General features: G+C 69.3%; 51 protein-coding genes, 1 tRNA gene and 2 pseudogenes. 29 read left to right on the top strand and 25 right to left on the bottom strand.

Annotated elements, in window-relative coordinates; translation table 11 throughout:
• Positions 1-227: 227 nt before the first annotated feature.
• Positions 228-1,076, top strand: a complete 849-nt coding sequence (locus ABZW96_RS14185) for an LLM class flavin-dependent oxidoreductase (RefSeq protein ID WP_355074540.1) — start codon at positions 228-230, stop codon at positions 1,074-1,076.
• Between the two features lie 295 nt (positions 1,077-1,371).
• Here ABZW96_RS14185 and ABZW96_RS14180 read toward each other — a convergent pair whose 3' ends face one another.
• Complete coding sequence (locus ABZW96_RS14180) at positions 1,372-2,307, bottom strand: 4-(cytidine 5'-diphospho)-2-C-methyl-D-erythritol kinase (protein ID WP_355074538.1); 936 nt, start codon at positions 2,305-2,307, stop codon at positions 1,372-1,374.
• Positions 2,308-2,576: 269 nt separating this feature from the next.
• Positions 2,577-3,329: an SDR family oxidoreductase gene (locus tag ABZW96_RS14175; protein WP_355074536.1), complete on the bottom strand. Its 753-nt coding sequence runs from the start codon at positions 3,327-3,329 to the stop codon at positions 2,577-2,579.
• A gap of 76 nt (positions 3,330-3,405) precedes the next feature.
• On the opposite strand from ABZW96_RS14175, the gene ABZW96_RS14170 reads away from it, so the two are divergent.
• On the top strand, positions 3,406-3,999 hold the full coding sequence (locus ABZW96_RS14170; protein ID WP_355074534.1) for a TetR/AcrR family transcriptional regulator: 594 nt from the start codon (positions 3,406-3,408) through the stop codon (positions 3,997-3,999).
• On the opposite strand, the gene ABZW96_RS14165 is transcribed toward ABZW96_RS14170, so the two are convergent.
• On the bottom strand, positions 3,996-4,889 hold the full coding sequence (locus tag ABZW96_RS14165; RefSeq protein WP_355074533.1) for an Abi-alpha family protein: 894 nt from the start codon (positions 4,887-4,889) through the stop codon (positions 3,996-3,998). The two genes, ABZW96_RS14170 and ABZW96_RS14165, sit on opposite strands and share 4 nt — an antisense overlap.
• Positions 4,880-6,260, bottom strand: a pseudogene (locus tag ABZW96_RS14160) (hypothetical protein). Before ABZW96_RS14160 ends, ABZW96_RS14165 begins: the two are co-directional and overlap by 10 nt.
• A gap of 135 nt (positions 6,261-6,395) precedes the next feature.
• Here ABZW96_RS14160 and ABZW96_RS14155 point away from each other — a divergent pair.
• Together ABZW96_RS14155 and ABZW96_RS14150 are read left to right on the top strand one after the other, a co-directional pair.
• A complete protein-coding gene (locus tag ABZW96_RS14155) occupies positions 6,396-7,274 on the top strand; it encodes an Abi-alpha family protein (RefSeq protein WP_355074531.1) in 879 nt (292 codons plus the stop codon).
• Between the two features lie 429 nt (positions 7,275-7,703).
• Positions 7,704-8,255: a nuclear transport factor 2 family protein gene (locus ABZW96_RS14150; RefSeq protein ID WP_355075029.1), complete on the top strand. Its 552-nt coding sequence runs from the start codon at positions 7,704-7,706 to the stop codon at positions 8,253-8,255.
• Position 8,256: 1 nt separating this feature from the next.
• On the opposite strand, the gene ABZW96_RS14145 is transcribed toward ABZW96_RS14150, so the two are convergent.
• On the bottom strand, positions 8,257-9,900 hold the full coding sequence (locus tag ABZW96_RS14145; protein ID WP_355074529.1) for a peptide chain release factor 3: 1,644 nt from the start codon (positions 9,898-9,900) through the stop codon (positions 8,257-8,259).
• Between the two features lie 302 nt (positions 9,901-10,202).
• Between ABZW96_RS14145 and ABZW96_RS14140 the strand changes: the two genes are divergently transcribed.
• Both ABZW96_RS14140 and pth read left to right on the top strand, forming a co-directional pair.
• Positions 10,203-10,805 carry a 50S ribosomal protein L25/general stress protein Ctc gene (locus ABZW96_RS14140; RefSeq protein WP_355074528.1) on the top strand — a complete coding sequence of 201 codons (603 nt, stop codon included), beginning with the start codon at positions 10,203-10,205 and terminating at the stop codon, positions 10,803-10,805.
• Complete coding sequence (gene pth, locus ABZW96_RS14135) at positions 10,771-11,385, top strand: aminoacyl-tRNA hydrolase (protein ID WP_355074526.1); 615 nt, start codon at positions 10,771-10,773, stop codon at positions 11,383-11,385. Before ABZW96_RS14140 ends, pth begins: the two co-directional genes overlap by 35 nt.
• Positions 11,386-11,400: 15 nt before the next feature.
• On the opposite strand, the gene ABZW96_RS14130 is transcribed toward pth, so the two are convergent.
• Both ABZW96_RS14130 and ABZW96_RS14125 read right to left on the bottom strand, forming a co-directional pair.
• Entirely contained in the window at positions 11,401-13,053 is a 1,653-nt protein-coding gene (locus ABZW96_RS14130) for a fatty acyl-AMP ligase (RefSeq protein ID WP_355074525.1), read from the bottom strand.
• Between the two features lie 99 nt (positions 13,054-13,152).
• Positions 13,153-13,824, bottom strand: a complete 672-nt coding sequence (locus ABZW96_RS14125; RefSeq protein WP_355075028.1) for a lysophospholipid acyltransferase family protein — start codon at positions 13,822-13,824, stop codon at positions 13,153-13,155.
• Between the two features lie 105 nt (positions 13,825-13,929).
• Between ABZW96_RS14125 and ABZW96_RS14120 the strand changes: the two genes are divergently transcribed.
• Positions 13,930-14,490 carry a TetR/AcrR family transcriptional regulator gene (locus ABZW96_RS14120; RefSeq protein ID WP_355074523.1) on the top strand — a complete coding sequence of 187 codons (561 nt, stop codon included), beginning with the start codon at positions 13,930-13,932 and terminating at the stop codon, positions 14,488-14,490.
• Between the two features lie 21 nt (positions 14,491-14,511).
• Here the strand turns inward: ABZW96_RS14120 and ABZW96_RS14115 are convergent, their stop codons facing one another.
• Entirely contained in the window at positions 14,512-15,702 is a 1,191-nt protein-coding gene (locus ABZW96_RS14115; protein WP_355074521.1) for an aminotransferase class V-fold PLP-dependent enzyme, read from the bottom strand.
• Between the two features lie 176 nt (positions 15,703-15,878).
• Between ABZW96_RS14115 and egtA the strand changes: the two genes are divergently transcribed.
• The 4 genes from egtA to egtD all read left to right on the top strand — a co-directional run bounded on the left by egtA (position 15,879) and on the right by egtD (position 20,546).
• Positions 15,879-17,219: an ergothioneine biosynthesis glutamate--cysteine ligase EgtA gene (egtA, locus tag ABZW96_RS14110; RefSeq protein ID WP_355074519.1), complete on the top strand. Its 1,341-nt coding sequence runs from the start codon at positions 15,879-15,881 to the stop codon at positions 17,217-17,219.
• Between the two features lie 94 nt (positions 17,220-17,313).
• The gene (egtB, locus tag ABZW96_RS14105) at positions 17,314-18,660 is read left to right on the top strand and encodes an ergothioneine biosynthesis protein EgtB (RefSeq protein WP_355074517.1); all 1,347 of its coding nucleotides are present in this window, start codon (positions 17,314-17,316) and stop codon (positions 18,658-18,660) included.
• An 87-nt stretch (positions 18,661-18,747) separates the two neighbouring features.
• The gene (egtC, locus tag ABZW96_RS14100) at positions 18,748-19,557 is read left to right on the top strand and encodes an ergothioneine biosynthesis protein EgtC (RefSeq protein WP_355074515.1); all 810 of its coding nucleotides are present in this window, start codon (positions 18,748-18,750) and stop codon (positions 19,555-19,557) included.
• 17 nt (positions 19,558-19,574) lie between these two features.
• Positions 19,575-20,546, top strand: coding sequence for an L-histidine N(alpha)-methyltransferase (gene egtD / locus ABZW96_RS14095; RefSeq protein ID WP_355074513.1), 972 nt, complete (start codon positions 19,575-19,577; stop codon positions 20,544-20,546).
• Positions 20,547-20,567: 21 nt separating this feature from the next.
• Here the strand turns inward: egtD and ABZW96_RS14090 are convergent, their stop codons facing one another.
• The 6 genes from ABZW96_RS14090 to ABZW96_RS14065 all read right to left on the bottom strand — a co-directional run bounded on the left by ABZW96_RS14090 (position 20,568) and on the right by ABZW96_RS14065 (position 25,213).
• A complete protein-coding gene (locus ABZW96_RS14090; RefSeq protein WP_355074512.1) occupies positions 20,568-21,215 on the bottom strand; it encodes a DUF2461 domain-containing protein in 648 nt (215 codons plus the stop codon).
• Positions 21,216-21,265: 50 nt separating this feature from the next.
• A complete protein-coding gene (locus ABZW96_RS14085) occupies positions 21,266-22,132 on the bottom strand; it encodes a hypothetical protein (protein WP_355074510.1) in 867 nt (288 codons plus the stop codon).
• A 100-nt stretch (positions 22,133-22,232) separates the two neighbouring features.
• Positions 22,233-22,490, bottom strand: coding sequence for a hypothetical protein (locus ABZW96_RS14080; RefSeq protein ID WP_355074508.1), 258 nt, complete (start codon positions 22,488-22,490; stop codon positions 22,233-22,235).
• 94 nt (positions 22,491-22,584) lie between these two features.
• Complete coding sequence (locus ABZW96_RS14075; RefSeq protein ID WP_355074506.1) at positions 22,585-23,565, bottom strand: ribose-phosphate diphosphokinase; 981 nt, start codon at positions 23,563-23,565, stop codon at positions 22,585-22,587.
• Positions 23,562-25,052: a bifunctional UDP-N-acetylglucosamine diphosphorylase/glucosamine-1-phosphate N-acetyltransferase GlmU gene (gene glmU, locus ABZW96_RS14070; protein ID WP_355074505.1), complete on the bottom strand. Its 1,491-nt coding sequence runs from the start codon at positions 25,050-25,052 to the stop codon at positions 23,562-23,564. Before glmU ends, ABZW96_RS14075 begins: the two co-directional genes overlap by 4 nt.
• Positions 25,053-25,142: 90 nt before the next feature.
• Positions 25,143-25,213 (bottom strand) — tRNA-Gln (locus ABZW96_RS14065).
• 468 nt (positions 25,214-25,681) lie between these two features.
• Between ABZW96_RS14065 and ABZW96_RS14060 the strand changes: the two genes are divergently transcribed.
• The 7 genes from ABZW96_RS14060 to ABZW96_RS14030 all read left to right on the top strand — a co-directional run bounded on the left by ABZW96_RS14060 (position 25,682) and on the right by ABZW96_RS14030 (position 33,923).
• On the top strand, positions 25,682-26,296 hold the full coding sequence (locus ABZW96_RS14060) for a TetR/AcrR family transcriptional regulator (RefSeq protein WP_355074504.1): 615 nt from the start codon (positions 25,682-25,684) through the stop codon (positions 26,294-26,296).
• 182 nt (positions 26,297-26,478) lie between these two features.
• Positions 26,479-27,126 carry a TetR/AcrR family transcriptional regulator gene (locus ABZW96_RS14055; RefSeq protein WP_159843027.1) on the top strand — a complete coding sequence of 216 codons (648 nt, stop codon included), beginning with the start codon at positions 26,479-26,481 and terminating at the stop codon, positions 27,124-27,126.
• A 312-nt stretch (positions 27,127-27,438) separates the two neighbouring features.
• Positions 27,439-27,822 (top strand): hypothetical protein, encoded by a 384-nt coding sequence (locus tag ABZW96_RS14050; protein WP_355074502.1) that lies wholly within the window; start codon positions 27,439-27,441, stop codon positions 27,820-27,822.
• A gap of 330 nt (positions 27,823-28,152) precedes the next feature.
• Positions 28,153-31,764 carry a transcription-repair coupling factor gene (gene mfd, locus ABZW96_RS14045; RefSeq protein ID WP_355074500.1) on the top strand — a complete coding sequence of 1,204 codons (3,612 nt, stop codon included), beginning with the start codon at positions 28,153-28,155 and terminating at the stop codon, positions 31,762-31,764.
• 134 nt (positions 31,765-31,898) lie between these two features.
• On the top strand, positions 31,899-32,540 hold the full coding sequence (locus tag ABZW96_RS14040) for a MazG family protein (protein WP_355075026.1): 642 nt from the start codon (positions 31,899-31,901) through the stop codon (positions 32,538-32,540).
• A gap of 39 nt (positions 32,541-32,579) precedes the next feature.
• Positions 32,580-32,903, top strand: a complete 324-nt coding sequence (locus ABZW96_RS14035; RefSeq protein WP_355074499.1) for a hypothetical protein — start codon at positions 32,580-32,582, stop codon at positions 32,901-32,903.
• Positions 32,904-33,062: 159 nt separating this feature from the next.
• On the top strand, positions 33,063-33,923 hold the full coding sequence (locus tag ABZW96_RS14030) for a haloalkane dehalogenase (protein WP_355074497.1): 861 nt from the start codon (positions 33,063-33,065) through the stop codon (positions 33,921-33,923).
• 99 nt (positions 33,924-34,022) lie between these two features.
• On the opposite strand, the gene ABZW96_RS14025 is transcribed toward ABZW96_RS14030, so the two are convergent.
• The 3 genes from ABZW96_RS14025 to ABZW96_RS14015 all read right to left on the bottom strand — a co-directional run bounded on the left by ABZW96_RS14025 (position 34,023) and on the right by ABZW96_RS14015 (position 35,746).
• Positions 34,023-34,598, bottom strand: a complete 576-nt coding sequence (locus ABZW96_RS14025; RefSeq protein WP_355074495.1) for a TerD family protein — start codon at positions 34,596-34,598, stop codon at positions 34,023-34,025.
• Between the two features lie 65 nt (positions 34,599-34,663).
• Positions 34,664-35,149: a pyridoxamine 5'-phosphate oxidase family protein gene (locus ABZW96_RS14020; RefSeq protein ID WP_355074493.1), complete on the bottom strand. Its 486-nt coding sequence runs from the start codon at positions 35,147-35,149 to the stop codon at positions 34,664-34,666.
• A 141-nt stretch (positions 35,150-35,290) separates the two neighbouring features.
• Positions 35,291-35,746, bottom strand: coding sequence for a flavodoxin family protein (locus tag ABZW96_RS14015; RefSeq protein WP_355074491.1), 456 nt, complete (start codon positions 35,744-35,746; stop codon positions 35,291-35,293).
• Between the two features lie 530 nt (positions 35,747-36,276).
• Here ABZW96_RS14015 and ABZW96_RS14010 point away from each other — a divergent pair.
• On the top strand, positions 36,277-37,701 hold the full coding sequence (locus tag ABZW96_RS14010) for a stealth family protein (protein ID WP_355075024.1): 1,425 nt from the start codon (positions 36,277-36,279) through the stop codon (positions 37,699-37,701).
• On the opposite strand, the gene ABZW96_RS14005 is transcribed toward ABZW96_RS14010, so the two are convergent.
• From ABZW96_RS14005 to ABZW96_RS13975, 7 genes are all read right to left on the bottom strand, one after another.
• Complete coding sequence (locus ABZW96_RS14005; RefSeq protein ID WP_355074489.1) at positions 37,649-38,602, bottom strand: phosphodiesterase; 954 nt, start codon at positions 38,600-38,602, stop codon at positions 37,649-37,651. The genes ABZW96_RS14010 and ABZW96_RS14005 overlap by 53 nt on opposite strands.
• A 163-nt stretch (positions 38,603-38,765) precedes the next feature.
• Positions 38,766-39,854: a glycerol dehydrogenase gene (locus tag ABZW96_RS14000; protein WP_355074487.1), complete on the bottom strand. Its 1,089-nt coding sequence runs from the start codon at positions 39,852-39,854 to the stop codon at positions 38,766-38,768.
• A gap of 545 nt (positions 39,855-40,399) precedes the next feature.
• Positions 40,400-41,803, bottom strand: coding sequence for an MATE family efflux transporter (locus ABZW96_RS13995; protein WP_355074486.1), 1,404 nt, complete (start codon positions 41,801-41,803; stop codon positions 40,400-40,402).
• 73 nt (positions 41,804-41,876) lie between these two features.
• Positions 41,877-42,908, bottom strand: a complete 1,032-nt coding sequence (locus ABZW96_RS13990; protein WP_355074484.1) for a cysteine synthase family protein — start codon at positions 42,906-42,908, stop codon at positions 41,877-41,879.
• A 32-nt stretch (positions 42,909-42,940) separates the two neighbouring features.
• Positions 42,941-44,323 carry an alanine racemase gene (locus tag ABZW96_RS13985; protein WP_355074482.1) on the bottom strand — a complete coding sequence of 461 codons (1,383 nt, stop codon included), beginning with the start codon at positions 44,321-44,323 and terminating at the stop codon, positions 42,941-42,943.
• A 16-nt stretch (positions 44,324-44,339) separates the two neighbouring features.
• Entirely contained in the window at positions 44,340-45,350 is a 1,011-nt protein-coding gene (locus ABZW96_RS13980) for an ornithine cyclodeaminase family protein (RefSeq protein WP_355075022.1), read from the bottom strand.
• Positions 45,322-46,479 carry a TauD/TfdA family dioxygenase gene (locus ABZW96_RS13975; RefSeq protein WP_355074481.1) on the bottom strand — a complete coding sequence of 386 codons (1,158 nt, stop codon included), beginning with the start codon at positions 46,477-46,479 and terminating at the stop codon, positions 45,322-45,324. The genes ABZW96_RS13980 and ABZW96_RS13975 overlap by 29 nt, the downstream gene beginning before the upstream one ends.
• Before the next feature lie 316 nt (positions 46,480-46,795).
• Between ABZW96_RS13975 and ABZW96_RS13970 the strand changes: the two genes are divergently transcribed.
• From ABZW96_RS13970 to ABZW96_RS13930, 9 genes are all read left to right on the top strand, one after another.
• Positions 46,796-48,313, top strand: coding sequence for an ABC transporter substrate-binding protein (locus ABZW96_RS13970; RefSeq protein ID WP_355074479.1), 1,518 nt, complete (start codon positions 46,796-46,798; stop codon positions 48,311-48,313).
• Complete coding sequence (locus tag ABZW96_RS13965; protein ID WP_355075020.1) at positions 48,313-49,239, top strand: ABC transporter permease; 927 nt, start codon at positions 48,313-48,315, stop codon at positions 49,237-49,239. The genes ABZW96_RS13970 and ABZW96_RS13965 overlap by 1 nt, the downstream gene beginning before the upstream one ends.
• On the top strand, positions 49,236-50,057 hold the full coding sequence (locus tag ABZW96_RS13960) for an ABC transporter permease subunit (RefSeq protein ID WP_355074477.1): 822 nt from the start codon (positions 49,236-49,238) through the stop codon (positions 50,055-50,057). The genes ABZW96_RS13965 and ABZW96_RS13960 overlap by 4 nt, the downstream gene beginning before the upstream one ends.
• A complete protein-coding gene (locus tag ABZW96_RS13955) occupies positions 50,054-51,661 on the top strand; it encodes an ATP-binding cassette domain-containing protein (RefSeq protein ID WP_355074475.1) in 1,608 nt (535 codons plus the stop codon). Before ABZW96_RS13960 ends, ABZW96_RS13955 begins: the two co-directional genes overlap by 4 nt.
• A gap of 95 nt (positions 51,662-51,756) precedes the next feature.
• Positions 51,757-52,473, top strand: coding sequence for a lytic murein transglycosylase (locus ABZW96_RS13950; protein WP_355074474.1), 717 nt, complete (start codon positions 51,757-51,759; stop codon positions 52,471-52,473).
• 114 nt (positions 52,474-52,587) lie between these two features.
• The gene (gene eno, locus ABZW96_RS13945) at positions 52,588-53,874 is read left to right on the top strand and encodes a phosphopyruvate hydratase (RefSeq protein ID WP_355074472.1); all 1,287 of its coding nucleotides are present in this window, start codon (positions 52,588-52,590) and stop codon (positions 53,872-53,874) included.
• Between the two features lie 50 nt (positions 53,875-53,924).
• On the top strand, positions 53,925-54,482 hold the full coding sequence (locus tag ABZW96_RS13940) for a septum formation initiator family protein (RefSeq protein WP_355074470.1): 558 nt from the start codon (positions 53,925-53,927) through the stop codon (positions 54,480-54,482).
• A 38-nt stretch (positions 54,483-54,520) separates the two neighbouring features.
• Positions 54,521-55,054, top strand: coding sequence for a DUF501 domain-containing protein (locus tag ABZW96_RS13935; protein WP_355074468.1), 534 nt, complete (start codon positions 54,521-54,523; stop codon positions 55,052-55,054).
• A complete protein-coding gene (locus ABZW96_RS13930; RefSeq protein WP_355074467.1) occupies positions 55,054-56,001 on the top strand; it encodes a Ppx/GppA phosphatase family protein in 948 nt (315 codons plus the stop codon). The genes ABZW96_RS13935 and ABZW96_RS13930 overlap by 1 nt, the downstream gene beginning before the upstream one ends.
• Positions 56,002-56,025: 24 nt before the next feature.
• On the opposite strand, the gene ABZW96_RS13925 is transcribed toward ABZW96_RS13930, so the two are convergent.
• On the bottom strand, positions 56,026-56,550 hold the full coding sequence (locus tag ABZW96_RS13925; RefSeq protein WP_355074465.1) for an SRPBCC family protein: 525 nt from the start codon (positions 56,548-56,550) through the stop codon (positions 56,026-56,028).
• Between the two features lie 158 nt (positions 56,551-56,708).
• On the opposite strand from ABZW96_RS13925, the pseudogene ABZW96_RS13920 reads away from it, so the two are divergent.
• Positions 56,709-56,957 (top strand): annotated as a pseudogene (locus tag ABZW96_RS13920) (MFS transporter); the annotation flags it as partial.
• Positions 56,958-57,231: the final 274 nt, after the last annotated feature.

Here is a 57,231-nt window from a genome sequence, read left to right as displayed (position 1 = left end):
GCCAGCGTACCGATGTGGGCGGACCGCCTGTCGTCCCGGCGAACGGCGGCGAGCTTGCGGTACGAACAATGTTCGTTTAGATTGATCGCGAACGAACGCTGTTCGTTCTCATGCAACCGAATCGGCGCTCCCCAGAAGTACAGCCGCAGAGTGGGACGCCCGCCTCCTATCCGAAGGCGTCGGCGGGCGGCACTATTCCCATTCCGCATGCTCTCTGGAGGATTCTCATGCACGTCGGCCTCGGCCTGCCCATCTCCGATCCCGCCGCGTTGCTCGACTGGGCTCGGCGCGCCGACGCGGGCCCGTTCCGCACGCTCGGCCTGCTCGACCGGCTGGTCTACGACAATCCCGAACCGCTGATCGCGCTGGCCGCGATCGCCGGCGCGACCAGCCGCGTCCGAGTGCAAACCGAAGTGCTGCTCGCGCCGTTGCGCGACCCGGTGCTGCTCGCCAAACAGGCCGCCACGCTGGACCGGATGTCCGGCGGGCGGCTGGTGCTCGGCCTCGGCGTCGGCGGCCGCGCCGACGACCACCTCGCCTCGGGCACCGACCTGCGCACCCGGGGCCGCCGCCTCGACGAGCAAGTCGCGCTCATGCGCCGCCTGTGGGCCGGTGAGCCCTACGGCGAGGAGTGCGGGCCGATCGGCCCCGCGCCACTGCGCCCGGAAGGGCCCGAGATCCTGTTCGGCGGCTTCCAGCCCGCCGCACTCGAGCGCGTCGGCCGTTGGGGCGGTGGCTTTCTCGCCGCCGCACCGCCGTCGTGGGCGGGCGGGCTGTTCGACACCGTTCGCCGTTCCTGGACCGACCACGGCCGACCGGGCGCGCCGCGGATCGTCGCCCAGGTCAACGTCGCCCTCGGTCCGGACGACGTCATCGAAGACGCACGCGCGTCGATGGGCGCCTACTACGCGTTCACCGGCCGCGCCGAAGGCATGCTCGAAGGCATGCTCACCACGCCCGCGCGGATCCGCTCCGCCATGGCGCAATTCGGCGATCTCGGCGCGGACGAGGTGATGTTCTATTGCTACGGTCGCGACGCCGATCAGGTCGATCGGCTCGCCGACCTGCTGCCCTGAGCCAGGCCGCGCATCGGTCGCACGGGATGCGGCGATGTCGAGCGTTCCCACTCGATCGGCTCGCCGACCGGCGTACCGCAACGATCGCGCGCAGGGCCGTCATGCTGAGCGTTCCCGCACGTACGGCAGGCCACATAGGGTTTCGTGCTCGCCGCAGTGTCGTCGGCATCACCACCTCGCAGTGGACACCCCGCCGGAGCTACGGACGGTTCGGCAGGAACCGTGCCTGAAGTGCCCGCTCGGCGGCTTGCGGCGTCGGCCGCAAGCCGCCGCGTCCGGTCGCGGCCAATGGCGGTCAGTGCTTACCGGGTGCGTCGCCGCTGAGGACGCGCGCGCCCGGCACGGGTCCGCTGGCGGTCCGCACGCTGCGGCAGACGCCCGCGCCCGCGAGTTCGGCGGCCACCGAGATCGCCGACTCCTCGCTCTCGCAGAGGAACGCGCAGGTGGGCCCGGAACCGGAGACCAATCCGGCCAGCGCGCCCGCGGTGATGCCCGCGCGCAACGTGCGGCGCAGTTCCGGCTTCAGCGACACCGCCGCCGCCTGGAGATCGTTGCCGAGCAGGGGTGCGAGCTGCCGCGCATCGCCGGAGGCCAACGCCTGCATCAGTTGCTGCGGCTCGCCGAGCCGGGGCGGTTCGCCGTGCTCGCGCAACCGGTCGAGTTCGGCGAACACCGCGGGAGTGGACAAGCCGCCTTTGGCGAACGCGAGCACCCAGTGAAACGTGTTGCGGGACAGCACCGGCAACAGGCGCTCGCCGCGGCCGGTGCCCAGCGCGGTGCCGCCGTGCAGGGCGAACGGCACGTCGCTGCCGAGTTCGGCCGCCACCGCGGTGAGTTCCTCCCTGGACAGTCCCAGGTCCCACAGTTCGTTCAGCCCGACCAGCGCGGCGGCGGCGTCGGCGCTGCCGCCCGCCATGCCCCCTGCCACCGGAATGCCTTTGGTGATGGCGATTTCCACCAGGGGAGCGCGGCCGCCGAGGTGCGCCAGCCGGACGGCGGCTTTCCATACCAGATTCGTCCGGTCGGTCGGCACCTCCGCGGCGCCCTCACCCGTGACCCGGACGGCCAGCGAAGCCGACGGCGCGATCTCCAGATCGTCGCTCAGGGACAGTGCTTGGAACACCGTGGTCAGGTCGTGGTAGCCATCGGCCCGCAGGTCGCCCACTCCGAGATGGAGGTTCACCTTCGACGGCGCCCGCACGGTGACGGGACTCGGCACAACTGACAGCACGGTGCTAAAGCCTAATAGGTGCAGTCGGGCGGAGTCCGTCCTCAGTTCGCGCATGGCCGCAGCGAAGGCGAAGGTACGCCTAATAGCTGCAGCCGGACGGAGTCCGTCCTCAGCCTGCGCATGGCCGCAGCGAAGGCGGAGGTACGCCTGATAGGTGCAGTCGGGCGGAGTCCGTCCTCAGTTCGCGCATGGCCGCAGCGAAGGCGAAGGTACGCCTGATGGGAGCGGCCGGGCCATGCGGGTCCGCAGCTCGCGCGCGAGAAAGGCGCTTACAGCAGCGCGCCGCCGGTGGCATCGATCCACTGCCCGGTCACCCACCGGGCGTCGTCGGAGGCGAGGAACCCGACGACGTCGGCGACGTCGTCGGCCTGCGCCACGCGGTGGAGGGGGGACATCGTCGCCACCGACGCCTGGGCTTCGGCGTTGCGCAGCCAGTTCGCGTTCATGTCGGTGTCGATGATCCCCGGCCCGACCGCGTTCACGGTGATGCCGCGCGCGCCGACCTCCTTCGCGAGCACGCTGGTGAAACTGTCGAGCGCGGCCTTGGTCATGGTGTAGGCGATCAGTTGCGGCATGTACGCGCCGTGGGTCAGTCCGGTGGAGATGTTGACGATCCGCCCGCCTGTGCGCAACCGGTGCAAGCCGAGACGGGTGATGAAGAAGGGAGCCTTGGCGTTGATCGCGAAGACCCGGTCGAACGCCGCCTCGTCGGTTCCGGCGATCGGCTCCCTGATCCCGTCGGTGCCCGCGTTGTTCACCAGGATGTCCAGCCCGTCGGCGTGCGCGTCGAAGGCCGCCCACAGCGTCTCGGCGTCGCCTGGCACGCCCAGTTCGGCGCGGATCGCGAACGCCGCGCCGCCCGAAGCCTCGATCGCGGCCACGGTCGCCTTCGCCGCCTGTTCGTCGCGGTTGTAGTGGACCGCGACGCGTGCGCCGTCACGCGCCAGTCGTTCGGCGATCGCTCGCCCGATGCCCCGGCTGCTCCCGGTGACCAGTGCCGTCTTGCCCGTCAGTGCGCCCATGGCGCGCCCCTTTCTCTAGCGACCGCTACAGAAAGAAAGGTAGCACATTCTCTAGTGATCGCTATAAAATTGCGCCATGAGCACGACGACCCGAGGGCGGCCGCGATCCTTCGATCGGGACGCGGCGCTGGACAAGGCCATGCGGCTGTTCTGGGCCCGGGGGTACGAGGCCACCTCGATCGGGGACCTGACCGCGGCCATGGGCATCGGCGCACCCAGCCTGTACGCGGCGTTCGGGGACAAGAAGACGTTGTTCGGCGAGGTCGTCGCGAAATTCGGCGACCGCTACGGCGGATTCGTCGCGAGGGCGCTGGCCGAGGAGGACACCGCGGAGGCGGCGGTACGGCGGATTCTGCGCGAGGCGGCGACGGAATACACCCGGCCGGAATGCCCGCACGGCTGTCTGGTGATCAGCGCGGGCGTCAACACCACCAGCGCCGAGATCGCCGATCTCCTGCGCGATATGCGCAATCGGAACATCGACACGTTCGCCGCGCGCATCCAGGCCGACATCGACGCGGGCGTCCTGCCGAGCCACCTCGACGCGCGCACGCTGGCCCGCTACGTCGGCACGGTGATGCAGGGCATGTCCCAGGCGGCGCGCGACGGAGCAGGCCGGGCCGAATTGGAGCGGGTGGCCGAGATGGCGCTGCGCGGCTGGGGGCCCTAGTGGCCCGAGGCGCGTCCGTCCTGCACGACCACCGGCAGGCAGGTGCGCACGAAGTCCGCGCCGAAGTCGGTGAGCACCACGCTGCGGTAGATCACCTTGGTGCCGAAGCCGGAGCGCTTCAGCATCTCCCGCACCGGTGACTGCGCCTCCAGCAGCTGGTACCGGTTCGGATTGCCGACCGGCTCGCGCGCGTGCTCGATCAAACCGAGCCTGCGCAGGTTGGTCAGGTACTGCTGGATCCGGTTCGGAAAGCGCAGGCCCGCGTGTTCGCCGATCAGCGTGAGCATCGAGCCCAGGCGTTCGGAGCCGAGCGCGCGCGGGCGGCCGGTGCGGATGTCGATCGAGGGCTGTGGCCCGTCCAGATGCAGGAAGCGCAGGATGCGCGCTTCGTCCGGGGTCAACTCGGCGAGCATGCCCGCGAAGGCCGGATGGTTGTCGTCCTCGCCGTGCGGGCTGGCCGACAACCGCAACAGCGCGGCTCCCTGCTCACGCAGCGTCGGCACCGCTTCCTGCGTGGACGGTTCCGTGGCGGCGGGCATCCCGAGCGCCTTGCGCATCGCGTCACGGACCTCGGACTCCGCCTCGGCCAGCACTTCTCGCGGCGGCGCTCCCTCGATGCTGCGCCGTACGACGGTCGAGGTGACGCCGACCGCGGTGCCGACGCTCCAGGACGTCACCCCGGTGACCGCGGTCCACGCGACCCGCGCGACGCCTGTCGCCGCACGCACGGTGGCGAGGGGAACCGTTACCCGTCTGGGTAATTCGTCGGTGTGCGCGATGTCCGAAGCCGGCCGCCGGGCGATCTCCTGCGATGGCTCGGCATTCGCCGCCGTCGCGTCGAGGTGCTCGACGGCCTGGATATCGCCGTCGTCCGGACCCGCTACAGCCATGATGTCGCCACTCCCGTTCCGAAGATCAGGATATGAGCGTATCCGGCGAACAGCCCCAACACGCCGCCATGGACGAAAAGGAGCCATTCATCCTGCTTGATGGCCGCGCGCAGCATGTCCACGAAGTCCGGCGGCGACAACATCGCCATCTGCCTCGCGATGTATTCGTTGATCTGCCTGCCCTGGCGGACGTTGAATTCCGGGTCGGCGAACGCGATCGGCGCGATGGCCATGGCTTCGCTGGTGAACGTCGATTGCAGCGAGTCGTATTCGCGGCTGCCGAGCACGAACTTGACCGCGGGACGCGCGGGACCGAGCGCGCGGTCGGCGGCCGGGCGCAGCGTGTCCTCCAGCATCTGCATGGTGCGGTCCGAGCGGGGGCCGTTGAGCAACTCGTCGCCGATATTCGCCACCGTGATCACCTGGCTGGAAACCAATTCCGCGTATCCGTCGGTGATTTCGGACTTGCGTTTGATCAGCAGGCCCTGCCGCCACGGAACCCACCACTTCGGATACGCGGGCGCGAAGATCATATTGATGCCGATCCAGTTGACCACCCAGCCGATGATCACGCCGCCGATCGGCAGCACGACCAGGCTGGACCAGCCGGTCAGATGCAGGATGGCGACCAGCAGCACACCCATCGGCGCGCCGAAGTAGAAACCGAAGTTCTGCATGAAACGCAGTTCCTTCGCGCCGAGCACCTGGAACAGCGTGTTGAGCAGATGCGGCCGGGCCTGGAAGTAGCGGATCACCATCTGCTTCACATCGAGCAGCTGATCGATATTCGCGCCCAATTCCTCGGTCAGCTCGCGCAGAATCTCCGGCAGTTGCTGGCGCACCCTGGCGTGCACCATGTCGCGCACCTGGGCGGGCAGGTTGTACCAGAGCTGCGGATGCTCGCGGCGCAGGATGTCCTCGACGATGTCCTTGATCTGCGCGTCGGCGATGCTCGCGAGGTGCTCGGCCAGCTTGTCCGGCTCGAGTTCCCGATAGAAGTCCGCGACGCTGCCGAGTTTGGCCAGGCCCTTGTCGACCGCGATGCTGGCCATCTTGTCCGCGCGCGACGGGACGATGCCCTGCCAGCCGAACCGGCCGTCGTAGCTCAGTAGCGGGAGAACTTGAATTCGCTTGGGAAGGAACGGATACAGCGCGCGCAGGCCGGGAACTCGGATGCCGTGGAAGGCGACCGGCTTGAACAGCATGAGCACGCCGGTCCAGTTGGTGATGTAGCCGATCACGCCGGTGAAAAGCGGTATGGTCACGAGCTCGAGGAGGATCGTCGGGTGGATTCCGAAAACGCTCTCTAACACGACACCCTCCTGCCGATACACCGGTGATCGCCGCCTCACCGGCAACCAAAACTAGCACCCCCTCGGCGAAGAAACCTTATTGCGCGCCGCGCGCCGGTCGCACTGTCCGAGTCAGGCGGTGCGAATGCCCCGCGACACAAGGGGAAGTAATCTGTGGGACGGATTCGTTCCCCCCGGCGATATCGGAGAAAACGTGGCAGACGACAGGACCGGACAGGACGTGGTAAGGCCAGGTCCCCGCGCCGTCGAGCGCAGTTCGGATGTCGAACAGCGGCAGATCAGCAATGAGGCACGGCTGATCCGCGGTGTGTTCCGCGCGGCCGGAGTGGCCGCGGGCACCGTCGTGCGCGGAAGCCAATGGGCGGTCGGCACGACCTACGAGGTCACCAGGGAGATCACCCAGGCCGCGCTGGACGGGGAGTCCTCGGCCGAGATCGCCGAGCGGACCGGAAACGCGTTGCGCTCCATCGCTCGCAGCGCGCTCGGCGTCACCGAGGGGTCGGTCCGGGAGATCGTCAGCTATGTCCCGACCTCCAACGGACCCACCTCGCAGCAAGCGCTGGCCGTCGGGCCGTACCTGCGCTCGGCGAGCACGGAGGAGTTGCGCCGCCGCGGCGACGCGCTGCTGGCCAGGTCCGCCGACGTCTACTTCACCGAGGACGTGCACCCGGCCTACGACCGCATCCTCGACGAGCTCGCTCCCGACGAGGCGCGCATCCTGCGCTTCATGGCGCTCAACGGCCCGCAGCCGTCGGTCGACGTGCGCACCAACCGTCCGCTGGGGATCGGCTCGGAACTGGTGCAGGGCGACCTCACCTCGGTGCCCGAGCAGGCCGGGGTGCGCTACCCGGACCGGTCGCGGTCCTACCTGATCAACCTCAACCGCCTCGGGCTGACGCTGACCTCGGACGATCCGGTGGTCCTGAGCCGCTACATGGTGCTGGAGGTGCAGCCCGTGGTGGAGGCGGCGCTGAAGAAGGCGGGCCGGGCGCCGAAGATCGTCCGCAAGAGTCTCCGGCTGACCGAGTTCGGTGAGGACTTCTGCCGCACCTGCTTCACGATCGGAAGCTGACACCCCGAAGTTGATCTTCGTCGGAATGTTCTCTCTCGTCGCGATAGCAATCTGATACAACTCTCCCAATCCGGCACTCGGGATGGGATTGTTGAGGGTATGGATCAGCGAACCGGCGGGCAGGGGCGCGGCGACCCAGGTTTGGGCATCGCTGGGCAAACGCGTAACGACCGGGGCAAGGGTCCCGGTAATCAGCAGCGCGACGACCCGGGTTTTCCCCCGGGCCGGCAGGAGCGCGGCGGGGTGGACATAGATTCGAGCGGACCGGAGCCCGAGGAGCGAGATATCGGCACGGCCGGTCCCGCGCCGAGCCGTGGTCAGCGGGCGGCGAGCACCGGCGAACGAGATCCCGGCGACCTGCGCGCCGACGAGCGGCTGCCCTTCGACGCGGGGCCGATCGACTTCGGGCGGGTGCGCGACGACCCACGCCTGACTCGCGGCGAGGAGCGGGAGCCGGACGACGTGTCGGCGATCTCGCGGTTGAAATACCGGTACCTGCGTACTCTCGACACCAAGTCGTGGGATGATTTTGCCGACACCATGATCCCCGAGGCGACCGCGACCTACAGCGAATATCTCCAGTTCGAATCGCGCGAGGCTTTCATCGCGTTCATGCGCAACACGCTCGGGCCGCACGTGATCACCGAACACCGCTGTGACCACCCCGAGATCGATGTCGAAGGCGACACCGCCACCGGCACCTGGTACCTCGCCGACACGGTGCTCATTCCGGGCCACAACATGCTGCTGCGCGGCGCGGCCTTCTACACCGATCGCTACGTGCGCTGCGACGACGGGCGGTGGCGGATCTCGCACACCGGCTACGAACGCACCTACGAAGTGGTGCTCTCCCTCAGCGACCTGCCCAGCCTGCGCCTGACCTCCAGCCGCTGGGGCCTGATCGCCAAGGAGGACGGCATCTCATCGATCGAACGCGACCCCGGCGCCGCGCCGCTGCGGCCGGAGTCCGAGGCCGGCTGACTCAGTCGGCCGTAGCGACCAGGGGCTCCAGGGTGAGCGCCGGGTGCTCCTTCTCGATGTATTGCAGCCGCCACTTGTCGCTGAACAACGCGAGCAGCGCACCGTCTGAGCGGGTGAACACCTCCACCCCGCGCTGCCGCCCGAGTTCGTCCGCCGACGCGGCGTCGGTGCGCCGGGCCAGCGTGTAGGCGAGGTGTTCCATCGTGGTCTCGACGTTGAACTCCGCGAGCATGCGCGCGGTCACCACTTCGAACTGCATCGGGCCGACCGCGGCCAGCACGGGAGAGGCGTCGCCGCGGATGTCGTTGCGCAGCACCTGCACGACGCCCTCGGAATCGAGCTGGTCCACGGCCTTGCGGAACTGCTTGTATTTGCCCGCGCTGCGCGCCCGCAGCACCGCGAAATGTTCCGGTGCGAACGAGGGGATCGGCGGGAACTCCACCTTCTTGTCTACGAACAGCGTGTGCCCCGGTGCCAGCGCCGTCGCGTTGACCAGGCCGACGACGTCACCCGGGTACGCGGTGTCGACGGTGGCGCGCTCGCGGCCGAACACGGTCAGCGCGTACTTGGTGGCGAACGGCCGACCGGTCTGCGCGTGGGTGACCACCATGCCGCGTTCGAATTCGCCGGACACGATCCGCATGAACGCGAGGCGATCGCGGTGGGCGGCGTCCATGCCCGCCTGCACCTTGAACACCACCGCGCTGAACGGGTCGCCGGTCTCGCGCGGCTTGCCGTCGACGTCACGACGCGAACCGGGCGCAGGCGCGAGCGCGACCAAGGTCTCCAGCAGTTGCCGTACGCCGAAGTTCAACATCGCCGAGGCGTAGATGACCGGCGAGGTCTGCCCGGCGAGGAAGAGTTCCTGGTCGTGGTCCTGGCCGGTGGCCGAGAGCAGTTCGCTCTCCTCCGCGGCGGTGCTCCACGGCTCGCCTTCGCGCGCCTCCGCGGCCTCCGGGGTGATCGACTCCTCGGGCGCGATGGTCGCGCCGCCCGCCGTGCGCGTGAAGTGGATGTATTCGAGCGGGACGCCGTCCGGGCCGCGGCGCAGCAGGCCGCGGAAGTCCCCCGCGATGCCGACCGGAAGGAACAGCGGGGTGGGGGTGAGTCCGATCCGCTCGTTGATCTCGTCGAGCAGTTCCAGCGGCGCCCGCCCTGGCCGGTCCCACTTGTTGATCACGGTGATCACCGGGATGCCACGGTGGCGGCAGACCTGGAACAGTTTCAGCGTCTGCGGCTCCAAGCCCTTGGCCGCGTCGATCAGCATCACCGCGGCGTCGACGGCGGTGAGCACCCGGTAGGTGTCCTCGGAGAAATCGGAGTGGCCGGGGGTGTCGACCAGGTTGATGACGCTGTCCACATCGGAGCCCTTGGCCCGGTAGTTGAACTGCAGCGCGGTCGAGCTGACCGAGATGCCGCGCGCCTTCTCCATCTCCATCCAGTCCGAGACGGTCGACTTGCGCCCGGCCTTGCCGTGGATCGCGCCCGCCTCGGAGATCATCCTGGCGTGCAGGGCCAGCGCCTCGGTGAGCGTGGACTTGCCCGCGTCGGGATGGGAGATCACCGCGAACGTGCGCCGGCGGGCTACCTCGGCGGATAACCCACGGGGTGCGGGCGCGACAACACCCTCAGGGGAGGCGCTCAACGCAAGACAACCTTTCGCAGACGACCGATCGGCAACCCCGCCAGCGTACGCGACTCGCTCGAGCGCGGGCCGAACCGCCGGTGACCACCCGATTCAAAGAGCGCCTCTGCGCTGGGGTATGGTGTTCGGGTTGTCTCGGCGAGGGTGACCGCAGACCAGTTTTGCGACACCGTGATCGACGCGGCGCGGCTTCCGGCCGTCCCTGTTCGGTCTTCGCCCCGACGAATAGACCATCCGTCAGGTGTGCAGCACCCCTGACGTGTAACTGACAGCCCGGAAGAGCCGTAGGAGTAGATCCAGTCATGTCCGACGTCAACCTTCTCGAAGCATCCGTACGCACCGAGTTCGGTAAGGGCGCAGCGCGCCGTACCCGTCGTGCGGGCAACGTCCCGGCCGTGCTGTACGGCCACCAGGCCGACCCGCAGCATCTGTCGGTGAACGCCCAGGCCTTCGCCGCCATCCTGCGTGAGCACGGCACCAACGCGGTGCTGAACCTCGTCATCGACGGCAAGAAGCAGCTCGCGCTGACCAAGTCCGTCGTGGTGCACCCGATCCGCCGCTACATCGAGCACGCCGACCTGCTGATCATCAAGCGCGGCGAGAAGGTCACCGCCGACGTGAACGTCACCGTCACCGGCGACGCCGCCCCCGGCACCCTGGTCACCCAGGAAGCCACCACCGTCTCCGTCGAGGCCGACGCGCTGAAGCTGCCCGAGGCCATCGAGGTCTCCGTCGAGGGCGTCGAGGCCGGCACCCAGATCACCGCGGGCGAGCTGCAGCTGCCCGAGGGCGTCGACCTGGCCGCCGATGCCGAGACCCTGATCGTCAACGTCATCGCCGCCCCGGCCGCCGAGCCCGTTGAGGGCGAGGGTGCGGGCGAGGCCGAGGGCGAGAGCGCTGAGTAGTACCGAATCGTCCGCCGGGCCCGCGCTCGTCGTCGGACTGGGCAACCCAGGTCCCGAATACGAGCGCACCCGGCACAATGTCGGTTTCCTGGTCGCCGACGTGCTCGCCGAGCGCGTCGGCGGCCGTTTCGGTGTGCACAAGAAATCCGGCGCCGACCTGCTGCAGGCGCGGCTGGACGGGCGTCAGGTGCTGATCGCCAAGCCGCGTTCGTTCATGAACCTGTCCGGCAGGCCGGTGGCCGCGCTGGCGAAATTCTTCTCCGTGCCGCCGACCGAGGTGATCGTCGTGCACGACGAACTCGACCTGCCGTTCGGCTCCATCCGGCTCAAGCGCGGCGGCGGTGAGGGCGGGCACAATGGTCTTCGTTCCGTCTCCAGCGCCCTGACCACCAAGGACTACTTGCGCACCCGCATCGGCATCGGCCGTCCGCCGGGCCGCCAGGACCCGGCCGATTACGTGTTGAAGCCGTTCTCCACGCCGGAGCGCAAAGAGGTCCCGGTGATCATCGAGCAGGCCGCCGACGCGGTGGAACTGCTGCTGCGCGTCGGGCTGGAAACCGCGCAGAACCAATTGCACTGAGCGGCACTCGGCCGATCACCCGCGCGGCAGATGCATCGCGGTCGCGGCCCTGCGCAGTTTGCCGGAAGACGTCTTCGGTAGTGCGCCGGGACCGAGCACGGTGACGGTGCGTGGCCGCGCGCCGACCTCCGCGAACACCGAGTGCACGATCTCGCGCTCGATGCGCTTGACCTCGTCGGGATCCTGGTGGCTGCCGCTCTCCACCACCACGGCGAAACTTTCCCGCTTCTGGCCCGCGTCCAGGCGCACCGCCACCGCGTTGCCCGGCCGGACGCCTGCCACCCTGGCCGCCGCGCGCTCGATGTCGGTGGGGTAGATGTTGCGGCCGCCCATGATGATGACGTCTTTGATCCGGCCGCACACCACGATCAGTCCCTCGTCGGTGAAGTAGCCGATGTCGCCGGTGTCCAGCCAGCCCTCGTCGTCCCGGGCCGATTGGAATCCGTCCACCGTCACATAGCCGGAAGTGACCGCGGGACCGCGCAATTCGATCACGCCCACCGAGCGGGCGGGCAACGGTTGACGTTCGCTGTCGACGATCCGGCCCTCCAGGTTGTCGACCAGATAGCCGAGGGTGGGCAATCGCCGGATGTTGGCCGGTTGGCCGTGCTCCACCGGCACGGGCACCGCCTTGCCGATCGCCTCGAGCAGGTCGGCGTCGATCACGTCGAGCACCTGTCCGTGCCCGGGGTCGGGGATCGACACGGCGAGCGTGGTCTCGGCCATGCCGTAGACCGGGGTGAGCGCCATCGGGTTGAGGCCGAAGCGTTTTCCGGCCGCGGCCAGCGCCTCCATGGTGTCCGGGTCCACCGGTTCGGCCCCGTTCCACATGTACCGCACGCTGCTGAGGTCGAACGCGCCTTCGTCGGCCTGCCGCAGCCGCCGGGCGAGCAGCGAATAGGCGAAATTCGGTGCGGCGGTGACAGTTCCACGGTACTTGCTGATCAGCTCGGCCCACAGCAGCGGCTTGGTGAGGAAGTCCAGCGGCGTCACGCACACCACTTCGGCGCCGAATTGCATGGGGACACTGAGGAATCCGACCATGCCCATGTCGTGGAACAGCGGCAGCCAGCTGACCATCACATCGTCGGCGAGCTGGAATTTCACCCGGTCGAACATGGCGTAGGCGTTGACGAAGAAATTCTCGTGCGTGATCCGCACCGCCTTGGGCGAGCCGGTCGAGCCGGAAGTCAACTGCTGCAACGCGATATCGCCCTCGGCGGTGGGCACCGGATCGATGTCGGGGCCGCCGGGCAGCTGGTCGATGCGCACGACGGTGATGCCGCGTTCGCGCAACAGCGGCTCGGCCGCCTCGAACGGCGCGCCGAGCACGACCGCGCGGGCCCGGATCATGGTCAGCACGGTTTCGGTGTCGCGCGCCCAGACCACCAGATCGGTGCGCGGAGTCGGCTGGTGCAGCATGGTGATCGACGCGCCGCGCATCCAGATGGCCTGGCAGGCCGGGGCGATGTCGACCGGCATGCCCGCGAGCACGCCGACCGCGTCACCGTGCCCGATACCGGCTTCGGCCAGCCCGCCCGCCATGCGCCGGGCGAGCCGGTGGATCTCCGACCACGTGCGCCGCAGTGGGGCGCCGGGCTCGCCGGTCACCAGGCCGCGCTCGGAGGTCTGTGCGGTCGCATACATCTCGTCGGTGAATCTGCTCAAAGTCCCAACTCCTCCATCACCAACCGTTGCCGGGAACCGGCCTCCCCCGACTATCACGCCATAGTGGCCCAGCGTTAACCCCATTTCCAGGGGCGCAGGTCAGGGGCGCGAAACAGTGGCCGGAAAGGTTGCGGCGTAACGATCGACGTAGCACCGGCCGGAGCGGGCGGCCAGTTCGCGCATCAACTCGTCGGTCGCGGCGCGCACCGTCCGGCGCTGCTCGGCGGGCGGATAGCGACGCGGCGCGCCGAACGCGATACGCACCTTGCCGAAACGCAGCAGACGGCTGCCGCGCGGGTTCACCCGATCGGTGCCGGAGAGGGTCACGGGAACGACCGGCGCGCCGGTGGCCATGGCGACCCGCAAGGTGCCGGTGCGTCCGCGATAGATCCGGCCGTCGGGGGAACGGGTGCCTTCGGGATGGATCGCCCAGACCCCGCCGTCCGTCAGGATGCGGGTGGCGGCGGCCAGCGCCGCGGCGGCCGCGTCACCGCCGGTCCGATCGACCGGCACCTGTCCGGAGACCGAGTAGAACCAGCGGTTGATCCGGCCGCGCACGCCTTTTCCGGTGAAGTACTCCTGCTTCGCCAGGAACGTCACGCGCCGTGGCACGACCAGCGCGAGGTAGAGGGAGTCGATCACCGCGAGATGATTGGCCGCGATGATCACCGGTCCGGTTCGCGGAATGTTGTCCAGTCCTTCGACCGTCGGCCTGCCCAGCAGTCGCAGCAGCGGACCGAGCAGGACGTACTTGAACAGCGGGTACCACACGTAGACCTCCAAGGGCATTGGGCGTAGACACTGTCTACCCGATCTCGTAGACAGTGTCTACACCCGGTGTGCGGTCACACAGCGACAGGCGTAGACAATGTCCGCATGGCCGAGAGCGAGTCGCTACGAGATCGACTGGTCGACGCCGGTGTCGACCTGCTCGAAGAGGTCGGCGCCGCGGGACTGGGATTGCGGGTCATCACCCGGGCCGCGGGCGTCTCGCACGGTGCGCCGCGGCGGTATTTCCCGACCCACCGCGCACTGCTCGCCGCCATCGCGGCGCGCGGTTTCGCCGATCTCGCGGACCGGTTCGCCGCGGTGGACGCCGGGGCCGCGCGCGATCGTCTCACCCGGATGAGCGCCGAGTACATCGCATTCGCCGCGCGGCGGCCGGAGATGTTCACCCTGATGTTCCGGCACGACCTACTCGAAGGCTCCGGCGAGAATCTGCGGTCGGTCAGCCTGCCGCTGTTCGCGCGGTTCGCCGAGCTGGTCGGCGCGGCGGCGGAATCGGGCGCGATCGACCCGCGCCACCGTGCGATCGCCCTGTGGACCAATGTGCACGGCATCGCCACCGCACAGGCCAATCGAAGCTTGCGCCTGGTCGACCCCGGAGTGGACGCGGCGGCTCTGGTGGCCAGGGCACTGGCCGTGCATCTGGCCTGACCGTTCCGTGGCGCTCGCGGCTCAGGCGCGCAGCTGTGCCACCGCGGCGACGAAGCGATCGAGCTCGTCGAAACCGACGAAGCAGTGCGGCGAAGCGCGCACGACGGAGGCCAGGCCGCGGCCGGTCATGTCCAGCAGGGTCGAGCCCGCGTGGCTGACCGTGACGGTGATGTCCCGCGCCAGCAGCCGGTCGCGCACCTCGACGGACTCGACGCCGTCAACGGTGAACGACACGATGCCGCTGTGCCGGATGCCGAGATCGCGCACGGTGACGCCGGGAATCTCCGGCAGCGCCTTGCGCAGGTGCTCGGCGCGGGCCGCGATCGCGGCGTAGACGTTCTCCGGGCCCAGTTCGAGCAGATATCGCACGGCGGCGCCCAGGCCGAGGCGGCCCGCGACGTCGCACTCCCAGAACTCGAAGCGGCCTGCGTCGGGCGCGAGCCGGTAGTCGTGCGGGCCGGTCCATTCCGCGCTGTGCAGGTCGAGCCGGCCTGGTTCCATGGAGCGCGCCAACTCCGGCCGCAGATACAGGAATCCGGTGCCGCGCGGGCCGCGCAGCCACTTGCGTCCGGTGGCAGACAAGGCGTCGACGCCGAGCTCGGCCACGTCCAAAGGCAGCTGCCCGGCGGACTGACAGGCGTCCAGCAGCACCAGCGCGCCGACCGAGTGCGCGATCCTGGTCGCCTCCGCTGCCGGGTTCACCAACCCGCCGTTGGTGGGCGCGTGCAGGATCGAAACCAGCTTGACCCGTTCGTCGACCAGCGCGGTGAGCGCGTCGAGGTCGATCTGCCCGCTGCCGTCGCTCGGAATCCGCTCCACCGTGGCGCCCGTGGCGCGGGCGCGCTGCAAGGCGGCGATGGCATTGCTGGCGTAGTCCGCCTCGGAGATCAGGATGCGGTCGCCCGCCGCGAGCGGGACCGAGTAGAAGAAGTCCGCCCAGGATCGGGTGGCGCTGTCGCTGAGCGCGATGCTCTCGGGTTCGGCGTTGATCAACGCCCCGATCGCGGTCTTGACGTCGGCGAGATCGTCGAGCCGCTCGTTCGCGGCGCGATAACCTCCGATCTCCGCTTCCCGCAGCAGATGCGCGACAACGGTGTCGGTGACGACTCGCGGCGGTAGCGACGAGCCGGCGCTGTCGAGGAAAACGGGTCCGGGTTCCGGCCCGGACACGCATCCGGGAGTGTCGGCTCGTACGCGAGCGTCATCCAGCATGGAGCCGACCTTATCGGGTCGATTGTTCGGCTTCATGTCGGTTTCTTGTCGGTCCGCATGGCTACGCTGGATGGATCGCCGCACGCGAATTTCGGCCCGTGAGTGGAATACCACCGGACCGAATGGCGATAACCGAAGAACAGCGGACAACGTCCCGACGCCCACTGGAGGTTGGCATGGCGGTCACGCTCGAGAGTCCTGAGTCGGCCGGTTGTGCCACCGAGCAGGGAGAACTGTCCTCCCGCGCGGCGGCGGAGGCCTATATCGGCGGGGTGTGCTTCAAGCTCGGACCACCCACGCTGATCGGCGCCGAACTCGAATGGCTCACGGTGCAGGGTGAGTGTTCGGCGTCCGGACCTTCGGCCGCTCCGCGCCCCCAACTGTCCGCCTTGGCGGACGCTCTCGGACCGTACGCACCACGGTCCATCGCCCCTGATTCGCCGGCGCTCGCGCTGCCGGGGGGCAGCCGGGTCACTCTCGAACCCGGTGGTCAGATCGAACTCTCCAGCGCTCCCTACGAAGCTGCCGCGCAGCTGTGTGATCGACTGCGCGATGATGCCCGCCTGTTGCGGGAACTTCTCGAATCCCGGTCCATCCGCCCCGTTTCCGTCGCCGCCGACGCGGACCGCCGTCCCAAACGCTTGCTTCAGCTGCCGCGCTATCGCGCGATGGAGCGCTCCTTCGGCGGCATCGGGCCGTTCGGCAAGCTGATGATGTGCAACACCGCGGCCGCCCAGGTCAGCGTCGACGCGGGCGCCGACCGTGCGGACGTCACCGCGCGGTGGATCGCCCTGTATGCCGTCGGCCCGGCCCTGCTTGCCGCCTTCGCCTGTTCACCCGTCCTGCGTGGCGCGCCGCCCGGAGCGTGGGCCTCCCAGCGCATGCGGGCCTGGCTGCGGCTGGACAACACGCGCACCCGTCCGCCGGTGCTGGACTGGACCGACCCGGTGGCCGCCTACGGCAGATGGGCGCTGGACGTGCCGCTGCTGTGCGTGCGCCGACCCGACGGTGCGGCGGAATGCGGCGACGCCGACGGATGGTCCGCGCCGCCCGGGGCCACCTTCGCCGACTGGCTGTCCGGCGCGCTGGACGACGAGGTAGGCCGCCGCCCCGACACCGGCGATCTCGACTATCACCTCACCACGCTGTTCCCGCCGGTACGCGCGTCCGGCCACTTGGAGGTCCGCTACATCGACGCGCAGCCCGGTGACGCGTGGACCATTCCCGTGCACGTGTTCGACGCGCTCATGTCCAGCCCGTCGGTGGTCGCTGAGGCGAGCTCGATCGCGGCGCCGCTGGCGGGCCGCTGGGTCGATGCCGCCCGCTACGGATTGGCTGATCCGGACATCCGGGCGGGCGCGGTCGCCCTGCTGCGTCTCGCGGCCGAGCACACCGCGACCGACGAGGCGGCCCGCGCCGTCGAGTCCGCCGCCGAACGATGTCACCGCGGTCGCACCCCGACCGAGGACGACATCGAGCACGCCCCGAGCCCGCGGCTTCCGGGAGTCGCCACGTGAACCAGCCGCGCTGCCCTGGCGCCACGCAGGCCCACCGGGCCGCCGCCAGCCGAATCGCCGCCGCCGACCCCCATGAATCCCGGAGATGTTTTTCGTGACCACTTTCCAACCCGCCCCCACCGACAACTTCGGCACCGAACAGCTCAGGGATCGGATCGCCGACGTTCTCACGCGCGCCCGCCTGCGCACCCACACGCTCACCGACTGCGTCGACGAAGCCGAACTCGTGGCCCAGCATTCCCGGCTGATGAGCCCGCTGGTCTGGGACCTGGCGCACATCGGCAATCAGGAAGAACTCTGGCTCGTGCGCGACGTCGGCGGACGCGACCCGGTGCGCGCCGACATCGACGAACTCTACGACGCCTTCAAACACGCCCGCGCGAACCGGCCCACGCTGCCGCTGCTCGATCCCGCCCAGGCGCGCGACTATGTCGGCACTGTACGCGACAAGGTGTTGGACGTACTGGAGCGCAGCGATCTGCGCGGCCGTCCGCTGATCGACGACGGATTCGCCTTCGGCATGATCGCCCAGCACGAGCAGCAGCACGACGAGACCATGCTGGCCACCCACCAGTTGCGTACCGGCGCCGCCGTGCTCTCGGCGGCGGACGCCCCGGCCGCGACGGCGGCGGTCGGCGCGGAAGTCGTGATCCCCGCAGGGGAATTCCTCATGGGTACCTCCACCGACCCGTGGGCGCTGGACAACGAGCGCCCCGCCCATCCGGTGCGAGTGGCCGGTTTCGCGATCGACGCCGCGCCGGTCACCAATGAGCAGTACCTGGCCTTCGTCGACGACGGCGGCTACGAACGCCCCGAACTCTGGTCCGAGCGCGGCTGGGCGCATCGCGTCGAGGCGGGCCTGGTCGCGCCGCAGTTCTGGGAGCGTGATCCGTCCGGGCATTGGTGGCGGCGGGTGTTCGGCGTGATGACCCCGCTGCGGCCGCGACAGCCGGTCGTGCACGTGTGCTGGTTCGAGGCCGAGGCCTACGCGAACTGGGCGGGCAAGCGCCTGCCCACCGAAGCGGAATGGGAGAAGGCGGCCCGGTTCGATCCGGCCACCGGCGCGTCGCGCCGATTCCCCTGGGGCGACGCCGATCCCGACGTCGCCACCGCGAACCTCGGGCAGCGGCATCTGGAACCCGCCGAGGTGGGCGCGTATCCGGCCGGCGCGTCCCCCGCGGGCGTGCACCAGTTGATCGGGGACGTGTGGGAATGGACCGCTTCGGGTTTCGAGGCGTACCCGGGGTTCCGGGCGTTCCCGTACCGGGAGTACTCCGAGGTCTTCTTCGGCGGTGATTACCGTGTGCTGCGCGGCGGTTCCTTCGGCACCGATCCGGTGGCCTGCCGCGGCACCTTCCGCAACTGGGACCATCCCATCCGTCGCCAGATCTTCGCCGGGTTCCGCCTGGCGCGGGATCTGCGGCCCGGAGAAGGGGAGTGAGCGCCGCCCGTCGTGCCGGGCGATGGTGCGGCCGCGGTCCCGCGGCGAGCGGCCCGCGCCTCGCGACGTCGGCCCCGGCGGGTGCGGATGTGTAGACACTTGGGTTACGTCGGCCCGCCGGTGCGGGTGGGCGACATGTTGACCCTCGGCTCCCATTCGCTGCGCACCCAGGCGTGGGCGCCGCGCGACATGCGTCACGGCGGCACCATCAACGCCGACGGTTTCGGCGTCGCCTGGTGGAGCGTCACGCCGGACGACACGGTCACCGCCAGCCGCTACCGCAACGCCGAACCGATCTGGACCGACCCGGCCGTTGACGAGGTGCTGCCGCAACTGGAGTCCGCCGCGGTGCTCGGGGCGGTGCGCTCGGCGACGGTCGGCATGCCGGTCGAACGGTCCGCGTGCGCGCCGTTCACCCGCGACCGCTGGGCGTTCAGCCACAACGGCGTGGTGCCGGACTGGCGCCGCACCCTGACCGGCGTGGCGGCCGAATTCGCGGTCGTCGCGGCCGGACTCGGCGCCGAGGACCTGTTCTCTCCGGCGCGGCTGCTGGAGGCCGAATCCGCCACCGACGCGGCGACGCTGTGGGTGCTGCTGTGCGATCTGCTGTCGACCGGCGCACCGGACGGCGAGTGGTCGGCGGCTCCGGCGGCACTGCGGCTGCTCGTCTCCGCGATCCTCGACCGGGCGCCGGAAGCACGCCTGAACCTCCTGCTCTCCGACGGTGCGCAACTGTGGGCGACCACCTGCCACCACTCGTTGTCGGTGCTGGTCACCGATGATTTCGCACTCGTGTCCTCCGAACCGTTCGACGACGACCCCCGCTGGCAGTCGATCCCGGACCGCAGCCTGGTGAGCGCCAGGCCCGGCGCGCTGTCCGTCGACCCCCTCCTCTGACCCGAAAGGCCGGTGCCATGACCGCAGTCACGCTGGACATCCACCTGACCGAAGACGACCTGAACACCGCGCTCCGCTCGGACGCCAGGCTGGGCCTGACCGCGAACCCGAAATGGTTGCCGCCCAAATGGTTCTACGACGCCAAGGGCAGCGAGCTGTTCGAGCGGATCACCGAGCTGCCCGAGTACTACCCGACACGCACCGAGCGCGCTCTGCTCGAACGGGTGGTCGACGAGATCGCCGACGCCGCCCAAGCGGAGGTACTGGTCGAACTCGGCGCCGGATCGGCGGCGAAGACGCGCCTGTTGCTCACCGCTCTGAGCGCGCGCGGGCCGTTGAAGAAGTATGTACCGCAGGATGTTTCGTCGGCAGCGCTGCGGGCGGCCGCCGACGAGGTCGCGGTCGAGTTCCCTGGGCTCGCCGTGCACGGTGTGGTCAGCGACTTCACCGACACGCTGGCCAACCTCCCCCGCGGCGGACGCCGGATGATCGCATTCCTCGGCGGCACCATCGGCAACCTCGTCCCCGCGGAACGGGCGGAGTTCCTCGCCAGGATCCACGACTTGCTCGAGCCGGGGGAGCAACTGCTGCTCGGGGCCGGGCTGGTCACCGACCCGGCGGTACTCGTTCCCGCCTACGACGACGCGGCGGGCGTCACCGCCGAGTTCAACCGGAACGTCCTACACGTGCTGAACTCTCGCCTGCGCGCCGACTTCGCGCCGGAGAAATTCCGGCACGTCGCGGTCTGGGACGTCGAACGGGAGTGGATCGAGATGCGGCTGGAGGCGAGCGAGGACATGACCGTCGCGGTCGGCGATCTCGACCTCACCGTGCGCTTCGGCCGCGGCGAACAGATGCGCACCGAGATCTCCGCCAAGTTCCGCGTCGAGGGCCTCGAAGCCGAACTCGCCGCCGCGGGCTTCGCCACCGGACACGTGTGGACCGATCCGGACGATCGTTTCGCGCTGCTGCTCGCCGGGCGGCGCTGACCACGTGTCGATCGGCGGCGCTCACCACGACGGGGCGCCGCCGGCCACCGCCCCCAGCCACTCGACCAGCGGCCGCATCGTCTCCCAGGCGGCGCGGACTTCCTTCGCCGTGCGCGGCGTGTCCAGCCAGGCGGGCGCGCCGAATTCCCGGCCGCACGTGATCGACTTGTGCCGCAGCAGGTCGATGCGCGGGTGGTCGGCGTCGTAGCCCTTGGGTCGGGTCTTCAGCTTCTCGCCGCCGATGGTGAAGCCCGCGTCGGTGAGTTTCGCGAGGATCGCCACCAGTTCCGGTCCGCGCACCTCGTCATCGATGGTGGCCCGCAGCTGCGCGAGTTGCTCGGACGAGCCCTGGTAGAAACCGCCACCGACGAACAGACCCCCGGCGTTGATCTGGACGTACCAGCCGACCCCCGCCGCGGCGCGCACCACGGCGCCCTGCGCGGTCTTGTACGGTGACTTGTCCTTGGCGAACCGCACGTCGCGGTAGGGCCGGAAGATCTTGGCGGTCCCGAAATCCGGCTCCAGATCGGCCACCAGGGCCTTCATGGGCGCGAGCACCGACTCGTCGTAGATCTTCTTGTGCGCGGTCCAGAACGCCTTGGAGTTGTCGGCCTCCAGGTCTTCGTAGAAGTCGAGCCCGGCGAGCGGGAAACCCGCGAATCCGGTCATGCCCGCACACCCGCCGCGCTGATGTCACCCGATAGACGCATACCGAAAATCTACGTCGTGATGTCTCCGCCGAACACGACGAACCCCACGATGAGGCCGATCACCATCCCGACGGCCGCAGCGATCGCTGCCCATTTGCCGAGCGATTCGCCCTTGTTGCGCCCGATGATGCCCAGGATTATCCCGGCCGGGCCGAACAAGATCGGGCAGAACAGCACCGCGGTTATCGCGCAGACGAAGCCGATGATCGAGTACACCTGGCTGGTCGGCTGCTTCGGCGGGGTGGCGTAGGGCTCGTACCCCTGCTGCGGATAGGACGGGTAGCCGTACTGCGGCTGTTGCGGCCCGGACGTCGGGTAGCCGTACCCACCGCCTGGCGGGTACTGCGGTTGCCCGGTCGGCGGATACGGCTGCTGCGGGGGATACGGCTGCTGAAAGTCACCGGGCTGCCCGCTCGGCGGATAAGGCGGTTGCCCGCCCGAACCGTACTGCGTGTGCTCGTCCGGCGTGAACCGCTGCGTCGTTTCGTCGGGAGGCTGTGGCCCGGAACCCGGCGAGGGAGCCCCCGGCGCGGCGGGTTCGGCGCCCCAGGACTGCTGCTCGCCCCCGCCGTTGGCGCCCCAAGGCCGGGGTTCGGCGGGCTGGCCGCTGGGCTCGGCGCCCCACTGGCCGCCCAGCGCTCCCCCGGGCGGCGAGCCGCTCGACTGCCACCATTGGTCGGCCGGGCCCGGCTCGTGCTCCGGCGGTAGCGCGGCGGCGGGATCGTGCTCGGTGGGTCGTCCACCGGGCGTCTGCGCCGGGGCGGAGCCGGTCGACGGCTGGGCAGGCTCGTCACCGGAGGTCTCCCCGGTCGGCTTCGACGGTGACTCCGGCGGCCGCTGCTCGTCGGGGTGGTCCGGATCCTTCGGCGTGCTCATCGCACCCTCCTCGTGTCGTCCCGGTCACGCAACCTATGCCTACCACGGTGAGCGCGTCGTCATAGCCGATTGCTACAGGCGCGTCGGGGACGGAGCAGGTTCAGAGATCCTCGTCGTCGATGATCTCGATCGCGGCCACCTCGGCGGACCGGTCGTCCGACTCGTCCGCGGCGAGGGTGTCGCGGGCCGTCCACTCCTGGTCCAGCTCGTCGTCGATGCCGAGCCTGCCGTCGTCCTCATCCTCGTGGTAACGGATGCGCAGTTCGTCGGGCGGATCCTCGATGTTGCGCTGATACTCGCGGATCTCGTCCTCCTGGTCGTCGTCCCCCATCTCGGTCTCCAACGGATCACGGTCCATACCCTCAGTATCCCCACCGATCGCCGCGGCTAACGCGGACACGAGAACGGCGGCCCGGACCGTAGTCCGAGCCGCCGTTCTTGCGGTAAGAGCTCTATGCGTTTCCGTTGAAAAGACCGGTCACGGAGCCGTTTTCGAAGACCTCGCGGATCGTGCGGGCCAGCAGCGGCGCGATGGACAGCACGGTCAGCTGCGGGAACTTCTTCTCCTCGGACAGCGGCAGGGTGTTGGTCACCACGACCTCCTTGGCGCCGCAGTCGGCGAGGCGCTCGGCGGCGGGCTCGCTCAGCACGCCGTGGGTCGCGGCGATGACCACGTCACCGGCGCCCGCGTCCTTCAGCACCTTGACCGCGCCCGCGATGGTGCCGCCGGTGTCGATCATGTCGTCGATCAGGATGCAGGTGCGGCCCTCGACCTCGCCGACCACGCGGTTGGACTTGACCTGGTTGGGCACCAGCGGGTCGCGGGTCTTGTGGATGAACGCCAGCGGCGAGCCGCCCAGCGAGTCGGCCCACTTCTCGGCGACGCGCACGCGGCCGGAGTCGGGGGAGACGACGGTGATGTGCTCGAGGCTGTAGTTGGTGCGGACGTACTCCGCCAGCTGCACCTGCGCGTGCATGTGATCGACCGGGCCGTCGAAGAAGCCCTGGATCTGGTCGGTGTGCAGGTCGACGGTGATGATCCGGTTCGCGCCCGCGGTCTTCAGCAGGTCGGCGACCAGACGGGCCGAGATGGGCTCACGGCCGCGGTGCTTCTTGTCCTGGCGAGCGTACGGGTAGAAGGGCAGCACCGCGGTGATCCGCTTGGCCGAGCCGCGCTTGAGCGCGTCGATCATGATGAGCTGCTCCATCAGCCACTGGTTCAGCGGCGCGGGGAAGCTCTGCAGGACGAAGGCGTCGGAGCCGCGCACCGACTCCTCGAACCGGACGAAGATCTCGCCGTTGGCGAAGTCCCGTGCCACCTGCGGCGTGACGTGGACGTCGAGCTCCTTGGCGACCTGCTCGGCCAGCTCAGGATGAGCGCGTCCCGAGAAGAGCATCAGGTTCTTCTGGTTGTCCATCCATGACGCGGTCACTGCTGTTTGCCATCCTTTTGCTCTATTGCCTGACCCGACATCTCCTTGGCCGCGATGGCTTCCGCCGCCGCGCGCGCCGCGTCCGTCCCTGGACGGTGTCGCTGCACCCAGCCCTCGATGTTCTTCTGCGGTCCACCGGACACCGCGAGAGCTCCGGGCGGAACGTTTCTGCGCAGTACAGTACCCGCCGCCGTATAGGCTCCGTCACCCACCGTCACCGGCGCGACGAACATGGTGTCGCTGCCGGTGCGTACGTGCGAGCCGACGACGGTGTGGTGCTTGGTCACGCCGTCGTAGTTGACGAAGACGCTCGACGCACCGATGTTGCTGTGCTCGCCGATGGTGGCGTCGCCGACGTAGGTCAGGTGCGGGACCTTCGAATGCGCGCCGATCGAGGCGTTCTTGGTCTCGACGAACGCGCCGAGCTTGCCCGTGTCGCCCACGATGGTGCCCGGCCGCAGGTAGGCGAACGGGCCGATGGTCGCCTTCGGGCCGATGGTGGCCCCCTCGCCGTGGGTGCGGATCACCTTCGCCCCGTCGCCGACGACCACGTCGGTGAGCGTGCTGTCCGGGCCGACCTCGGCGTCCTCGCCGACGACGGTGTTGCCGAGCAGTTGCACACCGGGCAGGATCACTGCGTCCCTGCTGATGCGCACGCTGGCGTCCACCCAGGTCGAGGCGGGATCCATGATCGTGACGCCCGCGCGCATGTGGCGTTCCAGGATGTAGCGGTTGAGCGTGCGCGCCGCCGAGGCCAGCTGCACGCGGTCGTTGACGCCGGTGACCTTGGCCGCGTCGACCAGGCGTGCGCCGTGCACCGGGTGTCCGGCCTCCCTGGCCAGGCGCAGCACGTCGGTCAGGTACAGCTCGTGCTGGGCGTTGGCGGTGGACAGGCGGCTGATCATGGTGCGCAGCACCGCGGCGTCGAACGCGTACACGCCGGAATTGACCTCGGTGATCGCGGCCTGTTCCGGGGTGGCGTCGGCGTGTTCGACGATCTCGGCGAGCTGGCCCTCGGCGTCGCGGACGATGCGGCCGTAACCATTCGGGTCCGGCGGCACGAAGGTCAGCACGGTGACCGCGGGGCGTTCGGCGTAGCTGCGGTGCTCATCGAGCAGCGCGGCCAGGGTGTGTCCGTCCAGCAACGGCACGTCGGCGGAGGTGACCAGCACGTCGCCGGTGAAGCCGACCGGCAGGGCGGCAAGCGCGCACTGCACCGCGTGGCCCGTGCCGAGTTGCTCTTCCTGGATCGCCGGGGTGATCTCCCGGCCGAGATCGTCGGCCACCGCGGCCACCGCGGCGCCGACTTGTTCGCGATCGTGCCCCACCACGGTGATGAGGTACGCGGGGTCGATCTCGTTCGCCGCATGCAGCGCGTGCGCGAGCATGCTCCGACCGGCCAGCGAATGCAGGACCTTGGGGGTCTTCGACCGCATTCGTGTCCCGGCACCGGCTGCGAGAACGACGACGGCGGTCTGCTGTGGCATGGATCTCCCTCGGCTGCCTGTCCTCGTGCTGGGCGTCGTCGTGCTTGGTCAGCGATGTGCGGGCCAACGATAAGTCATCGTGCTCTCGAGCTCCGCCGCCAGGACTCGAACCTGAACTCTCTGAACCAAAATCAGATGTGCTGCCATTACACCACGGCGGATTGCCACACCGGCGGTTGGCGAAACCCCCGCCGCTGTGCCATGGCACGGGATGAATCCTCGCATACTCGCCCGCCTCCCCGCGAATTGTTCCCCGCGCGGCATCTGGTATTCGGGCCGGACCAGCGCGGGAGCGCTCCTGTCCTCCGGCCGGGCAGCGCTCGGGCGGAGGACCGCTCGAGCGCCGACTACAGCGGAGAGCCCCCGCGTGCCCTCGCCCCGGAGAAGCGGACTGCCGACCGGTCTGGGACAGTGGTATCCGAATGTCGATGTCGTGCGTCGGAGCCCCGATGTGACGGCTGACCAGGCACGCACGAGGGCGGATCGCCGGGCTCGCCCGCGGTCCCGTCCCGGCATGCGCTCGTCGGCTCGGCGGGAACCGTCGAGGCACTCACGACCGGCAACAACGCGGGAAGGGCGGAGGAGCAGGGGTGTCTTTGAGTGAGTCGCATCGAGTGTCCCGTCCACGGATGACCGGCACCCAGCGGCGTCAGCAGCTGATCGAGATCGGGCGCGCGCTGTTCGCCGAACGCGGTTACGACGCGACCTCCATCGAGGAGATCGCGCAACGCGCCCAGGTCTCCAAACCCGTGGTGTACGAACACTTCGGCGGCAAAGAGGGGTTGTACGCGGTCGTCGTGGACCGGGAGATGTCGATGCTGCTGGACATGATCACCTCCTCGCTCACCCAGAACCGGTCGCGCATCCGGCTCGAACAGGTCGCGCTGGCGCTGCTGACCTATATCGAAGAACGGACCGACGGGTTTCGAATTCTGGTGCGAGATCAGCCCGCCGCCGCCGCCGAGGGCAGGTACTCCAGTTTGCTCAACGAAGCGACCAATCAGGTGGCGCACATTCTGGCCGGAGATTTCGCGCGGCGCGGGTTCGACACCAGTCTGTCCACCCTCTACGCGCAGGCGCTCGTCGGTCAGGTCGCCACCGCCGCCACCTGGTGGCTGGACGAGCGCAAACCCTCGAAAGAGGTTGTGGCGGCCCACTTGGTGAACCTGTGCTGGAACGGGCTGAGTCATCTGGAAGCCGATCCACAACTGAGTTCGGAATGGCGCGCGGGCGCCGGTGAGTGACCCGGATTGTTAACCAGCAAATTGCGCGACGGCTCTCGCCGAATGCTCGAATTGGCTGCTGGACGCGCGCCTGGTGGTACGGTTCACCCATCCTTTGGGTGCTGTTCGGGCGGTAAGTCGGTCAACTTCGGGATGTCGGTCTACTTCAGGATGGCTGGTTTTTGGGATGACAGGCGGATCTGATGGCTAGGCAAGCGCGCGCGGAGATCACCCGCGACTCCGTCCTGGCAGGCGCTGCCGATGTCTTTCTGCGCTTGGGATATGCGAATGCGAGCCTGAGCGAGATCATCGCGCAGTCCAATGTGACCAAGGGCGCCTTGTATTTTCACTTCGGCTCCAAGGAGGAGCTGGCGCGCGCGGTGGTCGACCAGGGCAACGAGCGGTTGACGAGCTCGTGTCAGGGCTTCTTCGATCCGCGAGTGCCCGCGCTGGAGGCGTGCATCGGCATCACCTACGTCGTCGCCGATCTATCGATGAACGACCCGATGGTCGGCGCCATGCTGAAGCTGACCCACCAGATCGGCGACTACCGCGGCGCTCAAGGCGACAACATCGCCAAGAACTGGGGCGACACCTACCGGCTGCTCGCCGAACGGGCCATCGCCCAAGGCGACCTGATCGCCGACCTGGACGCCGAGGTCATCGGCCTGCTGTGGCAGGAGATGGCCGCGGGCGTGCACATCATCGCCGTCGGCACCGAATCCATCGACCAGATGGCGGTCCGGATGGAGCGCGCCTGGTACTTCCTGCTCCCGGCCATCGTCCCGGCCGAGAAGCTCTCGTACTTCAGGGAATTCGCGGCAAGACGTTTGCGGCGCTACGTGCCGTAACTTTGGCAGCGCCTGCGGCGCTGCGTGTTCGCGGCCCTCTTATGGCGAGCCGGGCCGCGAACGGCGCATGCTCGGTCTCGCTTCGCTCGAAAGACGTGGTTACGGTGCGCTGGGCGCGTCGGTATCGAAGCTTGCTGCCCGGTGCACGCGTGTGGTGGCTGGCTGGCTGTCGGCTCGGGCTGCTCGAGGCTCGGTTCACTTCGCTTGAATGATGGCGTTCGGCCGGTGTGGTTGAGCTGGTGCCCGCGTCGGGCAACGTTCGCCTTGTCGAGTCATGGGTCGGGGGCATACGGGGATGGATAATCTCGCGGCATGCATACGCATCGGAGCTTCCACAATCCTCCTTCTCTGCCGCATGAGGTGGTAGTCGCGGTGTTGGAGCGGGCACTCGGAGACCGCGCGTACGAGTTCGAGGCGGCGGATGCTCTGGTTGGCAGCGCCTTGAACGACGACGATCGGGAGTTCGTCGAGCACTGGTGTGTGCAGGTCGGAACGCGGGCTGTGGCCGGCAGCCCGCTGCTCGGGCTGGCCGGGCTGTGCCTGGGACATACCGCTCGGCGATTCGGGCGGCTCAGCGATGAGTCCGTTGCGTTGGCGCGCTCCTTGTCGGCGCGTGCCGAGGCGGATCCGTCGGACGTGGACGGGCGGGCACTCGACGGTTTCGATGACGTCCGGAGTTTCCTGCACCTCTGGTGAAGGCCCGCAGTGTGCGTCGGGCGACATTCGCCCTGGCTATGGTAGGTGCTCGTCGGTGATGTGCTTGTTCCGCCGGATGACGTAGCCGCGAATCGTGCTGACGACTCCGCCGGGACCTTCTCGCTGTGGCTCGCTTCTCGCCGGGAGGAGCCGGAGCGTGTTCGGGTGGGCGGCCGTGTCGGCGACGAAATAGATCGCGGATGGGCGCTCTGGTACCGGGCAGGGGCGGCAGTCGCCTCGCGGCGGCGCGGGCGCTGCAAAAACAAGATGCCCGCTTAACTAGACTCGGTTGGCCGCTCGAAACGTGTCGCCTGCGCTCAGGAGTTGTCGATGTCCACCCACCGCCCCCCGTTGGCGGGACTGGCCGCCGCGGCCGGTGCCGATTCCTCGCTACGGACCGTCGCGGAGCTGATCGGCACATCGTCGGTCGAGCTGGTCGCGCCGTCGGCGGTGCGGCCGTTCGTCGCGTCGCGGTTGGCCGCCGAGCGGCCGTTGGTGGTGGTCACGGCCACGGGGCGGGAGGCAGACGACCTGAGTGTCGAACTCGTGGAGATGCTCGGTCCCGCGGTCGCGCAGTTCCCGTCGTGGGAGACGCTGCCGCACGAGCGGCTCTCGCCGGGCGCCGACACGGTGGGGCGCAGGCTGGAGGTGCTGCGCCGGATCGCCCACCCCGGCGACCCGCATTTCCCCGCGCCGCTGCGCGTGGTGGTGACCACGGTGCGGTCGCTGATGCAGCCGATGGCGGGTGGGCTCGGCGAGATCGAGCCGATCGTGCTGCGCGTCGGCGCCGAGCTGGACTTCGACGAATTGCTCACGCGGCTGGTGGAATTCGCTTACACCCGGGTCGACATGGTGGGCAAGCGCGGTGAGTTCGCGGTGCGCGGCGGCATCCTGGACGTCTTCCCGCCCACCGCCGACCATCCGGTGCGCGTGGAATTCTGGGGTGACGAGGTCACCGAACTACGGCCGTTCTCCGTCGCCGACCAGCGCTCGCTGCCGGACGTCGCGGTGGACGTCGTGGTCGCGCCGCCGTGCCGGGAACTGCTGCTCACCCCCGAGGTGCGCGAGCGGGCGGCCGAGGTCGCCGCCGCCAACGCGGCCGACGCGGCGCTGGTGGAGATGCTGGAGAAACTCGCGCAGGGCATCCCGGTCGAGGGCATGGAAGCGCTGTTGCCGGTGCTGCAACCGGGGCAGTTGTGCCTGCTCACCGAGGTACTGCCGGAGGGAACCCACGTACTGCTGTGCGATCCGGAGAAGATCCGCACCCGCGCGGCCGACCTGGTGCGTACCGGCGAGGAATTCCGGGAGGCATCCTGGACCGCGGCCTCGTTCGGCGGCGCGGCGCCGCTCGGCGGACACGGACTCGACCTGGCCGCCTCCGCCTACCGTCCGCTGCCCGAGATCCAGGCCAGCGCCGACCGGCAGGGCCTGCCCTGGTGGACGCTGAGCCCGCTCGCTTCCGGTGATTCCTCCGAGGTCGTGCTGCCGGTGCTGCCCGGCCCGGCCGCGCGCGGGTCCGACGAACTGGTGGCGACCATGTTCGCCTCGTTGCGCGCCCACGTGCTCACCGGCGGCAGGGCCGTGGTGGTCGTCGCGGGCCACGGGACGGCGCAGCGCATCCTGGAACGGCTGGCGGACGCGGAGGTCCCCGCCGCGGCGCTGGCGGCGGGCGCGGAGCCGAACGAGGGCGTGGTGGGCGTGCTGTGCGGCTCGCTGCACGACGGCTTGGTCTTCGAGGGCGCCGGTCTGGTGGTCGTCGCCGAATCCGACCTCACCGGCAACCGGGTCACCGCGCCGACCGAGGGCAAGCGGATGCCCGCCAAACGGCGCAACCAGGTCGACCCGCTCGCGTTGAGCGCGGGCGACATGGTGGTGCACGACCAGCACGGCATCGGCAAGTTCGTCGAGATGATCGAGCGCACCGTCGGCGGCGCGCGCCGCGAGTATCTGGTGATCGAGTACGCGCCGAGCAAACGCGGCCAGCCCGGTGACCGGCTGTTCGTGCCGATGGAGTCGCTCGACCAGCTCTCCCGCTACGTCGGCGGCGAGATGCCCAGCCTGTCCAAGCTCGGCGGCTCGGACTGGGCCAACACCAAACGCAAGGCGCGCAAAGCGGTTCGCGAGATCGCCGGCGAGCTGGTGCAGCTGTACGCCGCCCGCCAGGCAGCGCCGGGTCACGCGTTCGGACCGGACACGCCGTGGCAGAAGGAGATGGAGGACGCGTTCGCGTTCACCGAGACCGTCGACCAGATGACCGCCATCGCCGAGGTGAAGTCGGACATGGAGAAGGCCGTCCCGATGGACCGCGTGGTCTGCGGCGACGTCGGCTACGGCAAGACCGAGATCGCGGTGCGCGCGGCGTTCAAGGCGGTGCAGGACGGCAAACAGGTCGTCGTGCTGGTGCCGACCACGCTGCTCGCGCAGCAGCACCTGCAGACCTTCACCGAGCGTGTCGCGGGTTTCCCGATCACCGTGAAAGGCCTGTCCCGCTTCACCGATCCGGCCGAGGCCCGCGCGGTGCTGGAGGGAATGGCCGACGGCGGCGTCGACATCGTGGTGGGCACGCACCGGCTGTTGCAGACCGGCGTGCGGTGGAAGGACCTCGGCCTCGTGGTGGTCGACGAGGAACAGCGATTCGGTGTCGAGCACAAAGAGCACATCAAGGCGCTGCGCACGCACGTCGACGTGCTCACCATGTCGGCCACCCCGATTCCGCGCACCCTGGAGATGAGTCTGGCGGGGATTCGCGAGATGTCGACCATCCTCACCCCGCCGGAGGAACGCCACCCGGTGCTCACCTACGTGGGCGCCTACAACGACAAGCAGGTCACCGCCGCGATCCGGCGCGAGTTGCTGCGCGACGGCCAGGTGTTCTACGTGCACAACCGGGTGTCGTCGATCGACAAGGCGGCCAAGCGGATTCGCGATCTGGTGCCCGAAGCGCGAGTGGCGGTCGCGCACGGCCAGATGAACGAGGACGCGCTGGAGTCCACCGTGCAGGGCTTCTGGCAGCGCGAATACGACGTGCTGGTGTGCACCACGATCATCGAGACCGGTCTGGACATCTCCAACGCCAACACCCTGATCGTGGAACGCGCCGACGCGCTGGGCCTTTCGCAGTTGCATCAGCTGCGCGGCCGGGTCGGGCGCAGCCGGGAACGCGGCTACGCCTACTTCCTCTACCCGCCGGAGAAGCCGCTCACCGAGACGGCCTACGACCGACTGGCCACCATCTCGCAGAACTCCGATCTCGGCGCGGGCATGGCGGTCGCGATGAAGGACCTGGAGATCCGCGGCGCGGGCAACGTGCTCGGCGCCGAGCAGTCCGGCCACGTCGCAGGGGTCGGCTTCGATCTCTACGTGCGGCTGGTCGGGGAGGCCGTCGAGGCGTATCGCGCCGCCGCGGACGGCAAGCCGATCACCACCGAGGAGGTCAAGGAGGTGCGCATCGACCTGCCCGTCGACGCGCACATACCGCCGGACTACATCGCCAGTGACCGGCTGCGCCTGGAGGCATACCGCAAACTCGCCGCCGCGCAGGATGATTCGGCGCTCGCGCAGGTCGTGGAGGAACTCGTCGACCGGTACGGCCCGTTGCCGGTGGAAGTCGGGCGTCTGGTGTCGGTGGCCAAACTGCGCCTGCTCGCCCGCGAGTACGAGGTCACCGAGATCGCGGTCACCGGGACGACCTTGAAGATCTCTCCGCTGCACCTGCCCGATTCCAAGCAGATGCGCCTCAAGCGGCTCTACCCGAGCGCGGGGTACCGCGCCGCGTCCGGGGTGGTGCAGCTTCCGCTGCCGCGCGTGCAGGACAGTGTCGGGGCCGAGCGCGTCCGCGATGTCGTACTGCTGCAATTCGCCGCCGATCTGTTGCTGGCGTTGGACGGGAAGGCGCAGGGAGCGGTCGACCTCACCGTCGCCGCCGAGATGGCGCCGCGATGAGCTCGACACGCGACGAGTCCGTTCTGCGGGCCGCCCGCCATCGCGCGGTTCACGGCGTGGAGCGCGACGGGGAGGCGACACCGCGCACGGACACCGCGGTGGTCGCGGCGGGGCTGGCCGGGGCGGTCGAGGTCATGGACCGGCTCTGGCATTTCGGTGGGTGGGAGGTCACCCAGACCCACGACTCGCTGCGCCCCTATCTGCTCGAGGAGACCTACGAACTGCTCGACGCCATCCAGCACGACGATGCCGAGACGATCAAGGAAGAACTCGGCGACCTGCTGCTGCAAGTGCTCTTCCACTCCCGGATCGCCGAGGCCGCAGGTGAATTCACCGTCGACGACGTCGCCGCCGCGCTGGTGGCCAAGCTGGTCAACCGCAGCCCGCACCTGGTGGATTCCGCGATCGATCCCAACGCCTCGGTGGCCGAGAAGATCGCCGCCCAGGAACGCGCTTGGGAAGAACGCAAATCCGCCGAGAAGTCCCGCCGTTCCTGCCTGGACGGCATAGCCATGGCCCAGCCCGCGCTGGCACTCGCCGAGAAGATCGTCTCCCGCGGCACCAAAGCGGGCCTGCCACCCGCCCTCGTTCCAGAAGCCCTGCGCGTCGTGCACCTCGGTGGCCCGGAAAGCGCCGAAGAACGCCTCCGCAAAGCGGCGCTCACCTTCGCCGCCGCCATCCGCGCGGCGGAGGACAGCGCGGAAAAGGAACGCGGCGAACGTCTTCCGCTCACCGCCGAGGATTGGCACGCCTTCTGGCCGGAGGGAACCGAGTAGGACTCCCGCGCGGCCGTCCGATTCAGGGAAACTGAAAGAATGCGGTACCCCGAACTGAACGCACGACCGCGATGGCGGTCGACCGGGAACGGCAGATTCCCCGTCGCCGCCCACGTCGACGGCCAGTGGTGGGTCCTACGGATGAACGGCTTCCCCGACCACCCGCTGTGGACACTGTTCGTCAATGGCGCACCCCGTTTCGACATCGACGACACGCCGCCCACTTGGGGACGACCGAGCGACCGGTCCGCACCGCCCCTCGACCCCGACACCGCCGAACGAATCCTGGCCCCGGTCCGCCACTTGGTCGCCTACGGAAGCGAAGTCGGTGACCCCTGTGACGACCCGGTCTGCTGCGGGTGACTCCGCGATTCGTGTCGTTCCACTCGGCCGGCAGCCTGGGCTGAAATCGTCGGTCTTCATCAACCGACCGCGGGGGTCCCGCTCCGGAGACGGCCTCTCGGTGGAGGCGACCGCGCGCTCGGGTGCACCCGAGGTAGCCTGTCTCGGAGGGAGGGGCCAATGCTGATCGATTTCGTTCCTGACAAGAGTCTGTACCCCTTCGAGTCGCGCTGGTTCGACTCGTCGGCGGGCCGGGTTCACTACATCGACGAGGGGGCCGGGCCGCCGCTGCTGTTCTGTCATGGCGCTCCGGCTTGGAGCTTCCTCTACCGCCACATCGTGAAGGACCTGCGCGACCGGTACCGGTGTATCGCCGTCGACTATCCGGGTTTCGGATTGTCCGAACGTCCCGAGGGTTTCGGATACACGATCGCCGAGCACACCGCGGTCCTCGGCGAGCTGATCGATCACCTGCGGCTCGACGGCTTCGTTCTGATGGGACAGGACTGGGGCGGCCCCATCGGTCTGGGCGCGAGCGCCGCGCGCGCTGATCGGGTGCGAGGGATCGTGCTGGGCAATACCTCGTTCTGGCCGACCGAAGCGATGGCGAATCGGGCGTTCAGCGTGATCATGGGCAGCCGTCCGATGCAGCGGCGGATACTCGAACAGAATTTCCTCGTCGAGCGCGTCCTGCTCGCGGAACTGGGGCGCAAGCTGAGCGCGGCCGAGGCCGACCACTATCGCGCGGTGCAGCCCACCGCGGAAGCCCGACGCGGACTCGCCGCCACGCCCAAGGAAATTCGTGCCGCACGCCCGCTGCTGGACCGACTCGCCCGAGATGTGCCCGTCCTGCTCGGCGACAAGCCGGCCCTGTTGGTGTGGGGAATGCGGGACATGGTGTTCCGTCCGAACGCCTGTATCCCGCGAATGCGAGCCGCCTTCACCGATCTCGACGTAGTCGAGCTGCCGCACGCGCGGCATTTCATTCAAGAGCACGCACCGGAAGCGATCGCCGCGGCGATCGCGAAGCGGTTCCCGTGAGTTCGACCGGAGCCGAAACGTGCCGCGCGGGTCCTCCGGCGCTCGATGCCGATGGAGCACGAGGCCGAAAGACCGGCGCGGCGAACGCGAATCGAACCGTCAGACGTTGACGCCGTAGTCCCGGGCGATGCCCGCGAGCCCGGAGGCGTAGCCCTGGCCGATGGCGCGGAACTTCCACTCGTTGTTGTGGCGGTAGAGCTCGCCGAAGATCATGGCCGTTTCGGTGGAGGCGTCTTCGGTGAGGTCGTAGCGGGCCAGTTCGACGCCGGTGGCGGCGTCGACGACGCGGATGAAGGCGTTGCGGATCTGGCCGAACGACTGGCCGCGTGCGTCGGCGTCGTGGATGGACACCGGGAAGAAGATGTTGGTGATGTTCGGCGGCGTGGCGGTGAGGTCGATGTTGATCACCTCGTCGTCGCCCTCGCCCGCGCCGGTGAGGTTGTCGCCGGTGTGCTCGATGGATCCATCGGGCGAGCGCAGGTTGTTGTAGAAGACGAAATGCTGATCGGACAGCACTTTCAGATTCGGTCCGCAGGCGAGCGCACTGGCGTCGAGGTCGTAGTCGGCGCCGGTGGTGGTGCGCACGTCCCAGCCGAGCCCCACCGACACCTTGGTGAGATTCGCGGCCTGCTTCGACAGCGAGACATTGCCGCCTTTGGCCAGAGTGACGCTCATGATCCCCTTCCGCGCGGCACGGCCGGTGCCGCCTCTTTCTCTGCTCCCGGGAACGCCGGGCCGATCTAGTTCTGGTGTTCTGCCCAGGATCTCAGGGTGTCGACCCGGCCCTTCAGCGCGCGCAACTCGCTCTCGTCGTCGAGCACCGTGCGCTGGATGCCTTGCACGACCGCGAAGGCCGACTGGCGATGGTCGTCGATCACGTCGACGTCGATGCGGACGGCGACGTAGTCGGCGGCGTCGGGCATCTGCTCGGCGACCACGTGTGCGGTGCCCCTTGCGCACATCGCCACGTTGCCCCCACCGAGGATCAGCAGGGCCACCTCGGGATGTTCGCGCAACCGCGCCAGCGAACCGCGATCGTACTTGAGGCTGATCAGGATGCGCCGGTCACCGGCCCGCACCGGCCAGGACACCGGAATCGCATGCGGTGCAGGGTCGGTGGTCACCAGTACACCGATCGTCTCCAGTGGCCATTCCGGGAGCGCGTCCAGCTCGGGATGATCTGTCGAGTTGTGCTGACGTTGGGCGGGGCTCGCTCCGGCTGCCATCTTCGTCACCTCATGGATCGTCGAGCGCGGCGGGCTGTGCCGCGCTTGATAGCAGTCTAAGGCGCTGTGCGCCTTGCGCGCTGGCGCTGGGCGCTTTGTCCGGACCGCGCTTCGGTGACCAGCGGCGCGTGCCCGGCGCGGTCAGGCCGAGATCAGCGCGGGAATGTCGAGCGCGGCGGCCCACTCCCTGGCCATGTCGCGCACGCGGACCTCTGTCGACGCGTCGTGCCGGGCGTGTTCGCCCACCTGCACGCCGCCGCGCGCGGCGAGTTTCTCGGCGATGATCTCGCCGCCGCGGTTGAACGTGTCGCCGTACACGATGTCGCCGAGCCCGAAGACGGCGAAACGCAGCCCGTGCAGATCCGGCGTGTCGCGGTCGAGCGCGTCGGCGAAGGGTTCGGCGCCGGTCGGCAGCTCGCCGTCGCCGTAGGTCGAGCACACGACGACGTGGAAGTCGCGGACGTCCAGATCCGCGAGGTCGAAGTCCGTCATGTCGTGCACCGAGACGTCGTGCGCCCCGCGCAACTCCGCGGCGATGGTGTCCGCCGCGGACTCCGCGGTGCCCATCTCGGATCCGAACAGAATGACGACGCGCACCGGCACAACCCTTTCTCTGATGATATGGTGAGCCTATCCTAATTATATTGCCCAGTGTGTGCCACGACCGTGGGCAGCGCACGGACAGGTGCGGTTCAGCCGCACCGATTGACGGAATGTCGAGCGCGTTGCATCATTCGTAGAGGTGCCCGGAGTTTCCTGGGCAGACCACTTTCCAGTCGGCCGATGACCGTCCGGCGTACAGCTGCCACCCGTGCCATTCGATCGTTCCCGCACGAGTGCAGCGCTTCCATCCATGACGCCATGCGCGTCCGGCCGTGAGTGAGGTGAAACGAAATGGTCTACCAGTCGTCTACATACCGGGTGATCAATTCGTACCCGCGCTTCGGCACCCTTCCCCACTTCTGAATGTCACCGCGCCAGGCGCGCGGTCCTCGCACGTCGATGCCCCGGCATCGACGGATCGGCGCTCGGCGCGGTGCCCCGGACGCAATCTTCAGACCGGTGGTTCGACGGAAGTGGAGGCAGTCATGACGGACAGGGGAGCAGTGGACTCGGGGGCGGTGGAAATGGTCACGCGGGCCATGGCGAGCAATCTCGCCGTGTCCGCCGCGATGATCGAGGATCTCGGCTACCTGCGCGCGGAACTGGCCGCCGCGGAGGTGCCGTTCCTGCTGGTGCGCGACAGTGGGCACCGGCTCGTGCTCGCGGCCGACGCGGCGCAGCGCCTGATGGTGCGCCGGGTGACCGCCGCGGCGATGTCGGCGGGGTTCTCCTGTGTCGAATTGCGGCACAACGTCTTCCGGCTCGGGCGCGACCACGACCCGGCGCACCATGTCGAGCTGGAGCTGTGGGAATACCACGGCGACACGGTGACCTGCCCGCGCCCGAACGCGCTGACCCGCCCGGTCTTCGACCTCGCCGACGTCCAGCGCACGCAGGTGCGGCTGTTCGACCGGACCTGGCCCACCCTGGCGGACATGTTCGCGCCGCAGACCGGTGACGTCGGGTTCGATATAGACCTGGTGTTCTCCTGGGTGGACGGCTCCGATCCGGAATTCCGCGCCCGCCGCGCCGGGATGCTCGCTCAGGTCGTGGTCGGCGAGGGCGACGACGCGGACGCCAGGATCCGCCAGATCGACGAGTTGAAGTACGCCCTGCGGTCGGTGCACAAGAACGCGCCGTGGATCCGCAGGATCTTCATCGCGACCGACTCCACGCCGCCGGAGTGGCTGACCGCGCATCCGAAGGTGACCGTGGTGCCCGCGGCGGACCACTTCCGGGACATCAGCGGCTTGCCGGTGTTCAATTCGCACGCGGTGGAATGCCAGTTGCAGCACATCGACGGGCTCAGCGAGCACTTCTTGTACTCCAACGACGACATGTTCTTCGCACGTCCGGTGCGTCCGTCGATGTTCTTCACGCCGGGCGGCGTGAGCCGATTCATCGAAGCGGACACCAGGATCGGGCCCGGACGCAACAACGAGCGGCGCAGCGGTTTCGAGAACGCCGCCCGGGTGAACCGGGCGCTGCTGGCGGAGCGCTTCGGTTATGTCATCACGCGGCACCTGGAGCACACGCCCGCGCCATTGCGACGCAGCGTGCTCATGGAGATGGAGGAGGAGTTCGCCGCGGACTTCGCGCGCACGAGCGCGAGCCGGTTCCGCGCGGCCACCGACATCTCGGTCACCAATTCGCTGTATCACTACTACGCCATGCTGACCGGGCGCGCGGTGCCCCAGGAGTCGGCGAAGATGCGGTACGTCGACACGACCAGCTACCACGGTCTGGCATTGCTGGACGGGCTGGCGCGTCATCGCGACGTCGACTTCTTCTGCCTCAACGACGGCAGTTTCCCCGAGGTCGCCGAGTCCGACCGGGTGCGGATCGTCTCGGAGTTCCTGGCCCGCTACTACCCCGAGCCCGCGCCGTGGGAACGGCTCAGTACACCGCCTCGTCATCCGCTTCCGGAGTCGACGCAGGGCGCCGCATGACGTGCGGGATGCGCGCGGCGGGCGGGATCACGATGCCCTCCTCCGTCAGCCGTTGCCGCGCCTCCTCCGGCGTGGCGGGAGCGCCCACCGTGCGACCGCGCTCGATGGGCACCACCGAGTGCACCACGGTGTCCGGATAGATGTGCACGTAGTTGAAGGCCTGCGCGCCGTCCCGGCCGCGCAGGCCACCCTGCGCCACACCGAGATCCTGGCTGTAGCAGGTGGCCGACGCCACCGAGACGGGGATGCCCGCGAACGTGGCGCTGGTGGAGAAGTGCAGGTGCCCGGCGAGGACGGCGCGCACGTCGGTGCCGTCCAGCACGTCGGCCAGTCGGCGCTGATCCCGTAGTTCCACGGTGACGGCGAGGTCGATCACGCACGGCACCGGAGGGTGGTGCATGGCCAGGATGGTGCCGAAGGGCGCGGGCTCGGCCAGGACCGAGCGCAGCCACTCCAGCTGGTCGTCGGAGATCTCCCCGTAGTGGTGGCCGGGCACCGAGGTGTCCAAGGCGACGATGCGCAATCCGTCGATCAGATGCACCCGGTCCAGCGGGGAAGTGGTGGGGTACTCGTGGAGCAGGCGGGCGCGGAGGGCGGCGCGGTCGTCGTGGTTGCCGGTGACCCACACGATGGGCGCCTGCAAACTTCTGGCGAATGGTTCGACGATCGACTTCAGCTTGGCGTACGCGGCGGGCTCGCCCCGGTCGGTGAGGTCGCCGGTGAACACGATCGCGGTCGGCCGGATCCCGCTCGCCGCGGCCTGGTCCAGCAGTTGCCGTAACCGCAGGTCGGCGTCGACATCGCCGTACAGGGGGTCGTCGCCCGCGATGAGATGTGTATCGCTGAAGTGGAACAACACATGATCCGGACGCGGATACTCCGCGACTCTGGTGATGGACACCGGACCGAATCCCTCCTGGCGGTTTGCCCGCCATTGGCTTGGCTCCGTCGCCACGATAGCGCCGGTTACGGACAGGTTTCCCGGCGGTTGATGAAGACTCGCTTGCGGGAAGGTGAGGTTTCGGTGTCGGACGCTGGGTGAACGCGGGTGGATGTGGGATTGGTCACCGACCGAGGGCGTCGGCGGTGCGCAGGGCGTCCACGACCATCGCGGCATCCACCGTGAAGGGTTCGTTGTGGATCGTCTCGCCCGGAGCGGTCGCACGCTGTGCGATGGCCGCCAGTGTCTCGTCGTCGGCATCGGGCAGCCCGAGGGCGGCCAGCGTGGTCGGCAAACCCACCTCGGCGCAGAAATCCAGCACCGTGCCGATCTCGGACGCGGGCGCGCCCTCGAGCACCAATTGGGTGAGGGTGCCGAACGCGACCTTCTCGCCGTGCAGGAACGGGCGCGTTCGCGCGGCGGCGGTCAGACCGTTGTGCACGGCGTGCGCCGCGGCCAGCCCGGACGATTCGAAGCCGAGTCCGGAGAGCAAGGTGTTGGCCTCGACGACGCGCTCCAGCGCCGGTGTGACGCCGCGGGTGCGGACGGCGGTCAGCGCCTGCGCGCCGTCGGCGAGCAGGGTGCGATAGCAGAGTTCGGCCAAGGCGGCGGCGCTGCGCGTGGAGGCGCCGCCGCGCATGTTGCGCACCTGGGCGGCGCTGCACGTGCGCGCCTCGAACCAGGTCGCCAGGGCGTCGCCCATGCCCGCGGCGAGCAGCCGAGCCGGGGCCTGCGCGACGACCGAGGTGTCCACCAGCACCAGCGCCGGATTCCGCCGCACGAGCTGATACGCCTCGAACTCGCCCGCGTCGGTGTAGATCACCGACAGCGCGCTGCACGGTGCGTCGCTGGAGGCGGTGCTCGGGCAACTGATCATCGGCAGATCGAGGTCGTCGGCGACCGCGCGGGCCGCGTCGAGCACCTTGCCGCCGCCCGCCCCGAGGACGACCGTGCTGCCGGATTCCTCGACGGCGTGGGCGATCCGGGCGATCTCGGCCCGGCTGCATTCGCCACCGGACAGATGGATCGAATAGGCGATCTTCGCGTCTGTCAGCGAGCGCTCCCAGGTGCTTGCCAGCAGCCGGAAAGCGCTGGAGCCCGCCACGATGAGCACCGGCCCGCCGATGCCGAGGCGGGTCATCTCCGCCCCGAGCGCGGCGGTGGCGTCCCGGCCCTGCACGTAGTGCCCCGGCGAGGAGAACACGCTCAGCATCCGGCACCTCCCGATCCCGGGCCGCGCACGTCATCCCGGCCCGGCCGACGACGTTTTCAACGCTACGCGACACACCCTCCGCCACGGTCGTTGTCGAGAGAACCCGCACGCGTGGAGCGCCGACGGTGATGGCCGAACCGGGTCGGCGCGAGTCGTCGGTGCCCACGATCTCGATCGCACGTTCCGGCACCGGCAGGCCCGGAGTCCGCCGGACCTTCGCGATCGCACGGTCCGAGCACGGGTCCCGAGCGTCGAAGCTCCGGTCGAAGCCGCTGCGGGCGCTGCCCGGCGACGGGCCGTCGGGCCGGTACACGGCGGGTTTCGAGGCATCCCCGTCCCGGGCTGGACTAGCTGCTCCGAGGCCGCCCTTCGGCACCGCGAGTGGCGTGCCGGGGCACCCCGGAGCGGGGTAGGCGTCCGTCGTGGACCACGTCGGACCGGTTCAGCCCAACTTGTCGTGCGGCCGGGGGCCCGGCCGATGCGGCTTCGGCGATCGCGAGAGCCGTCCGACGACCCGGAGGTGCCCGGAGCGCGATCGGGACCGATCAGCTCTGGGTCGTGAGGGTCTCCGGGAGCAGGTGCGGCCGGTCGCGGTCCTTCTCGTCCAGCAACGCGAAGTAGCGGCGCAGCATGAGGATCGCGGTGGTGGCCAGGCCCGCGGTGAGTCCCCACCAGACGCCCGCCGCGCCGAGCCCGGCCGGATAGGCCAGCAGCAGGGCTACGGGCAGGCCTACGCCCCAGTAGCCGATCAGGGAGAGCCGGAAGCCCGCGTTGGTCGCCTTCAGCCCGCGCAGCAGGCCGGTGCCGATGTTCTGAGCGGCGTCGAAGAATTGCAGCACGATGCCGATCAGCAGCAGGGTGTGCGCGACCTGGATGGTGTCGGCGTCCGAGGAGTCCAGGAAGGGGCGCAGCACCAGATCCGGGGCCATCACGTACACCGCGCCCGTCACCGCGGCGATCACCGCGGCGTGCCGCAGCGCCAGCCAGGCCAGTGCACGGGCGTGCGCATGCCCGTCGCGCGCGACCGCGTGGCTGACCAGGATCGACGCACCGTGCGAGAGACCGATCGCCACCTGGAACACGATGTAGATGATCTGGTAGACGACGTTGTGCGCGGCCAGCGCCGCCGGGCCGATGCTGCCCATGACCAGCGCGAGCACCGAGAACATGCCGGCCTCGGAGCCGTAGGTCAGCGCGATCGGCGTGCCCAGTCGCAGCTCGGCGCGCACGGTGGTGAGCCGCACCGGCAGCGGCGTGCCGGGCAGGGTGCGGCCGAGTTCCTCGTCGCGCCACACCATCACCCAGAACACGCCGAAGGTGATCAGGAAGACCAGCGAGGTCGCGACACCGATACCGGTGAGCCCGAGTTCGGGCAGGCCGCCCTTGCCGTGGATGAAGCCCAGCGCCAACAGCAGATTCAGCACCACCGAGCCGAGCGTCACCAGCAGCAGCGCCTGCGGGCGCTGCATGCCGACCGTGTACTGGCGCAGCACCTGGAACCACAGGCACGGCAGCAGGCCCGGCGCGAGCGCCATCATCAGCGGGCGGGCGTCGGCGAGCACTCCCGGGTCCTGGCCGAGCCAGGGCAGCGCCCAGCCGAGCCCGATCAGCACCGCACCGCCGAGCAACCCGGCGATCGTGGCGATCGCGAAGCTCGAGCGCAGCAGGTCGCGGATCTCCGGATCCGGTGATTCGCCGCGTTTGCCCGCCGCGCTCACGGCGGTGGCGATCTGGTTGCCGCTGCCGGTGATCAAACCGACGCACATGGTGCGGATCTGGTTGAACAGCACGATCGCCAGGCCGCCCGCGGCCACCTGCCGCACGCCGAGCGTGCCCATCAGCGCGATGTTCGTGGTGGATACCGCGATCTGGGCGAGCTGGGTCAGCGCGATCGGCGTCGCCAGCGCGGTGAGCCGCCCGCCGTCGCCGCGGAAACTCGTCACGATCACCGGTTCTCCTTCACAGAGGGCGGGAGCGTCGTCCCGCGCGGGCGCAGCGTCGCACCGTACCAACGACCGGACCTCACCGCGCTTCCACCAACGTGTTCCTGGCGGCGGGCGTGAAGCGCCGCAGCAGCAGCGCGATCTCGCGTTCGGTGCCGGGGTCGAGCAGGTCGCGCTCGTTCATCCACTCGTCGTCGAACACCGTGTCCAAGTACTTCTCCCCGCCGTCGCACACGATGGTGACCACGGTGGAGCCCGGCGCGAACTCCTCCAGCCGGGTGAGCGCGGCGTACACCGAGCCGCCCGCCGACCCGCCGATCATCAGCCCCAGTTCGGCGGCGACCGCGCGGGCGGTCGCGAAGGCCGCCACGTCGGTGACCTTCACGCCCTCGTCCAGCAGCGAATAGTCCACGGCGGTGCCGATGGTGGCGCCCGGCGGGGTGCCGGTGCCCGATTGCCAGTACGGACCGCCCGGCCCGCCGAAGGCGATCGAGCCGACCGGTTCGACCCCGATGACGTGCGGCGTGCAGCCGAGCTGGCGCAGCCGGGTCGCGGTGCCGAACAGCGAACCTCCGGTTCCCACGGCGGACAGCAGGATGTCGACCCGGTCGACGTCCTCGAGCAATTCCTCGGCCACCGGGTAGTAGCCCACCGCGTTGGCGTCGTTGTTGTGCTGCTCGGTGAAGTACGCGTCGTCCCGTTCGGCCGCCATCGCCTCGGCGAGGTCCTCCCGTGCCGAGGTGGCCAGGTTGTCGTCGCCCTCGTCGGCGACGAACACCAGTTCCGCACCCATTGCCCGCATCGCGCGCAGTTTGTCCTTACATGCGTGATGGTCGACCACTGCGGTGAAGCGATACCCACGTTCCGCGGCAACTACCGCGAGGCCGAGCCCGGTGTTGCCGGATGTGGACTCGATGATATGTCCGCCACTGCGTAGCAAACCGCGACGCTCGGCGTCGAGCACCATTTCGCGCGCCATCCTGATCTTGGCCGCACCGGTCGGGTTGAACTGCTCCAGTTTGAGCAGCAGGCGGGTGCCGGTCGCGGTGGCCGCGAGCTCGAACAGCGGCGTGCGGCCGATCAGATCCGTCACGCGCGTGACGAGCGGCATCGAGGTCTCCTGGTTCTGGTCGGGAAGTCGGGTCAGCTGCCGTCGCGGGTCCAGCGGAAGCGATCGCCGGGTGCGTCGTGCAGTACGACTTTGGGTGGGATGGGCAGTTCGTGAAACGCGGACTCGTTCGAATCCATCTGATAACCGGCGGTATTCGGGTAGATCAGCAGATCGCCGACCTCGGCGGGGCGAGGCAGCGGCACCCGCCGCCAGCTCAGCATGTCGGAATCCAGACAGGTGGCCGCCCCGACGCTGGTCGGCGTCGCGGTGCCGGGCCGCGCGGGCCACAGCACCGGATCGGGCAGATACTCGCTGTCGAACCATTGCTCCGAGAGACTGAGGCTGGTGCCGTCCACGGTGAGCAACCGGTAGGGCTCGCCGTGCGCGTGCCTGGTCTTGCTGCCCTGGACGCGGAAGACGGTGCAGCCCGCGTGCGCGAGCAGCGCGCGCCCCGGTTCGACGGCCAGCCGCACGGCGTTGTCGCGCAGTCGTCCGGCGAGATCCGCGTGGCCGAGGATCTGCGCGAGCATGGCCGCGCCGGGCACCGGAAAGTGGTACGGATAGTACGAATCGAAGGACTTGCCGGAGTGGAACCACTGCCTGCCCGCCCGCGCCGTGAACTCCATCGCCGCGTCCGCCGGAACGTAGTCGACGCCGAACCCGCCGCCGATCGACACGGTGGTGGCCGGATGCCCCAGCGTGCGCGCGTGCAGACAGCGGGCGATCAGCTCGCCAGCCAGTTCCCCGCGCGCCACCGCGTCGTAGCCCGACAGATGGAAACTGAAGCCCTCCAAGCGAATCGAATCGCTCACGCCGCACAGCGCGAGGGCTTCCTCGATTTCGCCGGAGGTCATGCCGAACCGGCTGGCCGAGGCCGCGGGCAGCACGCGGATCAGCACTCGCGCGGGCCCGTCGGCGGGCGCCTGCGCGGCGAGCCGTTCGAGCTCGCCGAGATCGTCCACGGCGATCAGGGCACCGTGCCGGGCGGCCAGCCACAGCAGGTCGTCCGCTTTCGCCGGTCCGGTCACCATGAGCTCGGCACCGCGCACGCCCTGTGCCAGCGCGGCGGTCAGCTCTCCGACGCTGGCGACGTCGACGCCCGCACCGTTTTCCGCGCAGGCCCGCGCGACGCACGCGGCCTTGTTCGCTTTCTTGCCGTAGTAGATGGCACCTTGCACCCCGGCGCTCTCGAAAGCTCCGTGGAAGGCCCGGATGTTGTGGCCGACCCGCGCCGGGTACATCACGTGGAACGGCCCGCCCAGCGTGAAAGCGAGGTCACCGAGCAGGTCCGGATCGGCGAACAGGCGGCGCTCCCACGGATCGAGATGCGCGGGCATCGGTGACGCGCTGATCGAATCGCGCGTGGCCGCCTCGTCCGCGGGCGCCACGGTGACACTCGCGTGTTCTAGTCCCACCGTGCACCTCCGTGTGCTAGTCCCACAGCGGTACCTCCGTGCCACGGCCTTCCGCGATCGCCCGCTCCGCCAGCGCGTGGGCCACCGCGATGTCGGTCAGCACCAGCCCGCTGTTGTAGACGAAGACGCGCTCGTCGTCGGAGCGGCGCGCGACCGCACGGCGATCGAGGATCTGCGGCAGCTCGGCGTCCACCGTGCGCAGCGTGCCGTCGGGCCCGGCCATGTCGGTGCCGGTCAGCGCCATCTGCTCGGCGCTGGTCGCGATCACGCGGTCGGCATCGGTCAGCGCGGACGGCGCGAGCCCGTAACCGACCAGCACCGCCACCGAACCGGGCGCCAGATCGTCGGATTCGAGCGCCACTTCGGTGGCCGGGCCCGCCGTGGCCAGCACGACATCGGCCGTGGCCGCCGCGGCGCGTGGATCGGTGACGGTCTCGAGCAGCGCGTGCGGATGGTGCTCGGCGAGCACGCGATGCACGGCTGCCAGGCCCTCGGGGTGCGTGCCGTAGACCATCAGCTTGCGCAGCTGCGGGTTCGCGGCGAGCAGATGCGGAAGGGCGTTGCGGCCCTGGGTTCCGGTGCCGATCAGCAGCACGCTCTCCGCGCCCCGCCGGATCGTCTCGCGCACCAGCAGAGCCGACACCGCGGGCGTGCGCAACGCGCCGACCCGGGCGCAGTCCATCATCGCGATCGGCGCGCCGGTGCTGTCGTCGTAGAGCGTGATGGTCGTGTAGTACCGCTTCGTGCTGCGATCGTGGCCGGGGTCGAACTTGTAGGAGGTCTTCATCGCCACCACGCGCCTGCGGCCGTCCCGGCCGAGCATGGCGTAGGCGACCGACCAGCCGTCGGGGTTGGCGACGCTGAGCTTGCGCGGATTGTCCGAATCGCCCGCCGCCAGGGCGAGATACGCCTCTTCCACGGCGCGTACCACCGCGGCCGGTGTGATCGGCACGTCGGCGAGGTCGCTTCGGCTCAACACCCGCAGGGGTGTGCTTCGGTCACGCGTGCTCAAGGGGTCCTCGATCATGTCGTACTGCATCCCGCTCATGAGTGCCGCTCTGAACCGGCGGGGTGGCCGCCGTCCGGAACGGGGCTACGGTTTGTTGCCCGTAGCCATTCTCGTCGGCTTCCTCGGCCCGCCGTCGGCGTTCCGGAAGCCGGATGTTCACTCGCTTGAGCCACCGGTCGGTGCCGTCGTACCGGGCGGTGAACGGCACTCGGCCGTGCACGGCGACGTCGTTGTCCACCAGCAACAGCTCGCCGGGGGCGAGCGACGCGGTGACGCAGACGCGTTCGAGCTCGGCGGCGAGTTGTTCATATGCCGCGCGGAATTCCGGGTCGGCGTCGTCGAGCGGTGTGTACGCCGGGTCGTAGCGCAGCGTCTGCCGGTCGGCGCCCGCGATGCTCCACAGCGTCGGAATCGGTGCGGCCGGGTAGGTTTCGTGACCGTCGCCGTAGGAGACATCCGGCAGGATCGGCAGTGCGGGAGTGCTGAGCAGTTCGCGTTGCGCGGTGGACAGTTCGATCCGGCGCACCGACGACACGGTGGTGCCGACCAGATCCGGGTTACGTAGGCAACCGAGCATCAGCAGGTGGGCGCGCTCCGGATGGAAGGCGTCCTCGGTGTGCGGGCTGAGCAGCGCTTTGCTGCTGGCGCCGGACTGTTCGTGTTCCTGACCGGCCGCGGGAACGATATTGTTGACCAATCGGCCGTCCTGCTGGCCCTGCCAGCCGAACGGCTCGCCCGCGCTCCGCGCCAGCAGCAGCATCACCAAGTCGAGTTCGAACGAACGCGCGCGCCGCTCCGGATCTCCGCTCCAGCGCGCCGCCTCCCGCCAGTTCGGCGGAGTCGGTCCGAATTCGTTGTCCACCAGCGGAAGACGACCGACGACCGCGGCGCCCGCGGGGGTGGCGGGCGGGCGCATGGCGTGGCGCACTTCGGCGGGGAGCCGTGCCGCGCCCGCATCGATCCGTTCGATGAGCGCGGGGTCCGAGAGGGTGCGCGCCGCGGCCGCCGGATCGGCGAGTGCGAGATCGAGCGTGACCGATATCTCTCTGGCGACAGCGCGCACCGCGCGACCCGCTTCCAGGGAAAGCTCGCGTCGTTCGAGGTCTAGGGGGTGAAGCGGCTTACGTTCGGAGAGAACGCTTTTCACCGGGTATCCCTTCTTCGCAGCAGTGGGAAAGGCAGGGTTCACGATTAGTATGGGAAGGTAGCCCTTTGTATGAAGTGAAGCAAGGCTTACCTAAGCGAGTCGGCAAAAAATAGCCGAATCGCATAACTTCGGCTCGGGTGAAGTCGGTCCGGTGGGCGTGCCGGGGCTCGGTCGGCGGTTTGCGGGAGATGCGCCCTTGCACTGCCGTTTTGATGCCGGTATCGGCGAGTCGCGCCGCGCATTAGGCTAGCCTGTCCTGATCAAGGCACTGTGTGCGGTACCGCCGTGGGTTCGGTTCAGGAAGAGGGGCAGCACAATGGTTTTGAATCGAAGGGACTTGCTGCGGTCGAGTCTCGGCGTGGGGGCTGTGCTGCTGGTGGCCGCTTGTTCCGATGACGCCGACGTGTCCGGGCCCGCACGACCTGGCGGCACGCTGCGAGTCGGCGCGCTCGGCACCGCGGCGCGCATCGAACGCGATCCGCACGCCAACCTCAGCAACGACAGCGACTTCCTCGTCACCTCCCTGGTCTACGACGCCCTCACCGTGCCGGGCGGCAATCCGAACGTCGTTCCCCGCCTGGCGAATCGGTGGGAGCCCGACGCCGACCGGCGGCGCTGGAGCTTCACCCTGGCCGAGAACGCGACCTTCCACGACGGGACACCGGTGACGTCCGAAGATGTCGTGTGGTCGCTGCGCAGGCTGCGCACGGTCGGTGGCGCGTCGAAGATGCCGGTGGCCGTGGAGGGCATCTCCGCCGACGGGCCGAACCGGGTGGTGCTGGCCGTGCCCGAACCGAATACCCAACTGCCGCTGCTGGTGCGGCTGATGACGTTCACGGTCAAAAAGGACACCACCGATTTCACCAAGGCCGTGGGCAGCGGACCGTTCCGGTTGGAGTCCTATCAGGGCGGCAACGCCCGGCTGGTGCGCAACGAGCGGTGGCACGGCGGGCCGCCGCCGCTGGACGCCATCGAGGTAACCATGTTCGAAAGCGTGACCGCGCTGGGCAACGCGGTGCTCGGCGGGCAGATCGACCTGGCCTCCAACGTCGGCGCCATCGCGGGCCGCACCGCCGAGGGACGCGGCGATCTGGCCGTCGTGCGCCGACCGAACGATACGGTGGTCGGTGTCGCCATGCGCAGCTCCGACGGCCCGTTCGCCGACGCACGGGTGCGCACCGCCCTACGGCTCGGCGTCGACCGCAAAGCCTTGGTCAACCAGGTGCATTCCGGATACGGAACGGTGGCCAACGACATTCTCGGCACGGCCGATCCGTTCTACGACACCTCCCTCGCCCAGCGCACCCGCGACCTCGATCGCGCGAAAGCGCTGTTGCGCGAGGCGAAATTCGACACCGGGCGCAGCTACCCCTTCGTCACCAAGGCCGAGGCGCCCGGTGAGGTGGAATCGGCGAAGGTGATCGCCACCCAGCTCGCCGAGATCGGCGTCCGGCTGGACGTGGTCACCCAGGAGCCGAACGCCTTCTACGACCAGACCTGGTTGAAGGCGCCGCTGTACACGATCTCCTGGGGCACCAACGACTCCACCCTCTTCTTCGCGAGCAAATTGCTTTCGAGCGGATCGAACCGCAACGAAACCGGTTTCACGGACGCCGAATTCGACGCCGCGACCGCGAAAGCGCTCGCCGCGCGCACCGACGCGGAGTACCGGCAGGCGAATCAGGAGTTGCAGCGCATCCAGTACGAGCGCGGCGGCTACCTGGTCTGGGGCATGGCCGACGGCATCGACATCGCCGCCTCCCGGGTGCGCGACCTGCCCATGCTCGGCGGGTTCGCCAGGGTCCAGCTGGAGAAGGCCTGGCTGGCCGGGTGATGCTGTTCGCGCGACTGCTCCTCCGGCGCGTCATCCTGCTGGTGACGCTGCTGGCCTGCGTCTTCGTCGCCGTGGACCTGCTGCCGGGCGACGCCGCCCGCGCCGTCCTCGGCCGGGAGGCCACGCCCGAGCAGATCGCCGCCAAAGAACACGAACTCGGACTGGACCGTCCACTGGCGGTGCGGTTCTGGAACTGGATCGCGGGCGTCGTGACCGGCGATTTCGGACGTACCGCGCGCGGACGGCCGGTCGACGACCTGCTCGTCGACAAGTTCCCGCCGACGCTGCTGCTCGGCGGTATCGCCCTCGCGGTGACCGTGCTCGCGTCGCTCGCGCTCGGCGCGTGGTGGGCGACGCGTCCGGGCAGCGTGGCCGCGCGCGTCTTGCAGCCGACGACGACCACCGCGGTGGCCGTTCCCGAATTCGTGATCGCCACGGTGCTGATCCTGGTGTTCGCGCTGGCGCTGGGCTGGCTGCCCGCCGTGACCATCGCCGGCCGGTCGGGGATGCCGGCCGGACCGGAGATGCTGGTGTTGCCGGTGCTCGCGCTCGCGTTGCCCCAGATCGGATGGAACACCAGGGTGGTGCGCGCCGCCTTGTCCGACGCCGCGCTGGCTCCGCACGTGGAAAGCGCTGTGCTGGACGGGCTTTCGGGCCGTGCGGTGCTGGCGCGGCACGTGCTGCCGTTCGCGTTGCCGACGATAGTCGCCAGCTTCGCCACCACGGTCGGGATGCTGCTCGGCGGTGCTCTGGTGGTGGAGACCGTGTTCAACTATCCCGGTCTAGGGGCGGTCCTGGCCGGTTCGGTGGCCGATCGGGACACTTCGGTGGTGGCCGCGGTGGTCGCGTTGTCCGGGGTGCTCATCATGGTCGTGATCGCCGCCGCCGACGGCATCCGCGCCTGGTCGTTGCGGGGGCGGCGATGACGGCTCCCGCGAAGATCGCGCGCCCGGCGCGGTGGCGGCTCGGGTGGCTGGCCGTCGCGCCCGCTCTGCTGGTCACGCTGGCGGCGGCGCTGGGACCGACGCTGGCGCCGCACCCGGCGGAGGAAGCGATCGGCATCCCGTTCGGCGATCCCGCTGCCTGCGCGCCGTTGGGCACCGACCGGCTCGGCCGCGACGTGCTCAGCCAGTTGCTCTATGGCGGTTGGGGATTGCTGCTGGTGGCCGCGGTGATCGCGGTGTCGGTGACCGGACTGTCGTGTGTCCTCGGCGCGGTCGCGGCGCTGCGCCCGCGGATCGGCCAGTGGATCGAACTCGGCACCGACTTGTTCATCCTGCTACCCGCGGTGCTGGGGATTCTGCTCGTGCTGACCTCGTGGCCCGACGCGGGAACCCTGGGACTGATCGTCCTGGCGCTGCTGTTCGGCGTTCCCTATTGCGCGCGGATCTTCACGGCCGCCGCCGCTGGGGTCGCGGCGTCCGGATATGTCGAGAGCGCGCGAGCCGCCGGTGAGTCGCTCGGTCACCTGGTATTCCGCGAAGTGATCCCGAACCTGCGCGCGGTGGCGACGACTCAGTTCGGGCTGCGTTTCGTGGCGGCGGTCTATCTGGTGAGCACGGCGTCCTTCCTCCAGTTGCCCACGACGCTCGGTGCGAGCAACTGGGCGGTCATGGTGCGCGAGAACGCCTCCGGCATGCTGCTCAACCCCTGGGCCGTGCTCGCTCCGAGCCTCGCGATCGCGATCGTCGCGGTGAGCGTGAACCTGGCGGTGTCGGCGTTCGGGCGAGGGGAGCGGGAATGAACGTGAACGTCACGACGAGCGCGCGTCGGACGGCCGAGGCGGATGACGCCGGGCAGGTGCGGGCCGATCTCGTCGCGGTCGACGGCCTGACCGTGCTGGGTCCGGACGGGCGAGAATTGGCCGGACCCGCGACTTTCCGGATACCGGCGGGCACGGTCACGGCGCTCACCGGCCCGTCCGGGTCGGGCAAGACCACGGTGATGCGCGCACTGCTCGGGCAACTCCCGTCCGCGGCGGCGCGCACGACGGGCTCGGCATCGGTTGCCGGACACGATGTGCTGGCGCTCGATCGCATTGCGCTGCAACGCTTCCGACGTCAGCATATCGCTTACGTCGGGCAGGATCCCGGGTCGGCGCTGAACCCGCTGCTGCGCGTGCGCGCCCTGTTACGCGAGGTCGCGCCGCGCGCGCCCGAGTCCACCCTGATCGACACGCTCGCGCTGGTCGGTCTGTCGCCGGACTACCTTCGCCGCCGCCCCGGTGAATTGTCCGGCGGTCAGCAGCGTCGCGTCGCCCTCGCCAGGGCGCTGATCCGCCGGACCGGCGTGCTGGTGCTGGACGAGCCGCTGGCCGGGCTGCACGGCGCACTGCGCACCGATATCGCCGGGCAGCTGGCGGCACTCGCTCGCGAGCGTTCGGCGGCGATCTTGCTGTCCGGGCACGACACCGCTCTCGTGCACTCGATCGCCGACGACATCGTCGAACTCGGCGCGGTCCGTCCGGCGTCCCCGCCTCCGTCTCCGTCGGGCGGTACACAGGTGTGTGCCGAACGGCGAAGTGCTCTCCCTCCGCCGGACGTCGCCTCGGCCGGAGAGCGAGCGCGCAACTGTCACAAGCCTTCGGCCGTCTCGACGGACAACCGACCGCCCGACGTCGTGCTGCGCGCCGAGAACATCAGCGCCTCGATCGACGGACACCGGGTGCTCGCCGACATCGACCTCGCGCTGGAGGCGGGCTCGGCGCTCGCGGTGGTGGGTGCGTCGGGCGCGGGCAAGACGACCTTGGCTCGCGTGCTCGCGGGGCTGCACCATTCGGCGACCGGATCGCTCGAACTGCGTGGCGACCCGATCGCCGTTGGGGCGAACCGGCGAATTCACCATGGCGCGGGCGGCATTCAATTGGTTACTCAAAACCCCCGGTCCGCGCTCAACCCGCGCCGCACCGTGGCGCAAACGCTCGGCCGCCCTTTGCGGCGGATCGGGCGGGTCGCACGCCGGGATCTCGCGTGGCGGATCGAGGAAATTCTTGCCGCCGTCGAGCTTTCCGCCGACCTGGCCGCCCGCTATCCGCACGAACTGTCCGGCGGCCAGCGGCAACGAGTCGCGCTGGCCCGCGCCCTCGCCGCCGAACCCGCCGTGCTCCTGTGCGACGAGATCACTTCGGCACTGGACCACACCACCGCGGCGGCGATCATGGCGCTGCTGGATCGGATCCGGTCCGAACGTGACACCGCCTTGCTGGTCATCACACACGACATGGCCTTGGTCGCCGGATACTGTCCGCGGCTGATCGTCCTCGACCAGGGATGCGTCGTCGAATCCGGGGACACCGGAACGGTGCTCACCGCGCCGACGCACAGCGCGACCAGCGAACTGCTGGTCTGACACGGCGACCGTGCGGGTCATACGCGCTTTCGACACGCAGTGCGCTCCGTCACCGGCTTGCCGCGGGCCCGCGCCGTCATCTGGATGATGGAAGGGTGTTGCGAAAGACCGGCGTCTCGGCCGCCATCGTGGTGCTCCTCGGGCTCGCCGGTTGCGGGACCGACCGCACCCCGATCTCAGAGGGCATCCCGCCCGGGCCGGGCACCCCGCTGCCCGTGATCGACCTGGACGCTTCCGGTCGCACGGCCGTCCAGTTGCGCGGCTGGGCCGATGAGCAGGCCGATGGGCTCGGCATACCGCCGATCGCGCTGGAGGCGTACGGCTACGCGGCGGCCGTGATGACCAGGGCCCGTCCCGACTGCGGCATCGCGTGGACGACGCTCGCGGGCATCGCGAGCGTGGAGAGCAAGCACGGCACCCATCGCGGGGCGCAGCTCGGCGCGGACGGCTCGGTCCGCCCGCCGATCATCGGAGTCCCGCTGGACGGCTCGCCGGGCGTCGCGTTGGTGCGGGACACCGACGGCGGCGTGCTCGACGGCGATCCGGAGCACGATCGCGCCGTCGGCCCGCTGCAGTTCATCCCGGAGACCTGGAAGCGCTGGGGCGTCGACGCCAACGGAGACGGCGTCGCGGATCCGCAGAACATCGATGACGCCGCGCTCACCGCAGCCAGGTATCTGTGCGCCAGCGGCGGCGACCTCACCTCCGAGCACGGCTGGCAGCGGGCCTTGCTCACCTACAACCAGTCGCACAGCTACCTGTTGACCGTGCGCGACCGGGCCGCGAGCTACAGCATCGGCCGCCGGGTGTGATCTCCCGGTCGCCGGAGTGCCGGTTACCCGCCTCGCCGCCGGGACGATAGGCTCGCAGCGCACGGCCCATCCCGTGAGACATACCGTGTCAGCAGCCGAAGGAGTGTCTTTTTCGTGGCCATCATCGAACAGGTCGGAGCTCGCGAGATCCTCGATTCGCGCGGTAACCCCACCGTCGAGGTCGAGATCGCTCTCGACGACGGCACCCTGACCCGGGCGGCCGTGCCCTCCGGCGCGTCCACCGGCGAGCACGAGGCCGTCGAACTGCGCGACGGCGGCGAGCGCTACGGCGGCAAGGGCGTGCGCAAGGCGGTCGAGGGCGTGCTCGACGAGATCGCGCCCGCCGTCATCGGCCTGGACGCCGTGGAGCAGCGCACCGTCGACCAGGTGCTGCTCGACCTCGACGGCACCCAGGACAAGTCCCGGCTCGGCGCCAACGCCCTGCTCGGTGTCTCGCTGGCGGTGGCCCGCGCCGCCGCCGAGTCCTCCGGCCTCGAACTGTTCCGCTACCTCGGCGGCCCGAACGCGCACGTGCTGCCCGTCCCGATGATGAACATCCTCAACGGCGGCGCGCACGCCGACACGGGCGTCGACGTGCAGGAATTCATGGTCGCCCCGATCGGCGCGCCCACCTTCAAGGAGTCGCTGCGCTGGGGCGCGGAGGTCTACCACGCGCTGAAGTCGGTGCTGAAGGCCAAGGGCCTGTCCACCGGCCTCGGTGACGAAGGCGGTTTCGCGCCCGACGTGGCGGGCACCAAGGCGGCGCTCGACCTGATCAGCGAGGCCATCGCCAAGACCGGCCTGAAGCTGGGCAGCGACGTGGCGCTGGCGCTGGACGTGGCCGCCACCGAGTTCTTCACCTCCGGCAGCGGCTACAAGTTCGAAGGTGTGGTGCGTTCGGCCGAGGAGATGGCGCAGTTCTACGCCGAGTTGATCGCGGCCTACCCGCTGGTGTCCATCGAGGACCCGCTGTCGGAGGACGACTGGAACGGCTGGGTGACCCTGACCGACCAGATCGGCGAGAAGATCCAGCTCGTCGGCGACGACCTGTTCGTCACCAACCCGGAGCGCCTGGAGGAGGGCATCGCCAAGGGCGCCGCCAACGCGCTGCTGGTCAAGGTGAACCAGATCGGCACCCTCACCGAGACCCTGGACGCGGTGGAGCTGGCGCATCGCAACGGCTACAAGACGATGATGTCGCACCGTTCCGGCGAGACCGAGGACACCACCATCGCCGACCTCGCCGTCGCGGTGGGCAGCGGCCAGATCAAGACCGGCGCCCCGGCGCGCAGCGAGCGGGTCGCCAAGTACAACCAGCTGCTGCGCATCGAGGATGCGCTCGGTGATTCGGCGCGCTACGCGGGTGACGTCGCGTTCCCCCGCTTCGCGTTCGAAGGCTGAGCTGGGGCACGAACCCCGGGAGTACCGCGAAGTAGAGACCGAGGCGTGAGATGACGGAGCGACGTGCGCGTGGGACCAGTCCGGCCGGACGCGGGGACCGCCGCACGTCGCGTGCCGCCGGATCGCGCCCGGCCGACTCCGCCGCCAAGCGCGGTCGCAGGCGATCGGAGCCCGCGGAGAAGCCGAAACCGCGCAAGACGGGTTCGGCCGGCGACAGGCACGACCACACGTTCCTCGGCCTCTCCACCGGCAAGGCGGTGATCCTCGCGATGGTGGTGTGCGGGCTCGCGCTCACCCTCGCCGTGCCGATGCGCACGTATTTCACCCAGCGCGCGGAGGCGGCGCAGCTGGCGCAGCAGCGCGAGGAACTCGAGACGGATCTGGCCCGGCTGCGGGATCGTCGTGCGCAGCAACAGGATCCGGCCTACATCCGCAGCGAGGCGCGGGACCGCCTGCGTCTGGTGATGCCAGGCGAGACGCCGTATATCGTGCAGGTGCCCGGCATCGAGGCGCCCGCGCCGCCGCCCGCGCCCACCAGAGCCAGGGACCCCCAGCCTTGGTACACCGATTTGTGGCGCAGCATCTCCGAGCCGCAGCCGACGCCCTAGGCCGCCGCGCCACCACCTCGAGCACCGGAAGGACATAGGTGACCGCACCCACCGACCAGGATCTCGCGATCATCGCCGAGCAGCTGGGCCGTGCGCCGCGCGGCGTGCTCGCCATCGCCTACCGCACCCCGGACGGGATCCCGGCCGTTGTGAAGACCGCGCCCCGGTTGCCGGACGGCACCCCCTTCCCGACCCTCTACTACCTCACCGATCCCCGGCTCACCGCGGAGGCGAGCAGGCAGGAATCGGCCGGCGTGATGCGGGAGATGACCGAGCGGCTCGCCGCGGACGAGGAGCTGGCCGCCGCCTACCGCGCCGCGCACGAGAGCTATCTGGCCGAACGCGACGAAATCGAATCGCTCGGCACGGATTTCACCGGCGGCGGGATGCCCGAGCGGGTCAAGTGCCTGCACGTGCTGATCGCCCACGCATTGGCCAAGGGGCCGGGCGTGAATCCGCTCGGCGACGAGTCGGTGGCGCTGGCCGCCGAACACGGCCTGCGCGGCACCGCGATTCCGGCCGACTGGCCCGCGTCCCGGCCGAGTAGCGCGCGAGAGACTGGAGCACAGTGATGAGTGACCGGGTAGCCGCCGTGGATTGCGGCACGAACTCCATCCGACTGCTGATCGCCGACGTGCTCGACGACGGGCGGTTGGCCGACGTGCACCGCGAGATGCGCATCGTCCGCCTCGGCCAAGGCGTCGACGCGACCGGCTCGCTGGCGCCGGAGGCGATCGAACGCACCCGCGCCGCCCTGGCCGACTACGTCGCGCTGATGCGCGAGGCGGGCGTCGGCCGGGTGCGGATGGTGGCGACGTCCGCCACCCGGGACGCCGCCAACCGGGAGGATTTCTTCGCCATGGCGCGTGCCGAACTCGGCGCGGTGGTCGCGGGCGCGGAAGCCGAGGTGATCACCGGCGACGAGGAGGCGCGCCTGTCGTTCGCCGGCGCCATCGGCGAATTGTCCAGCGCGGCGGGTCCGTTCGTCGTCGTCGACCTGGGCGGCGGTTCCACCGAGCTGGTGTTCGGGGACAGCGCGGGGGTGCGCGCCGCGTTCTCCGCCGACATCGGCTGCGTCCGGATCACCGAACGGTGTCTGGCGGGCAACCCGCCGACCGCCGAGGAGATCGCCGCCGCCCGCGCCTTCGCCACCGAGCGGTTGACCGAAGCGTTCACGCACGTCCCGGTGGAAGGGGCGCACACATGGGTCGGCGTGGCTGGCACGATGACCACGCTCGCCGCGGTCGCGCTCGATCTCCCCGAATACGACTCGGAGCGGGTGCATCTCACTCGTTTGACCTCGGAGCAGGTGCATCAGGTCTGCGACCGGCTGATCGCCATGGACCACGATGAGCGCGCAGCGCTGGGGCCGATGCACCCCGGCCGGGTCGACGTGATCGGCGGCGGCGCGGTCATCACCGAAGTACTGGCGGAGGAGTTGTCCCGGCGCGCGGGTATTTCCGAGCTGATCGTCAGTGAGCACGACATCCTCGACGGCATCGCACTGTCGATCGCCTGATCCGGCTCGGTCGCGTGGCCGCGGTCAGGTCTGCGGGACGTGTCCGTTCAGCTTCACCTCGGCGTGCGTCTCGGTTCCGGCGCGGACTCCGATTCCGGCGTGACCCGCACGGCGCGCCTTGCCGATGGCGATATCGGCGAGCCGGGAGAGCGATTCCATGTTCCGCGGCACCAGCAGGAGTTCTTGCAGCGCGTTGGGCATGAGCCGGCCCAACCCGCGTTCGGCGTGCTCGTACATCCGGATCTGGGTCTCGTCGGTCGCGGTCTCGACGAGTTCCAGCCGGATCCACGCGGCGCCGAACGGCGAGAGCTTGGCCTCTAGTTCGAGCATGTGCGGCGGATCCACCGACACGACCTCCGTGGTGTCGCTCACGGTGAACGGCCATACGCCCGCGCTGTAGTGCAGCGACGCGCCGACGCCGGGCCATTCGTCGTCGACGTCGCGAATGTGCGTGGCGCCGACGACCCAGGCGGCGAACAGCCATCCGTCGGCCAGGACGGAGAAAACCTGCTCCGGTGTAGTCGGCACGGTGATTTCCACGTGGACCATCAGCTCAACGCTTTCTGGGTGCGGGCCGGTTTGCCTGTCGATTGCGGGGTGCCCGATAGGTGCGGGGGCAAACCACCGGCCGCGTCCAGGTTCCGCGGCCCGCCTGAACAGAACAAACGAATCCTCCCCGGCGCGCTTCGAGATGCGATCTTCGGAGCATGGTCGAAGCGAAAACATCGCGGGAACCAGTGGGGACACGAACCGTGTTCGGCCACCCGATCGGGCTGGCCAACTTGTTCGGCGTCGAACTCTGGGAGCGCTTCTCGTTCTACGGGATGGTCACCATCCTCCTGGTCTCTCTGCCCACCGTCCTGGGCGGCTGGATCGCCGACCGTTTGCCCGGGACGGAACTCACCCTCTTCTACGGCGGCGTCATGGTCATGGCCGGGCACATCGCGCTGGCCGTGCACTCGACTCGCCCCGGAGGCTTTCCGGGCTCAGACAATGGCATTGTATTTTTTTCTCGGTTGGTCTCGGCACGTCGGTGTCGGGTAGTTTGGCTCGGTTCTATGACCCAGGTCACGAGTTCGCCTATTTCGGTATCACCGGGACGGTCATGGTGTGTGCGGGGCTGATCGTCGCCGCCATCGCACCATGGATCAGCAAATTCATGGCAGGCGTGCATTGACTCGCCGTCTGGGTACAGAACACAAGCAATTGGCACGAATTAAGGAGAACGCG

Source organism: Nocardia sp. NPDC004168 (assembly GCF_040610355.1).
Lineage (GTDB): Bacteria > Actinomycetota > Actinomycetes > Mycobacteriales > Mycobacteriaceae > Nocardia > Nocardia sichangensis.
Note: the sequence above shows the minus strand (reverse complement) of the source record. Positions and strands in the feature narration are given on the sequence as shown.

Bases quoted from the DNA above. Each gene is read 5' to 3' on its own strand.
- ABZW96_RS14085 (WP_355074510.1), bottom strand. From the start codon at position 22,132: ATGAGCACGCCGAAGGATCCGGACCACCCCGACGAGCAGCGGCCGCCG.
- ABZW96_RS14030 (WP_355074497.1), top strand. From the start codon at position 33,063: ATGCTGATCGATTTCGTTCCTGACAAGAGTCTGTACCCCTTCGAGTCG.
- ABZW96_RS14020 (WP_355074493.1), bottom strand. From the start codon at position 35,149: ATGGCAGCCGGAGCGAGCCCCGCCCAACGTCAGCACAACTCGACAGAT.
- ABZW96_RS14165 (WP_355074533.1), bottom strand. From the start codon at position 4,889: ATGGCTGTAGCGGGTCCGGACGACGGCGATATCCAGGCCGTCGAGCAC.
- mfd (WP_355074500.1), top strand. From the start codon at position 28,153: ATGTCCACCCACCGCCCCCCGTTGGCGGGACTGGCCGCCGCGGCCGGT.
- ABZW96_RS14025 (WP_355074495.1), bottom strand. From the start codon at position 34,598: ATGAGCGTCACTCTGGCCAAAGGCGGCAATGTCTCGCTGTCGAAGCAG.
- egtC (WP_355074515.1), top strand. From the start codon at position 18,748: ATGTGTAGACACTTGGGTTACGTCGGCCCGCCGGTGCGGGTGGGCGAC.
- ABZW96_RS14140 (WP_355074528.1), top strand. From the start codon at position 10,203: ATGTCCGACGTCAACCTTCTCGAAGCATCCGTACGCACCGAGTTCGGT.
- ABZW96_RS14055 (WP_159843027.1), top strand. From the start codon at position 26,479: ATGGCTAGGCAAGCGCGCGCGGAGATCACCCGCGACTCCGTCCTGGCA.
- ABZW96_RS14035 (WP_355074499.1), top strand. From the start codon at position 32,580: ATGCGGTACCCCGAACTGAACGCACGACCGCGATGGCGGTCGACCGGG.
- ABZW96_RS13925 (WP_355074465.1), bottom strand. From the start codon at position 56,550: ATGGTCCACGTGGAAATCACCGTGCCGACTACACCGGAGCAGGTTTTC.
- ABZW96_RS13990 (WP_355074484.1), bottom strand. From the start codon at position 42,908: ATGCCGCTCGTCACGCGCGTGACGGATCTGATCGGCCGCACGCCGCTG.
- ABZW96_RS14060 (WP_355074504.1), top strand. From the start codon at position 25,682: ATGACCGGCACCCAGCGGCGTCAGCAGCTGATCGAGATCGGGCGCGCG.
- ABZW96_RS14175 (WP_355074536.1), bottom strand. From the start codon at position 3,329: ATGGGCGCACTGACGGGCAAGACGGCACTGGTCACCGGGAGCAGCCGG.
- ABZW96_RS14090 (WP_355074512.1), bottom strand. From the start codon at position 21,215: ATGACCGGATTCGCGGGTTTCCCGCTCGCCGGGCTCGACTTCTACGAA.
- ABZW96_RS14040 (WP_355075026.1), top strand. From the start codon at position 31,899: ATGGACCGGCTCTGGCATTTCGGTGGGTGGGAGGTCACCCAGACCCAC.
- ABZW96_RS13940 (WP_355074470.1), top strand. From the start codon at position 53,925: ATGACGGAGCGACGTGCGCGTGGGACCAGTCCGGCCGGACGCGGGGAC.
- ABZW96_RS14050 (WP_355074502.1), top strand. From the start codon at position 27,439: ATGCATACGCATCGGAGCTTCCACAATCCTCCTTCTCTGCCGCATGAG.
- ABZW96_RS13930 (WP_355074467.1), top strand. From the start codon at position 55,054: ATGAGTGACCGGGTAGCCGCCGTGGATTGCGGCACGAACTCCATCCGA.
- ABZW96_RS13970 (WP_355074479.1), top strand. From the start codon at position 46,796: ATGGTTTTGAATCGAAGGGACTTGCTGCGGTCGAGTCTCGGCGTGGGG.
- ABZW96_RS13965 (WP_355075020.1), top strand. From the start codon at position 48,313: ATGCTGTTCGCGCGACTGCTCCTCCGGCGCGTCATCCTGCTGGTGACG.
- glmU (WP_355074505.1), bottom strand. From the start codon at position 25,052: ATGCCACAGCAGACCGCCGTCGTCGTTCTCGCAGCCGGTGCCGGGACA.
- ABZW96_RS14185 (WP_355074540.1), top strand. From the start codon at position 228: ATGCACGTCGGCCTCGGCCTGCCCATCTCCGATCCCGCCGCGTTGCTC.
- egtA (WP_355074519.1), top strand. From the start codon at position 15,879: ATGGCGGTCACGCTCGAGAGTCCTGAGTCGGCCGGTTGTGCCACCGAG.
- ABZW96_RS14010 (WP_355075024.1), top strand. From the start codon at position 36,277: ATGGTCACGCGGGCCATGGCGAGCAATCTCGCCGTGTCCGCCGCGATG.
- ABZW96_RS13960 (WP_355074477.1), top strand. From the start codon at position 49,236: ATGACGGCTCCCGCGAAGATCGCGCGCCCGGCGCGGTGGCGGCTCGGG.
- ABZW96_RS14120 (WP_355074523.1), top strand. From the start codon at position 13,930: ATGGCCGAGAGCGAGTCGCTACGAGATCGACTGGTCGACGCCGGTGTC.
- ABZW96_RS13955 (WP_355074475.1), top strand. From the start codon at position 50,054: ATGAACGTGAACGTCACGACGAGCGCGCGTCGGACGGCCGAGGCGGAT.
- egtD (WP_355074513.1), top strand. From the start codon at position 19,575: ATGACCGCAGTCACGCTGGACATCCACCTGACCGAAGACGACCTGAAC.
- ABZW96_RS14000 (WP_355074487.1), bottom strand. From the start codon at position 39,854: ATGCTGAGCGTGTTCTCCTCGCCGGGGCACTACGTGCAGGGCCGGGAC.
- ABZW96_RS13980 (WP_355075022.1), bottom strand. From the start codon at position 45,350: ATGATCGAGGACCCCTTGAGCACGCGTGACCGAAGCACACCCCTGCGG.
- ABZW96_RS14170 (WP_355074534.1), top strand. From the start codon at position 3,406: ATGAGCACGACGACCCGAGGGCGGCCGCGATCCTTCGATCGGGACGCG.
- ABZW96_RS14115 (WP_355074521.1), bottom strand. From the start codon at position 15,702: ATGCTGGATGACGCTCGCGTACGAGCCGACACTCCCGGATGCGTGTCC.
- ABZW96_RS14080 (WP_355074508.1), bottom strand. From the start codon at position 22,490: ATGGACCGTGATCCGTTGGAGACCGAGATGGGGGACGACGACCAGGAG.